53 protein-coding genes, 8 tRNA genes and 2 pseudogenes (2 of these 63 only partly in view) are annotated in these 55,788 nt (G+C 62.3%); 20 read left to right on the top strand and 43 right to left on the bottom strand.

The window, feature by feature from the left end:
* On the top strand, nt 1–673 hold the 3' portion of the coding sequence (locus tag C2U40_RS10625) for a sensor domain-containing diguanylate cyclase (protein WP_103826843.1). It extends 623 nt beyond the left edge of the window; 673 of the gene's 1,296 nt are visible here — the last part of the coding sequence; the start codon falls outside the window, past its left edge; its stop codon occupies nt 671–673.
* Nucleotides 674–727: 54 nt separating this feature from the next.
* Here the strand turns inward: C2U40_RS10625 and C2U40_RS10630 are convergent.
* The 5 genes and pseudogenes from C2U40_RS10630 to C2U40_RS10650 all read right to left on the bottom strand — a co-directional run bounded on the left by C2U40_RS10630 (nt 728) and on the right by C2U40_RS10650 (nt 5,744).
* Nucleotides 728–1,332 (bottom strand): annotated as a pseudogene (locus tag C2U40_RS10630) (histidine phosphatase family protein).
* Between the two features lie 49 nt (nt 1,333–1,381).
* Complete coding sequence (locus tag C2U40_RS10635) at nt 1,382–1,780, bottom strand: GFA family protein (RefSeq protein ID WP_039215002.1); 399 nt, start codon at nt 1,778–1,780, stop codon at nt 1,382–1,384.
* A gap of 136 nt (nt 1,781–1,916) precedes the next feature.
* Nucleotides 1,917–2,297, bottom strand: coding sequence for a VOC family protein (locus C2U40_RS10640; RefSeq protein ID WP_103826841.1), 381 nt, complete (start codon nt 2,295–2,297; stop codon nt 1,917–1,919).
* 452 nt (nt 2,298–2,749) lie between these two features.
* A complete protein-coding gene (locus tag C2U40_RS10645; protein ID WP_103826840.1) occupies nt 2,750–4,198 on the bottom strand; it encodes a chitinase in 1,449 nt (482 codons plus the stop codon).
* A 316-nt stretch (nt 4,199–4,514) separates the two neighbouring features.
* Nucleotides 4,515–5,744, bottom strand: coding sequence for a methyltransferase (locus C2U40_RS10650; protein ID WP_103826839.1), 1,230 nt, complete (start codon nt 5,742–5,744; stop codon nt 4,515–4,517).
* A 225-nt stretch (nt 5,745–5,969) separates the two neighbouring features.
* Here C2U40_RS10650 and C2U40_RS10655 point away from each other — a divergent pair, with 225 nt between their 5' ends.
* Both C2U40_RS10655 and C2U40_RS10670 read left to right on the top strand, forming a co-directional pair.
* On the top strand, nt 5,970–6,548 hold the full coding sequence (locus C2U40_RS10655; protein WP_181014692.1) for a PhnA domain-containing protein: 579 nt from the start codon (nt 5,970–5,972) through the stop codon (nt 6,546–6,548).
* A gap of 671 nt (nt 6,549–7,219) precedes the next feature.
* Nucleotides 7,220–8,497 carry a lipase family alpha/beta hydrolase gene (locus C2U40_RS10670; RefSeq protein WP_103826836.1) on the top strand — a complete coding sequence of 426 codons (1,278 nt, stop codon included), beginning with the start codon at nt 7,220–7,222 and terminating at the stop codon, nt 8,495–8,497.
* 76 nt (nt 8,498–8,573) lie between these two features.
* Here C2U40_RS10670 and C2U40_RS10675 read toward each other — a convergent pair whose 3' ends face one another.
* Entirely contained in the window at nt 8,574–9,461 is an 888-nt protein-coding gene (locus C2U40_RS10675; protein WP_103826835.1) for a PhzF family phenazine biosynthesis protein, read from the bottom strand.
* Between the two features lie 186 nt (nt 9,462–9,647).
* Here C2U40_RS10675 and C2U40_RS10680 point away from each other — a divergent pair, with 186 nt between their 5' ends.
* Nucleotides 9,648–9,851, top strand: coding sequence for a hypothetical protein (locus C2U40_RS10680; RefSeq protein WP_024946319.1), 204 nt, complete (start codon nt 9,648–9,650; stop codon nt 9,849–9,851).
* A gap of 79 nt (nt 9,852–9,930) precedes the next feature.
* Here C2U40_RS10680 and C2U40_RS10685 read toward each other — a convergent pair whose 3' ends face one another.
* The 12 genes and pseudogenes from C2U40_RS10685 to cmoM all read right to left on the bottom strand — a co-directional run bounded on the left by C2U40_RS10685 (nt 9,931) and on the right by cmoM (nt 22,133).
* The gene (locus C2U40_RS10685) at nt 9,931–10,761 is read right to left on the bottom strand and encodes a hypothetical protein (protein WP_103826834.1); all 831 of its coding nucleotides are present in this window, start codon (nt 10,759–10,761) and stop codon (nt 9,931–9,933) included.
* Nucleotides 10,758–11,267: a GNAT family N-acetyltransferase gene (locus C2U40_RS10690; protein ID WP_103826833.1), complete on the bottom strand. Its 510-nt coding sequence runs from the start codon at nt 11,265–11,267 to the stop codon at nt 10,758–10,760. Before C2U40_RS10690 ends, C2U40_RS10685 begins: the two co-directional genes overlap by 4 nt.
* Nucleotides 11,268–11,319: 52 nt before the next feature.
* The gene (locus tag C2U40_RS10695; protein WP_103826832.1) at nt 11,320–11,805 is read right to left on the bottom strand and encodes a GNAT family N-acetyltransferase; all 486 of its coding nucleotides are present in this window, start codon (nt 11,803–11,805) and stop codon (nt 11,320–11,322) included.
* Nucleotides 11,806–11,914: 109 nt separating this feature from the next.
* Nucleotides 11,915–12,391 (bottom strand): GNAT family N-acetyltransferase, encoded by a 477-nt coding sequence (locus tag C2U40_RS10700; RefSeq protein WP_103826831.1) that lies wholly within the window; start codon nt 12,389–12,391, stop codon nt 11,915–11,917.
* A gap of 85 nt (nt 12,392–12,476) precedes the next feature.
* A pseudogene (def, locus tag C2U40_RS10705) lies at nt 12,477–12,975 on the bottom strand (peptide deformylase).
* Between the two features lie 26 nt (nt 12,976–13,001).
* Complete coding sequence (locus C2U40_RS10710) at nt 13,002–13,457, bottom strand: GNAT family N-acetyltransferase (protein ID WP_077097512.1); 456 nt, start codon at nt 13,455–13,457, stop codon at nt 13,002–13,004.
* A 304-nt stretch (nt 13,458–13,761) separates the two neighbouring features.
* Nucleotides 13,762–14,082: a putative quinol monooxygenase gene (locus tag C2U40_RS10715; RefSeq protein WP_164927654.1), complete on the bottom strand. Its 321-nt coding sequence runs from the start codon at nt 14,080–14,082 to the stop codon at nt 13,762–13,764.
* Nucleotides 14,083–14,216: 134 nt separating this feature from the next.
* Entirely contained in the window at nt 14,217–14,615 is a 399-nt protein-coding gene (locus C2U40_RS10720) for a septal ring lytic transglycosylase RlpA family protein (protein WP_043161642.1), read from the bottom strand.
* Between the two features lie 171 nt (nt 14,616–14,786).
* A complete protein-coding gene (gene mukB / locus C2U40_RS10725; RefSeq protein WP_103826830.1) occupies nt 14,787–19,214 on the bottom strand; it encodes a chromosome partition protein MukB in 4,428 nt (1,475 codons plus the stop codon).
* Between the two features lie 27 nt (nt 19,215–19,241).
* Nucleotides 19,242–19,979, bottom strand: a complete 738-nt coding sequence (gene mukE, locus C2U40_RS10730; protein WP_011706220.1) for a chromosome partition protein MukE — start codon at nt 19,977–19,979, stop codon at nt 19,242–19,244.
* Nucleotides 19,960–21,279 carry a chromosome partition protein MukF gene (mukF, locus tag C2U40_RS10735; protein WP_103826829.1) on the bottom strand — a complete coding sequence of 440 codons (1,320 nt, stop codon included), beginning with the start codon at nt 21,277–21,279 and terminating at the stop codon, nt 19,960–19,962. Before mukF ends, mukE begins: the two co-directional genes overlap by 20 nt.
* A gap of 77 nt (nt 21,280–21,356) precedes the next feature.
* Entirely contained in the window at nt 21,357–22,133 is a 777-nt protein-coding gene (gene cmoM / locus C2U40_RS10740; protein ID WP_016350612.1) for a tRNA uridine 5-oxyacetic acid(34) methyltransferase CmoM, read from the bottom strand.
* A gap of 299 nt (nt 22,134–22,432) precedes the next feature.
* On the opposite strand from cmoM, the gene elyC reads away from it, so the two are divergent.
* From elyC to C2U40_RS10760, 4 genes are all read left to right on the top strand, one after another.
* Entirely contained in the window at nt 22,433–23,203 is a 771-nt protein-coding gene (elyC, locus tag C2U40_RS10745) for an envelope biogenesis factor ElyC (protein WP_181014698.1), read from the top strand.
* Nucleotides 23,204–23,338: 135 nt separating this feature from the next.
* Nucleotides 23,339–24,094, top strand: coding sequence for a triose-phosphate isomerase (gene tpiA / locus C2U40_RS10750; protein WP_016350610.1), 756 nt, complete (start codon nt 23,339–23,341; stop codon nt 24,092–24,094).
* Nucleotides 24,095–24,241: 147 nt separating this feature from the next.
* Nucleotides 24,242–25,213 carry a 6-phosphofructokinase gene (pfkA, locus tag C2U40_RS10755; RefSeq protein ID WP_011706225.1) on the top strand — a complete coding sequence of 324 codons (972 nt, stop codon included), beginning with the start codon at nt 24,242–24,244 and terminating at the stop codon, nt 25,211–25,213.
* Nucleotides 25,214–26,377: 1,164 nt separating this feature from the next.
* Entirely contained in the window at nt 26,378–27,634 is a 1,257-nt protein-coding gene (locus C2U40_RS10760) for a M20 family metallo-hydrolase (protein WP_039215018.1), read from the top strand.
* 81 nt (nt 27,635–27,715) lie between these two features.
* On the opposite strand, the gene yjjG is transcribed toward C2U40_RS10760, so the two are convergent.
* From yjjG to C2U40_RS10810, 10 genes are all read right to left on the bottom strand, one after another.
* Nucleotides 27,716–28,396: a pyrimidine 5'-nucleotidase gene (yjjG, locus tag C2U40_RS10765; protein ID WP_017410175.1), complete on the bottom strand. Its 681-nt coding sequence runs from the start codon at nt 28,394–28,396 to the stop codon at nt 27,716–27,718.
* An 8-nt stretch (nt 28,397–28,404) separates the two neighbouring features.
* Nucleotides 28,405–29,901, bottom strand: a complete 1,497-nt coding sequence (locus C2U40_RS10770) for a M17 family metallopeptidase (protein WP_103826827.1) — start codon at nt 29,899–29,901, stop codon at nt 28,405–28,407.
* 173 nt (nt 29,902–30,074) lie between these two features.
* Nucleotides 30,075–30,151 (bottom strand) — tRNA-Met (locus tag C2U40_RS10775).
* Nucleotides 30,152–30,247: 96 nt separating this feature from the next.
* Nucleotides 30,248–30,324: transfer RNA gene (locus C2U40_RS10780), tRNA-Met, on the bottom strand.
* Nucleotides 30,325–30,420: 96 nt separating this feature from the next.
* Nucleotides 30,421–30,497 (bottom strand) — tRNA-Met (locus tag C2U40_RS10785).
* A 96-nt stretch (nt 30,498–30,593) separates the two neighbouring features.
* A tRNA-Met gene (locus tag C2U40_RS10790) sits at nt 30,594–30,670 on the bottom strand.
* 96 nt (nt 30,671–30,766) lie between these two features.
* A tRNA-Met gene (locus C2U40_RS10795) sits at nt 30,767–30,843 on the bottom strand.
* A gap of 96 nt (nt 30,844–30,939) precedes the next feature.
* Nucleotides 30,940–31,016 (bottom strand) — tRNA-Met (locus tag C2U40_RS10800).
* 96 nt (nt 31,017–31,112) lie between these two features.
* Nucleotides 31,113–31,189: transfer RNA gene (locus C2U40_RS10805), tRNA-Met, on the bottom strand.
* A 92-nt stretch (nt 31,190–31,281) separates the two neighbouring features.
* Nucleotides 31,282–31,358 (bottom strand) — tRNA-Met (locus C2U40_RS10810).
* 196 nt (nt 31,359–31,554) lie between these two features.
* On the opposite strand from C2U40_RS10810, the gene glgX reads away from it, so the two are divergent.
* A complete protein-coding gene (glgX, locus tag C2U40_RS10815) occupies nt 31,555–33,618 on the top strand; it encodes a glycogen debranching protein GlgX (protein ID WP_016350606.1) in 2,064 nt (687 codons plus the stop codon).
* A gap of 69 nt (nt 33,619–33,687) precedes the next feature.
* Here the strand turns inward: glgX and C2U40_RS10820 are convergent, their stop codons facing one another.
* The 4 genes from C2U40_RS10820 to C2U40_RS10830 form a co-directional block, all read right to left on the bottom strand.
* Entirely contained in the window at nt 33,688–34,407 is a 720-nt protein-coding gene (locus C2U40_RS10820) for a hypothetical protein (protein WP_029301004.1), read from the bottom strand.
* A gap of 209 nt (nt 34,408–34,616) precedes the next feature.
* On the bottom strand, nt 34,617–36,254 hold the full coding sequence (locus tag C2U40_RS10825; protein ID WP_103826826.1) for an ATP-dependent endonuclease: 1,638 nt from the start codon (nt 36,252–36,254) through the stop codon (nt 34,617–34,619).
* Between the two features lie 77 nt (nt 36,255–36,331).
* A complete protein-coding gene (locus tag C2U40_RS26830) occupies nt 36,332–36,454 on the bottom strand; it encodes a hypothetical protein (RefSeq protein ID WP_254902163.1) in 123 nt (40 codons plus the stop codon).
* 61 nt (nt 36,455–36,515) lie between these two features.
* The gene (locus tag C2U40_RS10830; RefSeq protein ID WP_011706232.1) at nt 36,516–37,403 is read right to left on the bottom strand and encodes a helix-turn-helix domain-containing protein; all 888 of its coding nucleotides are present in this window, start codon (nt 37,401–37,403) and stop codon (nt 36,516–36,518) included.
* 167 nt (nt 37,404–37,570) lie between these two features.
* On the opposite strand from C2U40_RS10830, the gene C2U40_RS10835 reads away from it, so the two are divergent.
* Both C2U40_RS10835 and C2U40_RS10840 read left to right on the top strand, forming a co-directional pair.
* Nucleotides 37,571–38,482, top strand: coding sequence for a DMT family transporter (locus C2U40_RS10835; RefSeq protein ID WP_029301006.1), 912 nt, complete (start codon nt 37,571–37,573; stop codon nt 38,480–38,482).
* Nucleotides 38,483–38,539: 57 nt separating this feature from the next.
* Entirely contained in the window at nt 38,540–39,394 is an 855-nt protein-coding gene (locus C2U40_RS10840) for a LysR family transcriptional regulator (RefSeq protein WP_103826824.1), read from the top strand.
* Between the two features lie 86 nt (nt 39,395–39,480).
* Here C2U40_RS10840 and C2U40_RS10845 read toward each other — a convergent pair whose 3' ends face one another.
* On the bottom strand, nt 39,481–40,260 hold the full coding sequence (locus C2U40_RS10845; RefSeq protein ID WP_011706235.1) for a TSUP family transporter: 780 nt from the start codon (nt 40,258–40,260) through the stop codon (nt 39,481–39,483).
* Nucleotides 40,261–40,468: 208 nt separating this feature from the next.
* Nucleotides 40,469–41,230 (bottom strand): tRNA-uridine aminocarboxypropyltransferase, encoded by a 762-nt coding sequence (locus C2U40_RS10850; RefSeq protein WP_103826823.1) that lies wholly within the window; start codon nt 41,228–41,230, stop codon nt 40,469–40,471.
* A gap of 166 nt (nt 41,231–41,396) precedes the next feature.
* Between C2U40_RS10850 and C2U40_RS10855 the strand changes: the two genes are divergently transcribed.
* Nucleotides 41,397–41,810 carry a VOC family protein gene (locus tag C2U40_RS10855; RefSeq protein ID WP_017409535.1) on the top strand — a complete coding sequence of 138 codons (414 nt, stop codon included), beginning with the start codon at nt 41,397–41,399 and terminating at the stop codon, nt 41,808–41,810.
* 78 nt (nt 41,811–41,888) lie between these two features.
* Here C2U40_RS10855 and C2U40_RS10860 read toward each other — a convergent pair whose 3' ends face one another.
* A complete protein-coding gene (locus tag C2U40_RS10860; RefSeq protein ID WP_017409536.1) occupies nt 41,889–42,878 on the bottom strand; it encodes a D-alanine--D-alanine ligase in 990 nt (329 codons plus the stop codon).
* A gap of 200 nt (nt 42,879–43,078) precedes the next feature.
* Complete coding sequence (locus C2U40_RS10865) at nt 43,079–43,687, bottom strand: 2OG-Fe(II) oxygenase (protein WP_016350596.1); 609 nt, start codon at nt 43,685–43,687, stop codon at nt 43,079–43,081.
* Between the two features lie 287 nt (nt 43,688–43,974).
* Between C2U40_RS10865 and C2U40_RS10875 the strand changes: the two genes are divergently transcribed.
* Complete coding sequence (locus C2U40_RS10875; protein WP_103826822.1) at nt 43,975–44,451, top strand: glutathione peroxidase; 477 nt, start codon at nt 43,975–43,977, stop codon at nt 44,449–44,451.
* A 159-nt stretch (nt 44,452–44,610) separates the two neighbouring features.
* Nucleotides 44,611–45,996 carry a DEAD/DEAH box helicase gene (locus C2U40_RS10880; protein WP_011706241.1) on the top strand — a complete coding sequence of 462 codons (1,386 nt, stop codon included), beginning with the start codon at nt 44,611–44,613 and terminating at the stop codon, nt 45,994–45,996.
* Between the two features lie 64 nt (nt 45,997–46,060).
* Here C2U40_RS10880 and C2U40_RS10885 read toward each other — a convergent pair whose 3' ends face one another.
* The 4 genes from C2U40_RS10885 to C2U40_RS10900 all read right to left on the bottom strand — a co-directional run bounded on the left by C2U40_RS10885 (nt 46,061) and on the right by C2U40_RS10900 (nt 48,370).
* Nucleotides 46,061–46,498, bottom strand: coding sequence for an acetyltransferase (locus C2U40_RS10885; protein WP_016350593.1), 438 nt, complete (start codon nt 46,496–46,498; stop codon nt 46,061–46,063).
* 7 nt (nt 46,499–46,505) lie between these two features.
* A complete protein-coding gene (locus C2U40_RS10890; RefSeq protein ID WP_103826821.1) occupies nt 46,506–46,997 on the bottom strand; it encodes a GNAT family N-acetyltransferase in 492 nt (163 codons plus the stop codon).
* Nucleotides 46,998–47,030: 33 nt separating this feature from the next.
* Nucleotides 47,031–47,363, bottom strand: a complete 333-nt coding sequence (locus C2U40_RS10895) for a YnfA family protein (protein ID WP_011706244.1) — start codon at nt 47,361–47,363, stop codon at nt 47,031–47,033.
* A gap of 161 nt (nt 47,364–47,524) precedes the next feature.
* On the bottom strand, nt 47,525–48,370 hold the full coding sequence (locus C2U40_RS10900) for a DUF5718 family protein (RefSeq protein ID WP_039214706.1): 846 nt from the start codon (nt 48,368–48,370) through the stop codon (nt 47,525–47,527).
* A 358-nt stretch (nt 48,371–48,728) separates the two neighbouring features.
* Here C2U40_RS10900 and C2U40_RS10905 point away from each other — a divergent pair, with 358 nt between their 5' ends.
* The 5 genes from C2U40_RS10905 (at nt 48,729) to C2U40_RS10925 (ending at nt 52,201) form a co-directional block, all read left to right on the top strand.
* Nucleotides 48,729–49,301 carry a class IV adenylate cyclase gene (locus C2U40_RS10905; RefSeq protein WP_103826820.1) on the top strand — a complete coding sequence of 191 codons (573 nt, stop codon included), beginning with the start codon at nt 48,729–48,731 and terminating at the stop codon, nt 49,299–49,301.
* Nucleotides 49,298–49,690 carry an NUDIX hydrolase gene (locus tag C2U40_RS10910; RefSeq protein WP_065477633.1) on the top strand — a complete coding sequence of 131 codons (393 nt, stop codon included), beginning with the start codon at nt 49,298–49,300 and terminating at the stop codon, nt 49,688–49,690. The genes C2U40_RS10905 and C2U40_RS10910 overlap by 4 nt, the downstream gene beginning before the upstream one ends.
* A gap of 169 nt (nt 49,691–49,859) precedes the next feature.
* Nucleotides 49,860–50,366 carry a GNAT family N-acetyltransferase gene (locus C2U40_RS10915; protein ID WP_103826819.1) on the top strand — a complete coding sequence of 169 codons (507 nt, stop codon included), beginning with the start codon at nt 49,860–49,862 and terminating at the stop codon, nt 50,364–50,366.
* A 267-nt stretch (nt 50,367–50,633) separates the two neighbouring features.
* A complete protein-coding gene (locus C2U40_RS10920; RefSeq protein WP_181014691.1) occupies nt 50,634–51,752 on the top strand; it encodes a glycerol dehydrogenase in 1,119 nt (372 codons plus the stop codon).
* A gap of 116 nt (nt 51,753–51,868) precedes the next feature.
* Nucleotides 51,869–52,201, top strand: coding sequence for an antibiotic biosynthesis monooxygenase family protein (locus tag C2U40_RS10925; RefSeq protein ID WP_103826817.1), 333 nt, complete (start codon nt 51,869–51,871; stop codon nt 52,199–52,201).
* Between the two features lie 173 nt (nt 52,202–52,374).
* Here the strand turns inward: C2U40_RS10925 and pdxY are convergent, their stop codons facing one another.
* The 3 genes from pdxY to C2U40_RS10945 all read right to left on the bottom strand — a co-directional run bounded on the left by pdxY (nt 52,375) and on the right by C2U40_RS10945 (nt 55,189).
* Complete coding sequence (pdxY, locus tag C2U40_RS10930; protein ID WP_103826816.1) at nt 52,375–53,238, bottom strand: pyridoxal kinase PdxY; 864 nt, start codon at nt 53,236–53,238, stop codon at nt 52,375–52,377.
* Between the two features lie 547 nt (nt 53,239–53,785).
* The gene (locus C2U40_RS10940) at nt 53,786–54,541 is read right to left on the bottom strand and encodes a DUF429 domain-containing protein (protein WP_101616071.1); all 756 of its coding nucleotides are present in this window, start codon (nt 54,539–54,541) and stop codon (nt 53,786–53,788) included.
* Between the two features lie 78 nt (nt 54,542–54,619).
* Nucleotides 54,620–55,189, bottom strand: a complete 570-nt coding sequence (locus C2U40_RS10945; protein ID WP_103826814.1) for a VC2662 family protein — start codon at nt 55,187–55,189, stop codon at nt 54,620–54,622.
* Nucleotides 55,190–55,507: 318 nt separating this feature from the next.
* Here C2U40_RS10945 and C2U40_RS10950 point away from each other — a divergent pair, with 318 nt between their 5' ends.
* Nucleotides 55,508–55,788, top strand: partial view of a phasin family protein gene (locus tag C2U40_RS10950; RefSeq protein ID WP_011706254.1) — the 5' portion only. Its footprint extends 70 nt past the window's final position; 281 of the gene's 351 nt are visible here — the first part of the coding sequence; the start codon lies at nt 55,508–55,510; the stop codon falls past the right edge of the window.

Consider the following 55,788-nt stretch of genomic DNA (forward strand, 5'->3'; position numbering starts at 1 on the left):
CCCCATGCATGCCCGCGCCTCCGTGATGGGGCTGCGCCGCGACGGCAGCGAATTTCCGCTGGAGGTGACCATCGCCAAGATCAATCTGGGCCAGACCACCGAGATGACCGCCATCCTGCGGGATATCTCGGAGCGGGCCCGGCTGGTGGAGGAGCTCAAGGTGGCGGCGACCACGGATCCCCTTACCGGGATCGCCAACCGGCGCCGCTTCGACGAGCTGGTCAAGCTGGAGATGCAGCGCTGCCAGCGCTTCGGTCACACCATGAGCCTGCTGTTGATCGACATCGATCACTTCAAGCAGATCAACGACACCTATGGCCATCAGCAAGGGGATCAGGCCATTCTCAGCCTGGTAAGACGGGTCGCCAAACAACTGCGGGAGGTGGACATGCTGGGCCGCTGGGGCGGCGAGGAGTTCATCTTGCTGCTGCCGGAAACCTCGCTGGAGCTGGCCTGGGCCAGTGCGGAGCGGATCCGCCTCGCCGTCGAGTCGCAGCTGCATCAGCTGGGCGCAGGCACCGAGGTGCCGCTCACCATCAGCATCGGCATCAGTGCCAGCCTGGGCCCGCAGGATACGGTGGAACGCATGGTGCGCCGGGCCGATACCGCCCTCTATCTGGCCAAGAAACAGGGGCGCAACTGCTCAAGGAAGGCACTGCCAGATTCCCCCTGACAGACAATACACGCCAGGCCTGAGAAACCACTCAGCAGGCCTGGCGCTTCCGGCTCAATTCAAGGCCGTGGCGCCATGTTCACAAGGTCCGGTCTGGCAAAGAAACCCAGCGACACCTCCAGCACGGCCCCGTTGGCCAGCTGCCACTCGAAGAAGTCGTCAAATCCCGCCACGGTCAGCGCCCGGATCACCTTGGCCACCACGCCGTGCGCCACCAGCAACACCCGTTCCTGACGGCCGCTCTGCGCCAGTTCCGCCAGTCCCTGCCCGACCCGGGCAATGACTTCGTCCAGCGATTCTCCGCCAGGTGGCGCCTCGGCCCAGCGCCGGGTGATGTTGCGTGCCCACAGCGCAGGGTAACGCTCCCTCGCCTCTTGCTGGGTCAGCCCCTCGAACACCCCGACATGGCGCTCGCGAAAAGCGGGGGCGAGCATTACCGGCAACTCCAGCTCGTCCGCCACCAGGGCCGCACTTTGCCGTGCCCGCAGCAAGGGGGAACTCAGCAGCCGCTGAAACGGGGCCTGCGCCAAGGCCAGCGCCCTTGCCTGGGCGCTGATCTGGGCCACCCCGGTGTCGCTCAGACCGATATCCAGCGCTCCCTGATAGCGCTCCTCGGCATTGGCCGGGGTTTGCCCATGGCGCATCACCACCAGTTGCATTGTCTGTTCCTTTGATTGCGACCGATGCTCGCGCTGCCTCGCCCCGTTCTCACGGCTTGGGCGCAAACTGCTCGAACACCTGCTGACCGGTCAGGGTCGGTGTCTCGTTTTTCAGCTCGTAGAAATCCGGCTTTTCGTCGATGAAGATCTGGCTCGCCAGCTGGAAGGATTCGCTCTGAAACAGGCCGGCCGGCACTATGTACTCATCCGTCGGCAACAGGTGATAGAAAAGATGGGTACCGCAGGTGGGGCAAAATCCTCGCTCCGCCCACTCCGAGGAGCGATAGGCCACCGGGGTAAGCCCGCGAAAGCGCACCTCCTTGCCACAGTGCACCGCAAACAGGGGGCCGCCCGACCAGCGCCGACAGGTGCTGCAGTGACACAACCCCACCTCTTGGTGATCGCCGGCCGAGACTTCAATCCCGCCGCACAGACAATGTCCCTTCATCACGCCTCCTTGCGTCTTGTTGTCGCTTGCCGTCGCTGACATGACCGCGCCATTGCAGCCACTGCCGGATCAGATGAGTACCATGTTGCGCCCTCGTCGGCCACCGCCCTCATCACAAAACCGGCTGCGGGATGGCTCACGAGGCCGGTAGCCAACGCTCCTGCAATGCAATCCGGTTGCCTTCCAGGTCCTGAAACTCGGCCACCTTGATGCCCTCCCCAACCTGAGTCACCGGATAGAGCTGCCGGGCCCCGGCCGCCTGGGCCGTCGCCATCACCCGCTCAATCTCGCTGACCGCGAGATAGATCCGCGTGCCGTCGATACTGGGCACATAGCTCTCCCCTTTGGCCAAGGCGCCGGAGCAACCCTCCACCCCTTCTGTCAGCGGGAACAGCGCCATCTCGTTGCCATCAATCTGGGTCAATTCAAACTCGATGCCAAACACACGGCGGTAAAATGCCGTGGCACGCGCCATATCCGTCACCGGGATTTCAAAATGCATGGCAATATTGAACATGAAGTCTCCTCTGATTTTCACTCATCGACACAGTGATACCTCATTGCGGGGTAACGGCCAATGCTTTTTAACCGCTGGATATGCCTGCTTCCATAGAGATGAATATTCGGGCGATGGGTACCTGGCGAAAAAAGGAGGCAGCACAATAACACCTGGCAGTCACCAATGTCGGCCCTCATAAATACTATCCGATGACACACAGCCCAGATTAAAAACAGCACCAGATCGATACTTCTAACTGACCATCATCACGATAAATCACTGTCGCCAGCTATTTTCATCACCAGACATACTTATACGCTGATAAACATCCAGTGCCGCATCCACCCCACCCAATTAGACACTGACTTTATTTTTACAGGCCAAATATCAAAAAGGGGGACAATATGTCCCCCGACTTGACAAGAGAGGTGTTATCCATTGCCGAGTTTATTGACATCAGCCGCTTTACGCTATTTCGCCGGCACCAGCACCCAGGGATCACCCTTGCCCGGTTCATTGCCCTGGGTCCACCACTTGGCCTGATAGATGGCACCCTTGTAGCTCACCTTGTTGCCCGCCGTATAGACCTTGCTGGCACTCCAGGCCGCCACATCGCCCACGGGGGGATCGGTCGGATCAACCGGCGCAGGATCCAGTTTGGCCACTACCCGCACCTTGGGCCAGTTGGCGTGGGAGCCGTAGAAGTTGGTCACGCACTTCTCGTAATCCCCCGGCACCAGTGCCGAGTAGGCGGTCTGGAACCCCACCAGCTCACATTCGAACGAGTAGCCGCCGGGCCGATCCGGATAGTATTTCCAGTTGCCGTCCCAGTTGGTGTAGAGCACGTCGGTGGCGCCGTTGAGGTTGAGGCTGCCATAGGGGGTCTGCTGCCAGCAGGTGTTCTTCTCGTCGGCCTTGACGGGGATCTGATAGTGCTCGGCGAGCCCTTCCCAGTAGCGGATGCGGTTGACCGGCTGGCCCTTGTTCTTGTTCTGCTCGCCGCACTCGATGCCGCCATTGATGACGTTGATGGTGGTACCAAAGCCGTAGCCGATACCGGCGGCGATCTCGCGCTGGGAGGGCACCCAGGTGCGATCAATCACGTGCAGCATGGCGGGTTTGGGTGCCTGCGGGGTCAGGAAGAACCAGATGGCGGAGGCGAGGTTGAGCCAGGAGTCCGCCACCAGCCCGGGGTTGCTCAGCAACACGGACGCATCGCCGTCAAACATCGCCTCGGAGAAGGCGCCGTAGTTGAAGTGATAGGAGAGCTGCTTGGCACCGCGGCCAAAATAACCCTGGCCTGTGCTGCAGGGCCACTTCTTGTTCTGCCAGTCGTTCTGGCCGCAGCCGGTGGTGTAGCCGGTCTGCCCCTCCGACCAGCCCATCTCGCGCACGTGCACCAGCGCCTGCTGCCACTCCTCCAGCGCCAGCGGGTTGTCGGAGATATTCTCCTTGGCGATGTGACCGCCGGTTTCCTGGGCGAAATGGGCAAAGGCGGTGATGATGGATTTTTTGCAGATGGCATCGGCATCGCGGCCATCGGTATATTCGCCGCAAAAAGCCGGGAATTTACCGACCGCCCGCAAGAAGCGCTCATAGGTATATTCCGGCGCCGCCATCTGGGTTAAATAATCCCAATCCGACTCGGTGAATACCCGCTCGACCCGTTTGACGTTATCCGGATTACTGGCCGCCCTTGGCTTGATGGCATCGACAATGGTATTGGAACGTGTCGCCAACGCCTTTGCCCAAATCCCGTACATGGGATTGGCCGTCTTGGTTTTTTCAACCGCCGCCAGATCCGGGGCGGCAATGACATATCCACCGGCATTTTGCGGGTCGGGTTGAATATTCATGGCATAACTTGGCAATGCGCAGGCAGCCGCAACCAGCCAGGCACAATGTGTAGGCTTGAACATAACAGACAGTCCTTGTGTCAGAATAACGTCGGGATAAGAGTCGCCTCGAGAGTAATCCCCCAGGCCACTAAATTCACGATGAAAATTAAGAATATTATCGGAACTGTGAGCCAATTCACTCTGCCGGTTGGCGAGCATAAAATGCATTGTGAAGCGACGTGATGACGAGCCTTTCGGTTATATGAAAATAAACCGAAGAAAAATGAGAAAAGAGCGGTCACGCCGCTCTTTCAACGACACGATCGCCTCAACGGGAAGCACCAAAGGACAAACCGCACAGCGCTGCAACAGGCCCCGCCGCGACGAGGCCCGCCACTTATCCGTGCCGTGCTCGCACCGCGCGGATCAGGATATTGCGGGGGGTCATGGGCTTGTCGCAAAACTCGCCCACCTCCACCCGGTAGCCCTGCTCTTGCAGGAAGAGGGCGCGATCCAGCACCAGCCAGAGTTCCAGCGGGCGACGAAACAGGTGACGCACCAGCTCCATGCGGGCGACATCGCCATAGCGCGCCTCCCCCTTTGCCAGAAACCCGGCGTAGTCGAGGCCGGCCGGCAACACCATCCCCTTTCGCTCGGCGGCCCAGTCACAGAAATCCTCGAAGGTGCCAGTCAGCAGACTCTTTTGCATGTTGGGCACCGGCAGATACTCGTCCACCCCGCGCACCTGGCGCTGCAGGCAATCAAAGGCCAGCCGCCAGGCCACTTCCTGCTCACGCAGGCGGGCGATGCGGGCGCCGCCGGTGACCGTCTCCTGCAGCGGCAACTTCAGATCGCTCTTGGCAAGCTGCAGCACACTGGCCTTGGCCGGGCCGGAGAGCGGGCGGTAGTGGCTGGTGCGGATCAGGTGATAACAGCAGGGGGAGAGGGTCACCCCCTCGGCACCGCGCGCCGCCACCTGTTCAATCAGATGGGTATGCAGCTCGCCGCAGGCGTGCAGCGCCATGGCGTGATGGGCCGGGGCGATCAGCTGGGCGGTCTCATCGGCGAAAGCATCGGCACAGACAAATGCCATCCGGGCACCGTCGCGAGCGGCCAGCTGGCGCCCCTCTTCGCACAGTGGCTCCTGCAGCTCCAGGCTCAGCACCTCGGCTTGACGGTGCAGGGAGACCAGCCGCCCCAGGTGCCCCTTGCCCGCACACCACTCCAGATAGGGACCGCGGTGCGCGGGCAGACAAGCGGTGAAGGCTTCAATCTGGGCCTGCTTGCGCCCCGGCATGTACATCGCCACGGTCCGCTCGCACGGGATGGGCTCGGCTGTCAGGGTCGGCAGCGCACTCAGGGTATGTAGCGCTGACCCCTGCGGGATCCAGGGGGCCAGCAGCTCGCACAGGGCAGGCATGTCGCCATCGAGCCGCTCAATCTCGGCCAGCGACAGGGCATTGAGGCGCTCAGCCAGTGCAGGCGCTGCCTTGGCAAAGGCCAGGTCCAGGTGGTGGTAGGGTTGGTATTGCCACCAGTGCCGGGCTTCGCTCAGCAGTCGATCCAGTTGTTGAAAACGTTGAGCCAGCACGCATGCCCCTGTTCTGCCGTCAAAATGGAGGCTCATTCTAGCGATCCCGCGTCAAAAAGCACTCTCATCTATGCTGCGCTATCACAGCTGTTCTGCCATCCTCCTACGCCAACAGGCCCCGATGATGCCCCCGATGGCCGGCTGCGGGCCTGCGACCGGGCTTAGCCTGACAAAGAGCGGGGTTTTGTGGTATATTCCGCCCCTTCATTATCTTGGCCTGCCCATCGCGGGCCATTTTACCAACGTGAATGGAACCAAAACATGACCATCAATGCCATCCTGCAAGCGCGCGCGGGCGCCAAGTGTGAACTGTGCGGTGCCGAACAGGCGCTGACTGCCTTCGCGGTCCCCCACTCTCCGGCCAGCGATGATGATCACAGCGTTGCCCTGTGCGACACCTGCCGTGGCCAGCTGGAGCAGCCGGCGACCACAGTGGTCAACCACTGGCGTTGCCTGGGCGACAGCATGTGGAACCAGGTACCTGCGGTACAGGTCATGGCGTGGCGCCAGTTGAAGAACCTCTCCGCTCAAGGCGAGGTCTGGGCCCAGGACATGCTGGACATGATGTACATGGAAGAAGAGACCAAGGCCTGGGCCGAAGCGGGCATGGCCAGCGACGATGACGACAGCGTGCCCACCATTGACTCCAACGGCGCCGTATTGGTCGAAGGTGACTCAGTTACCCTGATCAAGGATCTGGACGTCAAGGGCGCGGGCTTCACCGCCAAGCGCGGCACCCTGGTGAAGGGCATCCGCCTCACCAACAACCCGCTGCACATCGAAGGCAAGGTCAACGGTGTGCAGATCGTGCTGGTCGCCGCCTACCTGAAAAAGGCCTGATCGCCCTCAGCCCTGCTAGCAAGAGCGCCCCACGGGGCGCTTTTTTTGTGCCTGCCGATTGCCCGCCATCCCCCTCTTCTTGCCGCGGACCGTCGGGACACAAGGCCCTACGCCGGCATGCTGTCTGCCGTTATTTTGAGCGAAAAGTTGGTGTCATCAGCAACCCTGTGGCACTCTGGCGTTTCATGGACTGACCTACCCCCGACACCGCAAGTGTCATTACTGCAAAAGGAGCACGCCAGATGGCCAAAGTCAGCAAGAAAGAGATCAAGCAGAAGATTGCCGCCCGCCTTGAGAAAATTGCCAAGCACGAGAGCAAGATCAAGAAGCTGAAGAAAGCCCTGAAATAAGGGCTGGCAGCATAAAAAAACCGCCTGATGGCGGTTTTTTTATGGCGACATCAGTCACAAGTCACGTTCAATGGCCATGCTTGCCATCCCCTGGCCAGTACCAATACCTCCTGCTCCAGCCACCGACCCTGTCCAATCAGATGCATAAGCGCCTCTGCCAGCGGATTGCCCTGCCCGCCGGGCAGCGTACTAGGTAGCCTTCTCGCCAAGAACCGCCGGCGCGTCACTGGCAAACTCGGGGTAAACGGCGCAAGCTGGTTGTCATACTGCCGCCCTGCTACCGGGCGGGAGCAGGCCGGCGATACCTTCACAGGGGCTTTCATGACGCAACCAACAGCACCGCAACCCGCCTCCTCCTGGCAGCTTGCGGACATTCGCGAGCTGACCCGGCTGTTCATTCAGGCCCTGCCTGCGACGATACAGCTCACCGAGGCCGTCCATCAGGCGGTATTGAGCGGCATGGGCTTCAAGGGGCGGGAGGAAGGAAAGACGGCGGGGATCACCGGACTGGTTTACAAGGGGGTATATGGCGCTGCCAGCGCGCTGGGCACCGGTATCCATGCCCTGCTTACCCATCTGCCGCCAGCCCCGCCTTTGCAGCAAATTCCCGACACGCCCAGCCGCGCGGCCCTGCTCGCCACCCTCAATGGCGTGATGGGGGACAAGCTGGTCGAGAGTCACAATGCCCTGGCCACCCCCATGACCCTGCGTTATCTCGGCAAGCCCCTGAGCTGGCAGACCCTGCCGGCGCCACTGCCCCCTCGCGGGCGGGTGCTGCTGATGGTGCACGGGCTGTGCATGAACGATCTGCAGTGGCAGACCCGGCATCAGGATGCGCCGGTCAATCACGGGGAGATGCTGGCCAAGGCACTGGGTTACGTCCCCATCTATGTGCGCTACAACTCGGGCCTCTCCATCGTGCAGAACGGTCAAGCACTGGCCCGTCAGCTGGAACAACTGGCGACCCACTGGCCCGGCGGTCTTGGCGAGATCAGCGTGCTGGCCTACAGCATGGGCGGGCTGGTGATCCGCAGCGCCTGTCACAGCGCCGACCTGGCCGCCCATGCCTGGCCGGCTCATCTTAAAAACCTGTTATTTCTTGGCACGCCCCATCATGGTGCACCGCTCGAATCCGCCGGCCACTGGCTGGAGCAACTGCTGCCGGCGACTGCCTACAGCGAGCCGTTCGTCAGGCTGGCACAGCTGCGCAGCGTCGGTATCAAGGATCTGCGCCACGGCAAGGTGATGGATTCATCCCCTGCCCGGAATCCTCCTTCTTCCCCCTTGGCCGATCCTCGTGCGCCATTGCCCCTGCCCGGCGGAGTGCGCTGTTTTGCCATTGCGGCCACCACGGCGGCCAAACGCAGCGTGCTGGCAGATCGGTTGATTGGCGATGGTCTGGTGCCCCTGCGCAGTGCCCTTGGCCTGCATGACGAGGCACGCCACCAGCTGGCCTTTCTCCCCGCCCGTACCATGATTGCCTATCGCACCAGCCACATGGCGCTGCTCGGCAGCCCGCAGGTGGCTCGCCAACTGCTGCACTGGCTACAGAGCGATCACCAGGAGCAGAGCCCATCTGAGGAGCACGACCCGCAATAGGCCGACACTGCCATTCCGGTTATCTTCGACATAAAGTAAAAAACCGCCAGCCGGCGGTTTTTTCATTGTCTGGCGATTACATTAGGCGGGCGCGGCCAAATACGCGGATTGAGCTGCCGGGTTCGGGGGGGATCTCGGCATGCAGGTGCGACGCCATCCCCATATCCTCCCCTTGAAAGAGATCGATGATGCCGCCGTGGGGCCAGTGCAGATCCCGCAGGTAACCGGCAAAGGCCGCAGTGGCGGCACCGGTGGCGGGATCCTCATACACGCCACCATAGGCAAAGGGGTTGCGGGTATGAAACAGCTGCTCGCGGGCAGCATACGCCAGCAAGATGGTGACCAGCCCCGCTTGCTGCATCAGGGTCCGTCCCTCGGCCATCTGGTAGTGCATGGCCGCCAGGGCGGCGCGACTATTGAGCGCCAGCACCAGGTGATCGGCGCCGCCATGAATGAGGGCCGGTGGAATACGGGGATCCAGATCTGCCTGGGTATAACCAAACAGTGCCAGCGCGGCCATCACCAATTCGGCAGGGGCTGGTTTGCTGCGGGTGGGGGGCGATTGCAGCGCTGCCTGCCACTCCCCTTCCCCGTCCAGCCAGCTCGAGACCGAGATGGTGGCTTGATTGAGTTGCAGCTGATACTCGCCGGCGCCAACCCGGCGGGCCAGCGCCACCCCGAGGGCAATGGTGGCGTGACCGCAAAACGGCACCTCGGCGGCAGGAGAGAAATAGCGAACCCGCCACTGCCGCGGGCCAGCCTGCTCATCCACCGACTTTGCGGGCATGGGCAAGGGCGCGGCGAACGCGGTCTCCGAAAAACCCACCTCGGTGGCGATGCGCTGCATCTCTTCGACACCGGGCAGCTGCGGCCCCAGCCAGACCCCGGCCGGATTGCCGCCCTTGGCACCGGTGGAGAAGGCGGCAATGCGCACCAACTCAGGTTCCCACTCACGCTCTGTCATCGCTCGCTCCTGACTGTCGCCGACATGATTGGCCTGCACTTGCCACAGGCCGCTTTCCATAAGATAGCGAGACCGCCGCGGCCGGTAAATTAAATGGTGCGCGGGTGCCGCTTGGGCGCCGCAGATCCGGGCCACAGCAGCTACGTTTGATGCGTGTCTGTATAAGGTCCTGTTGTGGAGCACCCTATGTATTCTTACACCCTCACCTTCAAGGAGGAGGTCGACAAGCTGACCGCCCCCGAACATGAAATCAGCCTGCACACTCCTGCCCAGGCCGGTGATTTCATCATCCTCTCCGATGGCAGCCGTCATCAGGTGATGTTTGTCACCCACCGCGCCCACTACAGCAGCCTCTATCTCGACAAGGGGGTTCGAGTGCCGCAGGGCTAGCGAAAGCCATCAGCGATTACAGCTAACAAAAGCGCGGCTCTTGGCCGCGCGTTGAACGTTCCGGGCAGATCACGGGATATCAGAGCACCTTGATCACCGGCTGGTGCATGATGGCAACCTCGTTCTGATAAACCACCAACTCGCCCGGCGGCATGCCCCGTTCACCCAAAACGGTCACGGCGCACTCGTAGCGGTAAGGGCCGCTGGTGAATAGATAGGTGTGGTTGCCTCCCGTGCCCTCCACCCTGACGGTGCCATTGCTGAGCACCAGGTCCGGCTTGTCGCTGAGCGCCTTGCCCTTGGCCCAGGAGGCATAGCGATAACGGCCGTCACCCAGCTCGTCGATGCGAATGGTAAATTTCTCGGTCTGCCACATCAGCGCAGGGCGCTGGTACTCCCGCAGACCGGGATAAAGATCGCTTTTCTGTTTGGCGACAAGCTCGGCCTTGCGTTTTGCAGCCTGCGCCGTCTGATGATTGATGCCAATCACCTTGCCATCAAAATCCAGCCACACCTCGCCACTGCCCAGCATGATGCCGCGCCAGCCCATGGCCTGCCAATCCTGCCCGACCCGGGAGCTGGCGATGCTGTTTAAAAGGGCGTCATCAAACACCTCGTCGAAACGGGCCACCATCTCGGACGGGCTCTTGATGACCGGGATGGGATACTCCTGCTTGAAGGGGTATTTGATCTGACGGGCAAGGGACTGTGGATCCCGCGCCTTGGCGGCATCGATCACCTTCTGTACCAGAGGGCGATACTCGGCGCCGAGCTGCGGCTCCTCGGCATAAGCTGGCGCCATGGTCAGCAGCCAGCCCAGCAGCGACACCAGCACAAGCAACGCCCCGCTGTGCACACGTCTTGACGACCAAGCGACGTTCAAGGAAACCTGCCACTGCATCTTGCTCATGCCCCCTCCTCAATCAGCTTGGCCATCATATATTCATCGACATATGCACCATCGACTCTCATCGTATTACGTTTGACCCCTTCCACCTCGAATCCGCAGGCACGGTATAGCGCGCAAGCCCGGGCATTGTGACACATGACGCTCAACTCCATACGGGTAAAGCCGTGCGCCCTGGCCCACGCCTCCATCGCAGACATCATCTTTTTGCCAAAGCCCTGTCCAGTTGCAGAGAGTTGAATACCGATAACGCAATACAGTACATGTTTGTTGCGATTTGCCGGTTGACCGATGCCGACAATAAAACCTGCAATCTCGTCATGCTCCGACAGTAACAGCATGACTTTGTTGTTTGCATCGACAAACGAGGCCAATATTTGAGCTTGCTCGACCTCAGTCGTGGTGCGCTCACCCGGCTCATAGAGCATAAAGGTTGTTTCATTGTCGAGTCTGTTCATCAAGGCCAGTAGGTTATCTGCATCCGATACCCGGACTTGTCTCACTTCCATCTATTTTCCCCTCCATGGGACTTTGTTTTTCCCGTTCAAATACGGCTACTGATCACGCAGGATCCGGCAACCAATATTCATAGAAATCTGTCTCGGCATGCTTGGGGTTTGGCCCCCGATATTGCCACCCGCTGCGCCGATAGAAACGCAGCGCCCGCGGGTTGAGACGGCTGACCGACAACACCACTCGCCGGCAGCCAGCCTGCCACAAGGTGCGGCCGATATATTGCAGCAGCAGATCGGCCATGCCTTGACCACGAGCCTGTGGCGTCAAATAGATCAGGTATATGTAGCCGGTTTCCGGTTCGGCTGAGACAGTGCAAAACTCCAGCTGCCCCACTATCTCGCCCCCCTGCCAGACATGCAGATAATGCCACTCCTGGCTGGTCAGCCTCGTCGCCATTCGCTCCCGATAGCCCGCCAGAAACTCGTCAAATCCGTCGTCTCGATGGAAGCTGCAAACATAGGCGTCCCGGCGGGACGCCACACAAAACCCATAGTCACGCGCCAGGTTTATTTTTTTGAATTCGAGGTGCATGTGCCATCCTTGTCACTTTGCGGTGGCCAAACGACAGGTGCTCAAACCGTGTCGATATGTCAAAACACGTTATTCAGCACATTGGCAAACAGGCAAATTAGATCTGCCGTCAGCAAGCTGCAAACCAGCTCTCAACCGACAGAAAATAGGTGGTGAACACCAGCCCTGAGAGGTGCGTCTGCTCTACCCGGCTCGCCTTGCTGGCCAGTGCAGCATAAGCGGGACGACTGTCAAGCAGATGAAAGCGGACTTCGGTATGCCCCATCTCCCGTGCCCAGCACATCATCTCCCTGAAGATGACGATGCCGGCCCCCCAGTGGGCCTGACCGATGACGATGGCCAGCTCGACGCCATCCTCATCCGGTTGTATCCCGCACCACCCAGCCAGCTGCCCATGAATCAACACGGCTTGAACACGACACCCCGGCTGCTGGTTGATCCGCATTTTGTCGTCCATCCAGTGCCCAACCCCTTGCAGATCGAAACATGGGTGATCAATCAGGTGTTTTCTGAGCGTCGCGTCGTTAAGCAGCGGCAGAAAATCCGGGGCCTGCACATCGTCAAAATGCTTGAATTGCAATGTCATAAATCAGCCTCAACCTTTCTTGCACGCGTAAAACAGAGTCCAGCGCCAGGCGTTTTCGACATCACATAGACCATGACCATCCACGTCACTGCCCTCGCTGTTTTTTCACCTTCTTCAACGCCATCTTGCGCTTTAGCGGCGAGAGATAATCGATAAACACCTTGCCCTGCAGGTGATCGATCTCATGCTGCATCACGATGGCCAGAAAATCGCAGCTCTTTACCGTGATAGGCACGCCATGGCGATCCAGTGCCAACACCACCACCGAGCCGTAACGCTCAACATCGGCATAATAATCCGGCACGGACAGACACCCCTCTTGGCCAAACGCCGGTTCGGTACCGCTTATCACTTGCGGATTGATCAACACCAGCGGCTGATCCCGTTTTTCCGACAGGTCGATGATGACCATGGCCTCCTTGCGCCCCACTTGCGTGGCCGCCAGACCAATACCATTGTCGGTGGCATAGAGGGTCTCCAGCATGTCATCGATCAGGCCTTGCACGGCCGCAATATCCTCAACCGGCTCGGCCTTTGATGCCCAATCGCGGGTCGGGAACCGTTAAAATATCCAGCATTGCCATGAGGGCTCTCCGTCAACCATTAGTACCTACAACTCTTCTCTCGTCACCGGCCGAGACAAGGAGACGAACGCCGGTTCTTCCGCTACCACCTGATAACCGAGGCGCCGATAAAACCCTATCGCCCTCTGATTGGCGCTAAAGCTCGACAAGGTCACCCGGAGTCTCCCCTCAGATTCCGCTTCGCGATGCAGCCGCGCCATGACGGCAGAACCAAGTTGCCGGCCCTGATGGCGAGGGAAGATGATCAGCAGATGGACGTGCAGCGCATCGTCGTATGCCTTGCAGCAGAGCAGGCCGACTCGCTCGCTCCCTGCCAGGATCCACGAGAACCAGTGCGGCTCATATTCGCTGGTCAACCGCTCACGCTGCATCTCGTCATCCCAGCCAAACACCGCCTCGACATAGGGAAAGATCCCCTCTTTGACGGCCGCAAAACGCTGTTCAAACTCACTTGGCGCTATCCCCGCCAGTTCGATCTCCATCCCGCCTCCTCGGCTCAACCATCTTGGCGGCCTGATGACTACCCTGGTCAGAGCGCCCACCCGCCATGGCGGTCATGTCGCTTGGCCCAATGTTGATTTTCATTTGGGTATCTTAGCGGACAATCTGGAGATGAAAAGACGGCAGGCATAAACAGGCGGGATAAGAGCAATAAGCCCCGATCAACCTCTCGGTAGAGGATGCAGAGACGCAGACCAGGGGGGCCATAATGGGATGTGATGGAATAGCGTCCGGGGCGACATCGGAGCATGAGTAAAAGCCGGGCCAGCCGTGGGCCCGACTAATTTAGGCGTGGCTCACCTCCTCCATAAAAATCAGCCGCAGCGGCTCTGCCAGCAGTGCCTCCGCCTCGGCGGCAAAGGCCTGGAAATAGTCCGTCTGGCAGTGGCTGTCCAGCGCAGCCTGATTGACGAACGCCTCGCGCATGTAGAAGGTGCCCGGCTCGTCCTGCAATTCAAACAGCACGTAATCCAGGTTGCCCGGCTCACGCCGCGTCGGCGCAATGAGCTTTAGCAGCTCGCGGCGCAGTGGCTCTCTCATGCCGGCGCGGGCTTTCAGCACGGCGATGGACACCCGTTTCTCTTCACTCATCTTGGTCTGCTCCATTTTCTCAAGGGTAAGCAAAGGGGCCCCAATCCGGGCGCCACCTTCGCGTCGAGCAGCAGTGTAAGAGGGGCGGCCTGGCGGGATATAGCCGGGCAGGATGGACACTCTGTTCAAGCCACTGAAGGAATCAGCGCCTAGAGCGCCTCTATCTTCACCTTGATAAGCCCGGTGCGGGGATTGCCGATGGCGCTGAAGGCCGCTTTGGAGAGATCGATGATGCGCCCGCGCGGGAAATTACCCCTGTCGTTGACCCTGACCACCACGCTCTTGCCGTTGGCGAGGTTGGTGACCCGCACCATGGCGCCGAAGGGCAACTCCATGTGAGCGGCGGTGTTGGCGTGGCGCTGATAAGGCTCACCGCTGGCGGTGCGCTTGTTGTGGTAGCGATCGGCGTAGTAGGAAGCGAGCCCTGTCTCGCTATAGCCGCGCCAGCTGCCGCCGTGGCTCTCGTCATAGCGGCTGCTGCAGGCGGCCAGCAGCACAGTGAGCGACAGCAGCAGCCCCTTTCGCAAAAATTGCCCCTTTTCAACCATGTGCCTTGTCCTTGCTCCCCTGCGGGGTTGTCGATGCCAATTAAGCGGTAGCGGGCATGAGCGAACCGGCGTGGTGCCGGCCAGCCATGGCCGCGCCGCTACTTTGCCACAGTTTCCAAACAAAACGGGAGGCCAAGCCTCCCGTTTTCATACCTTATCCGTCAGCCTCTGTCAGGCGATGAGCTTGTCGTCGCTAAAGCCAAAACCGCGCAGCCCCACCACATGCACGTGCTCGTGCTTGCCCTGTACCTTGCGGATGAGCTTGTAGGTAGTGCCCTTCTCGGGGCTGATGTTCTCGGGCGCGGCGATAAGCAGCTGCATATCCTGCCGCTCGCACAGCTCGAACAGGGTGGCGATGGACTTGCCATCCAGACGGGCCGCTTCGTCGAGGAAGAGCAGACGGCACGGAGCGATGTCCTTGCCGCGCAGACGGCGGGACTCCTCCTCCCAGCTGATCAGCACCATCAAGAGGATGGCCTGACCGGTACCGATCGCCTCGCCGGTGGAGAGCGCGCCGCTCTCGGCCCGCAGCCAGCCATCGGCCCCGCGCTGCACCTCGATCTCCAGCTCCAGGTAGTTGCGATAGTCGAGCAGCACGTCGCCCATCACCTGATAGCTGCGATCCCCCTGCTCCACTTGCGGGTTGAGGCGCTGGAACAGCTTGGCCATCGCCTCGGAGAAGCTGAGCTCCTTGTCGGCGAACAGATCGTTGTGCATGGCGGTCTGGTCAGCCAGCGCCGTCAGCAGACGGGTGTGGGCCTCGCGGATATTGACGTTGAGGCGTACCCCGCGCACCAGACCGAAGGCGATGTTCTGCAAGCCCTGGTTGAGCACCCGGATGCGGTTCTGCTCGCGGCGGATGATGTTGGTGATCTTGGCCGCCACCTCGTGGGAAGAAAGCGACAGATGGGTTTCCCGCTGCTTGAGCTCGTCAGCGAGACGGGCCAGCTCGATCTCCATCTCTTCGATCGCCTCGACCGGATCATCAGAGCGGATGATGTCGTTGCGGATGCGATCCTTGAGGTAGCGGTAGACCTGCACATAGAAAGCGACCTTCTGCTCGGTGCTGCGGTTGCCCTCCGACAGTCGCAGCGCATCGCGCAGGGCCTCGTCGTGGGCTACCGCCACCCGCAGGGCGCCGAGGGCCTTGTCCGACATGGAACGCAACTCGTCGCTGTCAAGGTACGCTAGTTCGCGCTTGTTGAGGCGCTTCTCGACGTCGGTCTCCCGCGCCAGTCGCACCACCCGCGACCAGCTCGCCTTGTGGCCCACCAGGGATTTACGGGCGCTGTAGTAATCCTTGCCTTCCAGCTTGAGACGACCGCCAAGGGATTCGATTTCGCGCTTGGTTACCTGCAACTGGGCCTCGGCGCTGGTGCGACGGGAACGGGTGCGGATCAGCAGCTCTTCAATCTCTTTCTTGTGGGCACGCGCCTTCTCTTCCATATCGTCAGAGAGGGTCAGGCCCATGGCCGCCAGCTCCTGCTCGAACTCGGTCAGGGTCTGGCGCTTGGCCGAGGCGCTGGAATCGAGGGCGGTGCGCAGCTGCAACGCCTCGGTGTGGCGCTGGGCAATCTGCTTGTGCTGCTCGCCAGCGGTGCGGGCCGCCAGCTCGGCCGCTTTCAGCTTCTCTTTGAGTCGCTCGCTCATCTCGGACGCCTTGCCCAGCAGGTCTTGCGCATCCTGATAGGCAAAGTGCGGCAGGCGGGCCACCAGCTGATCGAGGGCGTAGCAACGGCGCTTCTGCTCGGCCAGCAGATCGCTCACCTCATCGTAAGCTGCCTGCAGCGTCGCAAGATCCTGCGGATCCTGACGCAGCACCTGCACCATGGTTTCCAGCTTTTCCAGCGACTTACCGTGTTTGGCGATAAAGGCTTCGGCCTGTTTCAGGGCCTCCACATCGGCGTGAGCCGCCTCGAGGCGAACTGCAAGGTCTGTCTCGGCAAACAGGTGGGCAAAGGGCAGCATCCCCTGCACCAGCTGGATATGACGGGTCAGCTGGGCACCGGCCGCTTTGGCCTCGGCCAGCTGCTTGTCACACTCGCTGATGGTTCCTTGCAGCGCGCGCAGTTCGGCCTGTTTGGCCTGCACTTCCGCTTCGGGGTCGGGGCGGAAGGCGATATCCAGGTGCTGGCCGATAAAGTCGCGGAAGTGACCGTAGAGACGGTGGTACTTCTGCTGCTCGAAGGCGGCCTTGGCGTAACCCTCGATGAGGCCTTCGCGCTCAAGGTCGAGCTGCTCGATCCGTTTTTCCCGGGCGGCGCGGCCAAACAGCGGCAGCTCGGGATAGCGGGAGAAGCGCACCTGACGCTTGCTGGTGCGCACCAGCACGGCGTCCCCCAGCTCGTCCGCTTCTACCAGATCCTCGTCAAAGGAGTCGGGGTTGCCCTGAATGAGGTAGATATCTTCCGGGCAATCTTCCAGCTTTTTCAGCCGCTCGATGGCCCCTTCAAGGTCCAGCACCACCAGGGCGCTGCGGGCCGGGCCGTAAAGCGCCGAGTAGTAAGGGGCATCGTCGATGGAGATGTCGTCATAGACATCGGAGAGCAGCACGCCCCCCACCTGCTCGGCGATGCGGGCCAGGCGCGGATCCGCCTCGCCAGCCCCCAGCTGCAGGTTGCGAATTTGCAGCTCCAGCGCCTGTTTCTGCGCCGCGATGCGGTTGCTCTCCTGCTCGAACTCGCGCTCCTTGTCGAGCACGCTCTGCATGCCGGAAGAAAGTTCTTCGGCGGTGGTGAGCGGCAGACCGCTCTGCTCGCGCAGCTGCTCGAGTTTTTCAAAGGATTTCAGCCAGCGCGGAGCCAGCTTGGTGAGCTCCGCGATATCGCGACCCAGCTGGGTGCCCTGATGCTCGAGGCTGGCGCGGCGCTGGTTCACCTCCGCCTGCTGCTCGGAGAGCTCCTCCTGACGGGTGCGCTGGGCTTCGAGGAAGATCTCCAGCTCGTCCTGGCTCGCGATCAGCTGGCCAGAGGCCTGCTGCAGCTCGTCACGCAAGCGCAGCAGCGCCTGCTGGCTTTCGCTCTCTTTCTCGAGGCGAGCCAGCGCGGCGCGCAGCCCCTGCCCCTGGGCGATGCGGGCCTTGTCTTCGATGTGACGCTTGAGCAGCGCCTGCGCGGTGGGCCAGACGGCCTCGCGCACTGTTTCCGGAGCGATGCTCAAGAGCAGCGCCAGCGCCGCTTCGTGCTCGGCCACCGCCGCCTTGGCCAGCGCCAGCTGCTGCTCGGCCCCCAGCACCCGGCTGGTGAGGCTCTGCTCGGCGGCGCGGAACTGGTGCAGGGTGTCGCTCGCCTGTTCGGCGCCGAGCCCCGGCAGCTCGCACTGCTCGCGGGCAGTCTCCAGCGCCTGCACCGCCTGACGGTACTGGATGGCGCGGGTCTGCTGGATATCCAGCGCCTGCTGGTAATCGGCCAGCTGGGTCTTGAGGCTGTCGACTTCTGCCTGCGCCAGCTCCTTGCGCTCTTCCACCTCCAGCAGCTGGCCGTGGATCTCCTCCACGATCGCCTGCTGCTGCTCCAGCTTGTCGACCAGCTCAGCCAGATCGGCGCGGTACATCTCGATCTTCTTCTGCAAGCTGACCGCTGCCATCACCTTGGCCAGGTGCTCGGCGGCCGATTCCAGCTCGTCAGTCAGCAGTTTCTCACGGTTGGTGAGCTGCTCCACCTCGTCAGCCAGATAGATGGCGCGCTGTTTCTCCTCGGCCAGCAGGCGACGCTTGCCTGTCAGCTCCTGGCGGGCCTTGAGGGCCAGCTCGGAGAGACGGTTCTTCTCGGCGGCGTTGCGCACATAGTCGGCCGCCACATAGTGGGTGGTCTCGGTAATGAGGTTCTTGAACAGATCCCGCTGACCCTGGGTCTCCTTGATCGCTTCCAGGGTGCGGCGGTTCTCGTAGATGGCCGCCTCCATGTCCTGGAAGGCCTTGCGCACGCCGGAGTTCTCCGGCAGCAGGTATTCACGCAGGGAGCGGCTGATGGACGAAGAGATACCGCCGTAGAGAGAGGCTTCGATCAGGCGATAGAACTTGCCGCGATCCTTTTGATCACGCAGCTTCTTCGGGGTGATGCCGAACTCGAACATGAAGTTGTGATAGTCGGTCACCGTATTGAACTTGGCGACTTTCAGCGCCCCCAGCTCCGCGGCGGCCCCTTTCAGATCGGCGAAGGCACGTACCCGCCCCTTGCCGTCATCGAGCTTCTCCAGCAGCAGATCGGTGGGTTGCAACTGCTCCGGCACATCTACCAGCGCGAACGGGGTGATGTTGACCTTGTTGTCACGGTTGGCCACCTGCTCGAGGTGAACGCCGACCCAGATCCGTTGCTCGCGGCTGTTCATTACTTCCAAAAGGGAGTAGCAGTGGCCGCGCTGCAGCTTGCCGTAGAGCCCCTTGTCGCGAGACGCGCTGCTGGAGCCCGCTTCCGTGGTATTGCGGAAATGGAGCAGCGACTGGTCGGGAATGAGCGCCGCGATAAAGGCCGCCATGGTGGTGGACTTGCCCGCGCCGTTGCCGCCGGACAGGGTAGTGACCAGCTGGTCGAGATCGAAGGTGCGGGCGAAGAAGCCGTTCCAGTTGACCATGGTCAGGGATTTGAATTTGCCTCTCACGACTTTGCCTCCATCTGGGCCTTGGATTTAACGCTGCAGGTCATCTTCCACCTCCAGTTCAAGCTGCTCTTCATCGAGATCCGCCTCGATATCCTCAAACAGCGAGTCGCTGCTCGGCATTTCGTCGTCGTGGAAGATGGCCTCGCCCTCCTGGATCATCCGCAGCTGGACGGCGCGCGGATCCTCATCGGAGCGCACGTCCGCAGCAAAGCGGAACACCGACTCGTTGACTCGGAATTTATCGCTGTTGCCGAGGGCGGTGATCATGCCAAGGCGGCGCAGACGGCGCATGGAAGTGCGGATCTTCTCCAAGAGCTTTTTCTTGTCGAGATCGGTGCCGCCGGAGCGGCTGTTGACCATCCGCAGCAGCTGCTTCTCGTCGGCCAGGCTCAGCACCTCTTCTTGCAGTTCGCCCATGGCGAACACCCCTTCCGAGGCGAGCCGATCCGGGCTCAGGTAGAGGTAACAGAGTACCTTGCCCACCAGCATGTCGAGCTCGGAGAGGACGGTGGTGCCGATGTCGGCGCTCGGGCGCGGGCGCAGATAGAAGAAGCCTTCCGGCGCCTTGATCAGTTCAACCTGATAGCGGCCGTAGAAGATCTCCAGCTCCTGGTGGTACTCCACCAGCGCCGAGTGCTGTTCGAACTCGTCGGCACTGATGTGGCGGCCGGAGCGCAAGGCGGTGTCGATGCGCGGAAACAAGGGGTTGGCAATCGCCTCTGCGAGCCGCAGCGGCAAGGGAAACTCAGTATTGATCAATGACATAGGCCTGAACCTTGGATCCAGCTTGGTTAATGGGTTTCCATGCGGGCTGACGATGCAGCTGGTGCTCGCCGCTGGCATGGCCCAGGCGCACGGCCTGGTCGATCAGAAGACGCGCCACGTCGAAGTGGGCATGGGCCGGGTAGTCCAGCAGGTATTCGCGCAGCACATCGGCGAGATCCAGCTGCTGGCCCTGCTCCGGGTAGCGGGACAGGTAGCGCTCGATGCGCTCGGCCAGCTCCTGGTTGATGTCCACCATCTCCATGTACTCCATCTCGAGGGGCACCTCGCCGGTCACCTCCTCGTCGTGGATGGCGATGGTCTCGTCGCGCAGCTCCAGCAGACGCGGCTCTTCGGCCACCCGCAGCAACCAGTTGTGTTGCTCGAAATTGCGGATGGAGTCGCGCAGCCGCTGGCTGAAGGCGCGGTTCTTGTCCATGTCGATGGCGTTGCGGATGAACTTGTGGACGTGTCTGTCATAGCGGGCCCACAGCTCGATGCACTGCTGGCCCCAGCTGGTGATGACGTCCAGCCGCCCCTGCAGGGCATGGGTCAGCTCCTCGACGTGGAACAGATCCTCGCGCCCCTGCGCCGCTTCCTGAATATTGAGCAGCCCCGCCTGCAGGCGGTGGCCGGCGGCGTCCAGGGTATCCTGCAGCTCGCGCAGGGTCTGACCGGTCTCGTGCAGCAGTTTTTCGCAGCTGTGGATGGCATCGACCCAGTTCTGGGTCAGCAGGGCCGCAATCTCGTTTTTGACCTGATTTTGCTGCTCGTCCATGGCGCGCTGGGTGAGATCGATGCGCCCCAGCGTCTCTTCCAGCGAGAAGGTGAGCCGTGGCAGCACCTCGGCATCCCACTGCTCGCGGGTGTTGGTCTCGAGCGCCGCCTTGCGGGCGGTGTCGAGCTCGGCCGCCAGGTGTTCGAGCAGGATGGAGAGCTTGATGGAGTCAACCTGGCGCTGATCCATGAAGAAATCGACGATACTCATGCCAAGACGCGACAGGCGATAGAGGCTCTCCCCCGCCACCATGTCGGTGTTGAAGCGCGACAGCAGCTGCTGGCGAATGAGATCGTTGATGGCGTTGTTGGCGCGACCGGTGAGGGTCTCGTCCATCTGGCCGAAGGCGTTGCTGACGTAGCCAAAGGCATCGTGCAGCGCCGCTTCAGACAGATCCGATTCATCTTCGGACAGCGTCTTGATTGCAATCAGAAAGGCCAGCCGATCGGTGGGCAGGCTCAGCGCCAACCCCTCCTGCCTGACCCATCCCACCATTTCGGGCAGGGTACGGGATGTACTCATCATGATGTTGTCATCTCGTTGTTGTATTGGGCGCAAAGCCTTGCGCGCGGCTACATCCGGTAGCATCAAAAAAGGTGGCCTCAACCGGTGGTTTTTTGCGCCATCACGTGGATATAGCGCCCCAGGGAGATAAACGGCTCTTGCCGGCAATATTGCAGCTCCATGGCCAGCAGATCGTCGAACTTTTCTCGCTGATCCTGCTTGTGGCGCATGTAGTCGTGGATCACCCGCACCCCGGTCTTGCCGATGATCTTGAGCCCGCCCCGGCCAATCCAGTCGTAGACCTGCTCCGGCAGCTGGGGATTGGTGGGGGTCAGCGCAGTCTGGCGCTTCTTGTTGAGCCCCTGGCGCACGTAGTCAAAATTGCCCACCACCAGGCTCTGGAACAGCAGACCGTGACGGTTGTAAAAAAGCAGCGACAGTATGCCCCCGGCATTGACGAAAGGGAACAGACCGAGCAAGGTCTGGCGCGGCTCGGCGAGCCACTCCAGCACCGCGTGACAGAGCACCAGATCGAAGGTGCCGGTCACGTGTGCTTTAAGATCCTGAATGGGGCAATGGATGAGACGAATTCTGTCTTCCAGCCCCTTCTCGGCGATCTGGCTGCGTGCCAGTGCCAGCATTTCCGCCGACAGATCGCACAGCTCCACCTGATGGCCCATGGCTGCCAGCTTCTGGGCGAAATAGCCAAAGCCCCCCCCCGCATCCAGGATCCGTAGCGGCCGGTTACCAAGGCGGGCCAGGCAGGCTTCGATGTCGCTCCACACCACTGTGGTGCGGATGCGCCCCTTGGTGGAGTCATAAATGTTGCGGGCGAACTTGTCGGCGCGCCCGTCAAAACTTTGATCTTGCTTCAAGACGAACTCAACTCTGTGGCCACGGGAAACGGGCCTGACGAAAAAGAGGGTATTCTGTCACATCCCGAATTTGCTGAAAACTCAAGGCGCAGCTCCCTCCCCCAGGTGATGGAAAAAACATCGTTTGGCGCTCACTTTGCCCCCGTTTCGCGCTTTTCGGGGTTGTGCAGGCAGTCACTGCACAACCTGTGCGCCTTGATGGCGCCATGCCGCCTTAGGAAGAGGCGCCTATACAAGGGCGCCAAAATCCTTAATAATTTTTTAATGCATTGTTATATAAGGAATAACAAGTGGACGCCCTGTTTGATCTCAAAAAGTGGCTGGGCCAGCTGCTGATGCCGCTCCCCTTCTCCCTCAGCCTGCTGCTGCTGGCGCTCTTGCTGCTCTGGTTCACCCGTTTTCAGAAAACCGGCAAACTGCTGGCCACCCTCTCGCTGCTGCTGGTCACCCTGCTGGGGATGCGCCCGGTGAGCTACGAGCTGGCCCGCGGCCTGGAGCAGACCTTTCCCCCCTTCGAAGTGAGCCAGCATCCGGACATCGAGGCCATCGTGGTGCTCGGCAACGGCCATGTCAGCGACCCGGCGGTGCCCGAGCGATCCTGGCAGAACAATATTGCGCTGGCCCGCACCCTCGAGGGGGTACGGCTGGCCCTGGCTTATCCGCAAGCTGAGCTTATCTTTTCGGGCTATGTATCGGGGGATCCCCTGTCAAACGCCGAGGTCAACGCCCGCATGGCGGCGAGTCTCGGCATTCCCCGCTCGCGGATGACGTTGTTTGAAAACAACAAAGACACCCACGACGAGGCGGTCAGCATCAGCGCCCACCTCAAGGGCAAGCGGGTGGCGCTGGTGAGCTCGGCAACCCATCTGCCGCGGGCCATGGCGCTCTATCAGGGTCAGGGACTGAACGCCGTGGCTGCCCCCACCGACTACACCGCCAAGCAGAGTCAGGTGGCCCAGCCCCTCTACAGCTACCTGCCAAAAGGGCGCTATCTGATGTATTCCGAGGCTGCCATTCACGAATGGATTGGGGTATGGTGGGCCCGTTTGCGAGGGCAGGTTAACGATTGAGCAATCGAGCCTTTCATTCCTGATTTGGATCAGGAAAGCGAAAAAAAATTACGTCATTTGCCGCCGGGTCAGCTATCTTGGGCTCGGTTCAATTCATATAATGTCGCGCAATCAAATGCCTAGGAGATATACAAGATGAGACAGCACCTGGTAATGGGTAACTGGAAACTGAACGGCACCAAAGCTTCCGTCGAAGCTCTGATCAAAGGACTGACCCCGGCTGCTGCCGCTCATCCTTCTGTGCAAGTCGCCGTCTGCCCGCCGGTTATCTTTTTGGGTCTGGTTGAGCAACTGACCGCCGGCAGCAAGATTGCCTACGGTGCCCAGAACGCCGACGTTCACGAGTCCGGCGCCTTCACCGGCGAGAACGCTCCGTCCATGCTCAAAGCCTTCGGTTGCACCTACTCCCTGGTCGGCCACAGCGAGCGTCGTACCCTGCACGCAGAGACCGACGACGTGGTTGCTGCCAAGTACGAAGCCATCCAGAAAGGCGGCCTGATCCCCGTGCTGTGCATCGGTGAGACTCTGGCTCAGTTCGAAGCCGGCACCACCAACTCCGTGGTCGAAACCCAGCTCAAAGCCGTGATCGACCGTTGCGGTATCGCCTCCTTCAACAACGCCGTCGTGGCTTACGAGCCGGTATGGGCCATCGGTACCGGCAAGACTGCCACCCCGGAAATCGCTCAGGCCGTTCACGCTCACATCCGTCAGTACCTGGCCGGCTTCGACGCCGCCGTGGCTGCCAAGGTACAGATCCTGTACGGTGGTTCCGTCACCGGTGCTACCGCTGCCGACCTGTTCGGTCAGCCGGACATCGACGGCGGCCTGGTGGGTGGTGCGTCCCTGAAAGTGGACGACTTCTCCCAGATCATCGCTGGCGCGGCCAAGTAATCGGCTGCCATGGAGGGGGCGCTTGCCCCCTCCTGCATATCGCTTTTCCTATGGCAGCCGCCGCATCCCATAGGAAAGCCGATATAGTAAAAGTGGCTTGTCTCATTCAACCATTTCGTATTCGACAACTCAGATCCAGAGGCACTCATGACCAAACAAATCAAACGTATTGGTGTTTTGACCAGTGGTGGTGACGCACCGGGTATGAACGCAGCCATCCGCGCCGTGGTGCGCGCCGGTCTGCATCATGGCCTGGAAGTCTACGGCATCTATGATGGCTACCTCGGTCTGCACCAGGACCGTATCGTCAAGCTGGAGCGTCACAGCGTCTCCGACGTGGTCAACCGTGGTGGTACCTTCCTCGGCTCCGCCCGTTTCCCCGCCTTCAAAGATCCGAAAGTACGCGCCGAAGCGATCGAAAATCTGAAAAAGCACGGCATCGACGCCCTGGTGGTGATCGGTGGTGACGGCTCCTACATGGGTGCCAAGAAGCTGACCGAAGAGGGTTTCCCCTGCATCGGTCTGCCGGGCACCATCGACAACGACATCGCCGGTACCGACTTCACCATCGGCTTTGATACCGCGCTGAACGTGGTGGTAGACGCCATCGACCGTCTGCGCGATACCTGCAGCTCCCACCATCGCATCTCCGTGGTCGAGATCATGGGCCGTCACTGCGGTGATCTGGCCATGTCCGCCGCCGTTGCCGGTGGTGCCGAGTACGTGATCGTGCCGGAAGTGGCGTTCGACAAGGACAAGCTGCTGCAACAGATCAAGGAAGGCGAAGCCAAGGGCAAGAAGCACGCCATCATCACCATCTGTGAGCACGTCACCGACGTGAACGCCCTGGCCAAGGACATCGAAGCCCTGACCGGCCGCGAAACCCGCGCCACCATCCTGGGCCACATCCAGCGTGGCGGTACCCCCACTGCGCGTGACCGCATCATGTCCAGCCGGATGGGCGCCTACGCCGTCGAGCAGCTGCTGGCCGGTCACGGTGGTCGCTGCGTCGGCATCCAGCGCAACGAGATGGTGCACCACGACATCATCGACTGCATTGAGAACCTCAAGCGCCCGTTCGATCAGGAGCTCTACGATCTCTCCACCACCCTGTTCTAAGCTCCGCTTTCAGGTTGATGTGACAAAAGCCCTCCACTGGAGGGCTTTTTCATTGGGCGCTCCTCGCAGCACTTCCTCTGTTTATCGCCTGCCCACCATCCCCCTTCTTCGGGGCCCCTTGCACCGTTAACCGGTTCAACCGGCATTGCTTCTTCAGGGGCCGCAACAACGCGGTACCCAGCCCTCTGCAGTCCGGCTTCTGCCGAGAACAAACAGCACGACTTCTCTGCACACTCTTCTTGCTCTGTCTTTTGCTCTGTCCCTTGGCGTTGCCGACCGTAGGCGCCCCATCGGGCAGCCAACATGCCAGGAAAAGATCCGAACAGAGACGAAAAGTGGGCCGACAGAGCACCATCAACAGAGGGAATTTTGCAATAAAGACGGGAAGAGACATGTCAGAAGGTGGCGTCACGACAGGGAAAAACCGTTCGACTGCGACAAAAACATGTTGGAGACGGAAAATGGCGCTGACAGCAGCCCAAACCATGGCGGGGTCATCACTCCCCCCTAAAAATCGTCTTTTTTTGCCGACATAATTTTAAAAAAACAAAAAAGCCTCATATAAAACTCATTATTAACATCGCAATGAAATGATCTAATGTATTGTTTTAATTGAAATAACTAAATAGATCACTTCTCTTCACCGCATGACATGACTATCAAGACGATAAAATGAGCTTAAAAATGCAAAAATGAAGCTTTCGATACGCACTAGCAACATTCACACCTATAAATGCAATTTACTATTGTTTTACCGCACAATTGTGGTATCTTGGTTCCATCAACAGTCAGCCAAGGGAGACAAAAATATGAAAGAGTTTGTGGTTACTGCAGTTTTTACTGTGTTTTTCACTCTGGTTGCTGTCTCTCTGCCGTCACTGTCACAGCTTTGAGGCGGTTAGTTGCCCACTCAACGATCCTGATGGGCAACGACAGGCATCATCACGCTGGTTAATTCACCGCTTAATGTCATTTTTTTGTAGTTCATCGAAAACAACGACAAATACGGCCATTAGTACGACCAAGCGAACATAATTGCAGCTGCCTGCCAGAGGTAGCCTGTCAACAGGGGGAGCCAGTGGCTCCCCCTGTTGCGTCTGTGGGATTTACTCTTGCCCCCCTGCCCGTCACAATGTCCGCTGGATTCGCCATGCAGGAATTACCATGACACAAGATGCGCTAAGCCATTGGCGTCGTGATCTTCATCGTCTGCCCGAAGCGGCCTGGTGTGAATTTCGTACCAGCTCCCTCATCGCCCACCACCTCAGTGAACTCGGTTTCTCCATCATGCTGGGCGACAAGCTGCTGGCCAGCAACCTCATCATGGGACGCAACATCGACGTGCAGGCCCAGAAGGAGCGAGCCCTGCGCCAGGGTGCCCATCCGGACTGGCTGGGCAGGATCGAAGAGATAACGGGCGTGATGGGGCTGTGGGACAGCGGCCGTCCGGGTCCGACCCTGGCCTTTCGCTTCGACATCGATGCGGTGGAGGTCGAAGAGAGCCAAGATGAGCTGCATCCCCCCAGCCAGGAGGGGTGGCACTCGCGCAACGCCGGCTGGATGCACGCCTGCGCCCATGACGGCCATACCGCCATCGGACTGGTGCTGGCCGAGCGCATCGCCGCCCTCGCCGATCGGTTGAACGGCCGCATCAAGCTGTTCTTCCAGCCCGCTGAAGAGGGCTGTCGCGGCGGCAAGGCGCTGGCCGCCGGCGGCCAGCTCGACGACGTGGATGCCCTGCTGGCACTGCACATCGGCATTCATGCCAACAGCGGCGAGCTGGTGGTCAATCCCACCGAGTTTCTCTGCTCCACCAAGTTCGACGTGGAGTTCATGGGGCGTGCCGCTCACGCGGGACTTGAGCCCAACGCCGGCAGCAATGCGCTGGCGGCGGCCTGCATGGCCACCACCGCCATGCTCGGCATCGCTCGCCACCGCGATGGCATGACCCGCATCAACGTAGGCCAGCTCCATGGCGGCAGCGGCCGCAACGTGATCCCGGGTCACGCCCTGTTGCAGGGAGAGACCCGGGGCGCCACGCCGGCCCTCAACGACTACATGTTCAGCCAGGTGCAGCAGATGGTGGAAGGGGCAGCCATGATGCAGGGCGCCACCTACCTCATCCGCAAGCAGGGTGAAGCCATCGGCATCGACAACAGTCCGAGCCTGCTCGAAGAGATCATTCCGCTCGCCCAGGCGCTCAAACTGGAGACCATCCATACCCGCCGCTTTGGCGCCAGCGAGGACGCGGGCTTTCTCATCGAACGGGTGCAGCGAAGCGGTGGCGAGGCGGCCTACCTGATCCTGGGGGCCAATCTGGCGGCGCCCCATCATCACCCGGAGTTCGACTTTGACGAGGCCGTGCTGGCCCCAGGCGTGGCACTGCTGGAGTCCTGGTTGCTGGCTCGCCTCGGCCGCTAGCAAGCAGCCGGATACAAACAAGGCAGCCCGCGGGCTGCCTTGTTTTTTTCACCCCTTGTCTGGCAAGGGGGTCTGTTGCATCTACTGCCCCAGCACAATGGCCGAGAGGTGGGCGAAGTGGTGGATCTCGTGGGTCGCCTCGCACGGGCCATCCTGGCGAGCCGGGTTGTACCAGCAGGTTGCCAGCCCCTGCGCTGCGGCGCCGGCGATATCGGTCTTGGGGTTGTCCCCCACCATCAGCACCCGCGCCGGATCCGGGCGCTGCATCAGCTCGAGGGCATGCTGGAAAATGGCCGCCGCCGGCTTGGTCACCTGTACCTCGTCCGAGATCACCAACGGCTCGAACCACTCGTTCCAGCCCAGCTTGTCGAGGCGACCGCGCTGCGGCAGGCTGAAACCGTTGGTGATGATCCCCATCTTCACCTTGCTCTTCAACGCCTGCAGGGTCTCCACCACTCCCTCCAGCGGCATGCTCAGGGCGATGATCTGCTGCAGGAAGGTATCGTTCATCGCCATCGGCGCCACGTCCACCTGTTCGGCAAACAGGGAGAAGCGGGTCTGCTGCAGGTGGGTGGCATCGATCTCGCCGGAGTTGTACTGCTGCCAGAGCCGGTGGTTGAGGGCATGGTACTCCGCCATCTTGGGCGGGGTCGGCGTCACGCCGTAAATGTGCAGCGTCTGTTCCAGCGCCTGGGCGACCGGGAAATCGAGCAGTGTTTCGTCCAGATCGAACAACACCCAGTCATAACTTGGTACTTTCACGGGATCCCTTACTGTTCTGGTTGATCAAATTCATTGCGCCGCCCCAGCGGGCCGGCCAGCAGATCCAGTGTCAATCTGACCCCGAATCCGGTCACCTCGCTGCTGACCACGCCATTGCCACCCTTGTTGCGAAAACCGCTCAAGTCGAGGTGCAGCCAGGGGGTCTGGGCGGGTACGAAGCGGCTGAGGAAGCGGGCCGCATCGATGTGATCCGGCGACGAGCCCGGCGCACACTGTAACAGATCGGCCCACTCGCTATCGAGGTTGTCGTCGTAGTCCTCATCCAGCGGGAAGGGCCAGATCCGCTCGCCGCTGCGCTGGCCAAGATTGATCAGCTCCCCCAGCCACTGGGGGCGGTTGGTGAAGGCGCCGCTGTAACGGCTGCCGAGCGCCCGCTTGCAGGCCCCGGTCAGGGTGGCGTAGTCGATCAGCAGATCCGGATTGTCCTGCACCGCCATGCAGAGGGTATCCGCCAGCACCATGCGCCCCTCGGCATCGGTGTCCACCACCTCGATGGTGGTGCCGTTGAGGGCGGTCACCACCTCCCCCGGCCGGTAGGCGAGCGGGCCTATGTGGTTCTCGGCGATGGCGAGCCAGCAGTGCACCTCATAGGGCAACCTGGCCCGACTGATGGCGTGGAGCGTCCCCAGCGCCACCGCGCTGCCCCCCATGTCCAGGTGCATGCCATACATGCTGCCGGAGATCTTGAGGTTGTAGCCGCCCGAATCGTGGCAGATCCCCTTGCCCACCAGCGCCAGCCGCCGCACCGCATTGGGCGGGCAGTAGCTCAGCTTGACCATGGCGGCCTGGTTGTCTTCCGAGCCGCGCGCCACCGCGATGAAGGCGCCAGCCCCCCGCTCGGCGAGCTGGGCCTGATCGTATTCATGCCACTGCCACCCCTCGCTCTGGGCGAGCTGACGCACCCACTCCCGGTAGCTGCGGGCGGTCAGATCGGAGGCCGGCGACACCGCCAGATGGCGCGCCAGCCCGTTGCCTTCCGCCTCGGCATAGATCCGCGCCAAATCCAGCACGCAATTGGGGGACACCGCGATCTGCTGGTAGCGCCAGGGATCTTCGCTACGATGCTTGTGACTGGGCAGCGGCACGTTGGCGGCCAGCAAGGTGGCCAGCACCAGTTCGGCCAACAGCGTGGTATCGGCCTCGTCAAAACCTTCCAGGTGCAGCCCCAACCGCTCGATCTTGAGCCCGGCCAGCGGCGCAACCCAGCCGCGCACCTGCTTGTAGAGGGCATGATCGCGCGTGGGATGTGCCGGCAGGAAGATCAGCAGTTGCAGGGTATTGTGCAGCACCAGGCTGTAGGGCGCTTTCTGCCCCAGCGCGATCTGGGCGCCGACGGCGGCAAACTCGGGCAGGGCCAGCAGGCTTTCGCGGCGATCTTCGGCGCAGATCAGCAGGTTGGCGGCCAGGCCGTTGGTGAGGACGGCAGCGAGGCCGGCGTCGTGAATGTCGATCTGCGGTGGCAGATAGGTAAATGATTGCATCATTGGGCAAGGCCCTCATCCATGAAGAGATACCAGTGATGATACCCAACAAAGCGGGGTCACAGCCAGATTTGCACTTGAAAATCAATATCAAGCGTGAGGGTGACACAAAGCAAAAAGACCGCGAAGGCGGCTGGATGAAAAACGGTGAGATTGAGGTAATAGAGAAAGGAAGTTGGTTGCGGGGGCCGGATTTGAACCGACGACCTTCGGGTTATGAGCCCGACGAGCTACCGAGCTGCTCCACCCCGCGTCCGAATTGTACTGCCACCACAAGAGACAGAGCAGTTGCCCCTTGCTGTCTTCGCCTCCACCGCCGTGCACTGCGCTTGCCATGGATACAAATAGTTGGTTGCGGGGGCCGGATTTGAACCGACGACCTTCGGGTTATGAGCCCGACGAGCTACCGAGCTGCTCCACCCCGCGTCCGAATTGTACTGCCACCACAAGAGACAGAGCAGATGCCCCTTGCTGTCTTCGTCTCCACCGCAGGCGCTAGCGCTTGCCATGGATACAAATAGTTGGTTGCGGGGGCCGGATTTGAACCGACGACCTTCGGGTTATGAGCCCGACGAGCTACCGAGCTGCTCCACCCCGCGTCCGAATTGTACTGCCACCACAAGAGACAGAGCAGTTGCCCCTTGCTGTCTTCGCCTCCACCGCCGTGCACTGCGCTTGCCATGGATACAAATAGTTGGTTGCGGGGGCCGGATTTGAACCGACGACCTTCGGGTTATGAGCCCGACGAGCTACCGAGCTGCTCCACCCCGCGTCCGAATTGTACTGCCACCACAAGAGACAGAGCAGATGCCCCTTGCTGTCTTCGTCTCCACCGCAGCGCAATGCGCTTGCCATGGATACAAATAGTTGGTTGCGGGGGCCGGATTTGAACCGACGACCTTCGGGTTATGAGCCCGACGAGCTACCGAGCTGCTCCACCCCGCGTCCGAATTGTACTGCCACCACAAGAGACAGAGCAGTTGCCCCTTGCTGTCTTCGTCTCCACCGCAGGCGCTAGCGCTTGCCATGGGCACAAATAGTTGGTTGCGGGGGCCGGATTTGAACCGACGACCTTCGGGTTATGAGCCCGACGAGCTACCGAGCTGCTCCACCCCGCGTCCGAATTGTATTGCCACCGCAAGAGACAGAGCAGTTGCCCCTTGCTGTCTTCGTCTCCACCGCCGCGCACTGCGCTTGCCATGGACACAAATAGTTGGTTGCGGGGGCCGGATTTGAACCGACGACCTTCGGGTTATGAGCCCGACGAGCTACCGAGCTGCTCCACCCCGCGTCCGTATTTTTTCGTTCAGGCTGAGCAGTAGCCTGTTCGAATTCTCTTGTTTATCAAACCATTGCAAGGCAATCCTGATACAAGAACTCAGATGGTTGCGGGGGCCAGATTTGAACTGACGACCTTCGGGTTATGAGCCCGACGAGCTACCGGGCTGCTCCACCCCGCGTCTGAGGTCGCCAATAATAGGCGCCGGCGCTCAGATTGCAAGTAAATATCCTAAAAAAACTTCATTCGAAGATTAAACCGGCACAAATCGCAGGAATTTGCAACAGAGCGCCGATTTTTCAGACAAGCAGGTTTGGGGCCAGCTTGGCGCACTACACTCAGATGGTTTGTAACTCCTCGTTTTGGGTAGGTTTATCATGCGCATCTCCGCCGGTCATTGCCGTCAATTGGGGGCCACACCCGAGCACGACGGCGTCAACTTCGCCATCTGGGCTCGCCTCGCCAGCCGGGTCGAACTGCTGCTGTTTACCAGCGCCGACGACGCCACGCCGGAAGTGATCCCGCTCTCCCCTCGCCTCAACCGTACCGCCTACTACTGGCACATCCATATAGAGGGCATCGAGCTCGGTCAACGCTATGCCTATCGCATCCAGGGCCCCTGGCGCCCCTACTACGGCACCCGCTTCGATGCGGACAAGGTGCTGCTGGACCCTTATGGCCGCAGCATCGAGCTGGGTGCCAACTACGATCGCTGGGCGGCGGCCCGCCCCGGCAGCAACCTGGCGGAGTGTGCCAAGAACCGGGTGGTGGACACCCGCCACTACGACTGGGAGGGGGACAAGCTGCCCGCCCACTCCCTCTCCCGCTCGGTGATCTACGAGCTGCATCTGGGGGGCTTCACCAAGTCGCCGAGCTCAGGGGTCGACCCCGCCCTGCGCGGCACCTACCTCGGTCTCATCGAGAAGATCCCCTATCTGCAATCCCTCGGCGTCACCGCGGTCGAGCTGCTGCCGGTGTTCCAGTTCGATCCTCAGGACTCCCCCAAGGGGCTCTCCAACTACTGGGGCTACAGCCCCATGTCGTTCTTTGCCCCCCACGCCCAGTACGCCAGCGGCGAGGATCCTCTCACCGAGTTTCGCGACATGGTCAAGGCGCTGCACCGGGCCAACATCGAGGTGATCCTGGACGTGGTCTACAACCACACCGCCGAGGGTGGCGACGATGGCCCCACCTTCTCGTTTCGCGGCATCGACAACGAGGCCTACTACATCCTCGACGCCAATCAGAAGGACACCAACTATTCGGGCTGCGGCAACACCTTCAACGGTGCCCACCCGGTGGTGCTGCGCATGATCATGGACAGCCTCCACTTCTGGCGCCAGGAGATGCACGTGGACGGCTTTCGTTTCGACCTGGCAGCCATCCTGTCGCGGGACGAGTCGGGCCAGCCCCAGGCCAATGCGCCGACCCTGCGCACCATCGATACCGATCCCCGCATCGCCGACATCAAGCTCATTGCCGAGGCCTGGGATGCGGGGGGCCTCTATCAGGTGGGCAGCCTGGCTGGCGCCCGCTGGCGCGAGTGGAACGGCCAGTTCAGGGACGACGTGCGCCGCTTTCTGCGCGGGGATGACAATGCGGTGATGCCCTTCGTGGAGCGGCTGTGCGGCAGCCCGGACATCTACCACTACCATCACGCCGATCCGGAGAAGAGCATCAACTTCGTCACCTGCCATGACGGCTTCACCCTGTGGGACTGGGCCAGCTACAACGGCAAGCACAACGACGCCAACGGCGAGCAGAACCGGGATGGGTGCGATCACAACTTCAGCTGGAATCACGGCCAGGAGGGGCCGAGCGAGGATCCCCAGATCAACGCCCTGCGCCTGCGACAGGCCAAGAACATGATGGTGGCCACCCTGCTCTCGGTGGGCTCCCCCATGCTGCTGATGGGGGACGAGGTGCTGCGCACCCAGCACGGCAACAACAACGGCTACTGCCAGGACAACGACACCTGCTGGATGCAGTGGCAACCCGACGCCATGGGCCAGGAGATGTTCCGTTTCATGAAGGAGCTGATCCAGTATCGCAAGCACCTGTTCCAGCGCCCGGAGCAGGAGAGCATGCCGCTGTCGCTGACCGAGATCCTGCGCCACAGCGAGATCTGCTGGCACGGTGTCAACGCCGCCCAGCCGGACTTCAGCCCCCACTCCCACGCCATCGCCATGTCGGCCCTGTCGAGCGAAACCCGGCTGGCCCTCTACGTGCTGTTCAACGCCTACTGGGAGCCGCTCACCTTCAACCTGCCAAGCCCCCCCAAGGGGGTCGGCGGCTACTGGCGCCGGATCCTGGATACCGCCCTGCCCTCGCCCGAAGACATCAGCACCTTCGGCATGCCGCTGGAGGGGCTGACCCGGGAGTACCTGGCCCAGCCGCGCAGCAGTTGCCTCTTCATCTGCGGCGCCGACGACTTCTACTAGGGGCTGCTTGCGGCCAGCAAAAAGCCCACCCCGGGCAACCGGGGTGGGCTTTTTCATGACGCCAGTCTGTCAGGCCAGCTGGTGCAGCACGCTGGTCGCTGCAAGCTGGGCAATGATGAGGCCACACAGGGCGGTGGAGACCACCACCGGGGCAGTCTCCTGCTGGCGATAGAGCGGGCTGAACCAGAGCAGCAAGGCCGCAGTCAGCAGGGCAGCCTGGGTCAGCACGCCGGGGATCAGCGCATCGAGGCTGGCGCTGCTTCCCTGCCAGCCCACCAGCACTGCCAGCCAGAGCAGACTCAGGATGGCGGCCACCAGCCCGGCCAGCGGCAGCAGGGTATTGAACGCCTGCAGGCGGTGACGGGCCCGCAGCAGCATCAAATGGGCAAAGGCCGCCCCCAGCAGCACCATCTGCAGCAGGCCGCCGAGCCAGCCCTGGATCTGCAGCAAGCCGATGCCATAGACCAGCAGCGGCATGGCCGGCAGCCAGAACAGCGTGGCGGGAATGGCGCGCTTGCCCTCCAGCCTGGATTGAGCCAGCGACAGCACCACCCCCAGGATCAGGGCGGCAGCACCGCTCCAGATCAGCCAGTCGGCCGCCTTGGCCTCCACCGCCAGCATCAGGGAGAGGCCGGTGATCACCCAGACCGAGAAGAGCTGGGTGGTGATCCGCGAACGCTGGCCCGGGCAGAGATCACCGCGCCAGAGCACCAGGCCCAGGGCGATGAGGGCCCCCAGCGCCATCAAGCCAGTCAGGGGAAAGAGCCAAAAAGGGAGTTGGACGAACATGACGCCTCCAGCAGCAAGGATTCAGAACGCGCCGATGGGCGCCGGATGAAGGGGCCGAGTATACCCAAAGCCGCCGCCATCCCCAATCCCTGCCAGGAGCGCGTCCGTCATTGATCAGTGGCAATCAGGCATCGGCAACGGGCGCCGGCCGCCTTGCCTGCCAAGATTTCAAGGCCCTCGCCATCCGCTGCGACCCGAGCCGACAGCGGTCAGCCCTGGCCGCGGGCCAGCGCCACCACCCGGGCGAACATCTGGCGCAGCACCAGCGGGATGTGCTCGCCACCGAGCCGCTCCGCCTCCTCCACCACCGCCAGCGCCATGCCCGGCTTGCTGCGATGGTGAATCGCCTTGTTGATGATGCGCCCGGCGTTGAGGGTCGAGCGCCCCCCCACCCCGGCTTCACGCCGGAACACCGCCTCGAAGCCGTTGTGATAGAGGTAGTGCTCTATGTCCGCAGCCGGCAACTGGGTCAGCCGATCCCGCTCCCGCTCACCCTTGAGCAGGGAGCGGGCCGAGGTGGCGTACTTGACCCCCGCCTCGTCGCCGTCGGTGAGCAGATGCCACTCGATGCCAAAATCCCGCGCCACCTTGATGAGCGGAGACTGGCCGCACTGGGCAAACTCGATGATCCGCACCCCCTCCGCCCGCAGGCTGTAGCCACAGATCTGGGCGAGCTCGGAGAGCAGCCAGATCTCGGTCTCCCCCTCCACCAGCAGCCAGCAGCGGGCAAACATCGACATGGGGCGGTTGATGCGCACATGGAAGGCAATCTTGCGCAGATCGTCGCTGCTGTAGCGCTCGCCCCCCAGCTGATGGCAGACGATGTCCTGCTGGCGGCGCACCAGCCGGCGGATCTGGTTGAGAGGCAGCGAGGAGAGCAGGTCCCCCGAATTGGTGGTGAGCAGCTTCTGCCCCGGCAGCTGCTCCAGCAGCCCCCAGGCCAGCGCCAGCATGGTGGGGTGCAGGCGGCTCTCCGGGTCTTCCAGGATCATGATGGGGCGCGCCCCCTGCTCCAGCTCCCGGTTGCCCCGCGCCTGCAGCAGGGTGGCCGCCATGCCCGCCATCGCCAGTTGCAGCGCCCGGTTGTCAGCATTGCGCAGCAGCGCCTGCAGATTGCCGGGGTTGCGCAGGGTCATGGGGCGATTGACGATCTCCCGCTGGCTGCGCGGCTTGTTCTTGATGGGGGCCAGCGCGTTGAAGTAGTGATCCATCAGCTGGCGCACCGCCTGCAACGCCTCCTTGAGCTCGGGCTCGCCGATGCGCTGGGGCTCGTCGATCAGCTTGTCGGCCAGCTCGCTCAGCCTGTGTTCGGAGAGATCCCCCCACTGCAGGGTCTCCACCCCGTTGCGGGCGGTACGGGCATCCCGCAGCCGGAATACCGGGTTCATGGTGATGAGCAGACAGACCAGTTCATGAGCATCGTCGATGGGCAGGCTCTTGCCGATACCGTCGAGAAAGTCGTGGGTGGTGGTGACGGTGCCGTCGCTCTGCAGTTCGGCGCTGGCGCGGTAGTGAATGCGGTGAAACTTGTCCTTGTGCTTGACCCAGGCCGCGCCAAGTCTAGCCAGCCGGCGGGAGTGCAGGCACATCTGGGGTCTGTGCTCGCTGAAGGTGAGCACCAGTTGCAGGTGGCGGGCCGGCTCGAGTTCGGGATCTTCGGGCTGGTGAAAGTCATCGCTGCTGAACTGATAGGGCTCAGCATCCTGACCCAGAAGACACCAGAGGGCGCGCAGCAGGCTGGACTTGCCCCAGGCGTTTTCGCCGATGAGCACTGTGGTGTTGTCCAGCCCGAGCGAGAGGCGATTTATTCCGCGAAAACCTTTGACTTCAATGCGTTCCAGAAACATGCGGCCATATCCAGTCCATCCTGATGGCGCAATAGTGGCAAAGTTGTCGGGAAAATCCTATCGGGTCGTGGCGATTTTCAGCGGGAACTGTGAGGAACGAGCGGTTCGGGCGGGGTCGGCATGCCAAGGCGGCCCTGGGGGGCATTCCAGTGGCTGAACCAGAGGTGGCGGGTGCGGGTCTGACGTTTGCGATGATTCAAGGGCAACTCCTGTGCAGGTTGAAGGAACGAGGCTCCCCCTCGTTGCCAACCAATCTGCCGCCTATCTGTGACAGGAGGATGACAGCTGGCTGCGCCACTGGCCTGGCGTCAGGCCAAACGCCTCCCGGAAGCGGTTGCCAAGGTGGGCCTGGGACGAGAAGCCGCACTGGATGGCGATGCTGGCCAGGGAGTCGGCGCCGGCCAGCAGCTGCTTGGCCCGCTTGAGCCGCAGCCCCAGCAGGTAGCGATGGGGCGGGCAGCCCAGGCTCTGGCCGAACATGCGGGCGAAGTGGTATTCGCTCAGGCCCGCCTCCTGCGCCAGCTCGGCCAGGGTGACAGGTTCGGCCAGATGGGCCAGCAGGTACTCCTGCACCCGCCGGATCACCGCCGGCGCCAGGCCGCCACGCACCTCAGGCAGGGGCGGTGCCTCCCGGGTGTGGTGGCGATAGGCGTGCAGCATCAGCATCCAGGCGCCGTGGGAGAGCGCCATCCGATCCACCTGGTGCTGCCAGTCCAGCTGCATCAGCTGGCCCTGCACCAGGGTGGCGGCCTTGGGATCGTCGATGAAGGTCTTGTCTTCCAGCAGCAGGTGGCGCCCCTCCTTGTCGCACACCTCTTCGGCGATGCGGGTCAGGTGGGCCGGGGTGAAGTAGAGGTGGAAGAAGCGAAACTCCTCGCGCACCAGCCACTCGGATCTGTGGTGATCCGGCATGATGCACACCTTGCCGGTGCCGCCATGGCCGCCCGGGCCGTCCAGCCGCTCGGTCTGCTCGCCCCCTTGCAGGTAGACACTCAGGGTATGGTGGCCCGGCTTGTGGTAGCGAGTCTGATCGTAACAGTTGCGCCAGCTGGCGACACCAAGGCCAGGCTCCAGCCAGCAGGCGTTCTCCAGGCGCGCGCCCGTGCTGACCAGTGCATCGAATACTCCCGCCGGCTTAGTCTGCAGCACCCGCTCTGTTCCTCTTGTTGCTTGCCTGATGGCCCTTGTGCGCCATCTTAACGCGGCGCGGCGGCAAAGGCTGCGGCTGCCCGCAAAAAACCGCAAGATGGTGTAAGCCCGCCGCCACCACCCGCTGCATGCTGATCCCATGTCGTTGTCATCTCACCGGATACCCCATGAATCTGATGCTCTATCTTGCCACCGTCCTTATCTGGGGCAGCACCTGGATCGCCATCGCCTGGCAGCTTGGCCCCATTCCCATCGAGGTCTCGGTGCTCTACCGCTTCGCCCTGGCGGCGCTGGCGCTGTTTGCCCTGCTCACCGCAAGCGGCCGTTTCCCGCGCCTGCCCTGGGCCGGTCAGCGCTATGCGGCCCTGCTCGGCGGCCTGCTCTTTTCCACCAACTTCCTCTGCTTCTATCACGCCACCCTCTATATTCCGAGCGGCCTGTCGGCGGTGATCTTCGCCAGTGCCAGCATCTTCAACGGCCTCAACCTCTGGCTGTTCGAGGGTAAAAGACCCGGCCTGCGCTGGCTGCAAGGATCCTTGCTGGGGCTCCTCGGCACCCTCTTGCTGTTCTGGCCGGTGCTGGCGGATGCGCAACTGGGTGCAAACGGCTGGAAAGGTCTGCTGCTCGCCTGCGGCGGCACCCTCTGCTTCTCGCTCGGCAACCTTGTCTCGGCCCGCGGCCAGCGCCAGGGCTACCATGTGCTGCAGCTGGTGCCCTGGGGCATGGTCTACGGGGTGGTGTTGCTGCTGGGCTGGGTCACCCTGCTCGGCCAGCAGCTGGTGATCCCGACCGACGGTCACTACCTGGCGGCCATGGTCTATCTCGCCCTGTTCGGCTCGGTCATCGCCTTCACCGCCTACCTCACCCTGGTTGGGCGGATCGGCGCCAGCAAGGCCTCCTACGCCACCGTGCTGTTCCCCCTGGTGGCGCTGACGCTCTCCACCTTCTACGAGGGGTTCGTCTGGCAGCCGGTGTCGGTGGTGGGGGTCATGATCAGCCTGCTTGGCAACCTGGTGATCTTCGCACCGCCCCTGCGGGAGTGGCGCCTGCGCCCCGTCAGGGCGGCGAAGGATGCTTGATCCCAACCCCGTCAGCCCCTAAGGTAACGCCTTCCTACGCAGATGACGGGAGGCGATATGTTACTGGAAGGGCTGGAGACACTCTGCCTGCTGGCCAGCGAAGGCACCATGGCCAAGGTGGCCAGCCGGCTCTATATCAGCCAGTCGGCGGTGAGCAAGCGCATCGCCCAGCTGGAACAGCGCCTCGGCAAGAAGCTGGTCGAGCCGGACGGGCGCCAGATAAGGCTCACCCCCCAGGCACAAGAGCTGCTGGCCCGGGTCGCTCCCAGCCTCGCCGAGATGAAGGGAGTGCTGGCCGACAGCCAGACCCTCACCGACCTGACTCCCCTGCCCGTCGCCTGCTCCGAGACCCTGCTGGCGGGCTACCTCGCCCGCTTCATGCACGACTACCTGCAACAGGATCCCCATCTCGCCCTCTCCACCCACCATACCCCGGTCATTCTGGCGCGGGTGCGCAGCGGCGATGCCCTGCTCGGCATCTGCGCCGGGCGCCTGCCACCGGGCCACGGCCTGGAGGCCAGACTGCTGCTGGAGGAGCCCTTCTATCTGGTGGAGGGCGATCAGCGCGAGGGGGAAAACGCCGATCAAGGGCTGCGCCAGATCCTCACCATGGACCTGGACAACCCCTCCAACCGCTATCTGCGCGAACCGCTGGCGGCCCTTGGCCTCATCCCCGCCATGGAGCTCGACTCCTACCTCGCGCTGATCGAGCTGGCCAAGGCCGGCATCGGCCCTGTGCTGCTGCCGGCCGGCCTGCTGGCGCTGGTCGGCGCACAGGGGACCCAGGCTCGCCCCCTCGCCGGGCTCGCCCGCCCGCTGCACCTGGTCTATCGGCCAAACAGCCTCAAGCGTGCGCGCATCGCCCAGCTGGTGCAGGCCCTGCAAGCCCACTTCCAGCCGCTGGCTGGCTGAGCGCCACAACACTAAGGGGGCCCGATCTTGCGGATCGGGCCCCCTTAGTGTTGACAGCCGTGACTGCCGCTGTCGGCGAAAAGCGCTTACCCCAGCCAGGCAAACAGCTCGGGGTACTGGCTCCACACCAGCTTGGCGGACATCAGCAAGGAGACGGTCACCAGCAGCGGCTTGATCAGCTTGACCCCTTGCTTGAGCACCATTTTCGAGCCGAAACGGGCGCCGATGAACTGGCCCAGCGCCATGCAGAAGCCGACGCTCCACACCACCTTGCCCCCCAGCGCGAAAAACAGCAGCGAGGCGATGTTGGAGGTGAAGTTGAGCAGCTTGGTGTGGGCGGTGGCCCGCGCCATGCCAAAACCCGCCAGCGCCACGAAACCGATGGCAAAAAACGATCCCGTGCCCGGTCCGAAGAAGCCGTCATAAAAACCCACCCCGCCGCCCACCAGCAGGGCGAACGCCATGGGAGCGAGCCGGCGGGAGCTCTCGGCATCGCTCACCCGGGGAGAGAAGAAGAAGTAACAGGCGAAGGCCATCAGCAGGAAGGGCAGCAACCGCTCCAGAATGGCGGCGTCGATGGTCTGCACCGCCAGGGTGCCGAGCGCCGCGCCGATGAAGGTGCAGATCACCGCCGGCCAGATAATGTGCCACTCCAGCAGCCCCTTGCGGGCATAGAACCAGGTGGCGGAGAAGGAGCCAAAACTGCTCTGCAGCTTGTTGGTGCCGAGCACCAGCGCCGGCGGCATGCCGGTGGCGAGCAGGGCGGGCACCGTCAGCAGGCCGCCCCCGCCGGCAATGGCATCGATAAAGCCGGCCACCAGGGCCACACCGAACAGGGCAAGCAGGGTAAACAGTTCCAATTCCATCCATAGCCTCACAACATTGACGGGGCCGGCAAGGGCCCGCACGGCGCAGGCTCGCCATGAGCCTGATGAACAACGCTGGTCGCTATCCTAATGGGGCTTGGCTCATGAAGCTAACGAAACAGTGGCAGGCAATTAATTCCTGATTTTCATCAATGAATCCCCCCGGTGAAGCGGCTGGCAAGCATGCCGGCCCCCTCACCCACCTTGTTCAGGCAGCACCGGGCGCGCAGGTCGCCCCATCGCCTTTGATGTCGGCCAGCGCCTGCTGCAGATGGGCCTCATCCTCACCGGGAGCCCGGCTGACCCGGCCCGCCATGTAGCGGCTGCTGAAGAGATTGAACCAGAGCTGCAGTGCCTGCCCCGCCGCCAGCTCGCCGGCCACCTCCAGCACGCAGGCCGCCACCTCGGCGGTGCACAGGTGCTCGTCGCAGTGCGCTACCCGCATGCCATAGGTGGAGAGCGCATCGGGCTTGATGGAGAGCACCGGCAAGCCGTCCAGATAGGGGCTCTTGTTGAACATCTTGCGCGCCTCGGGCCAGGTGCCGTCCAGCAGGATGAACAGCGGCTTCTTGCCGGGGAGCGGGGTCACCACCGAGGTGAGCCGAGCCGGCTCTTTCTCGCAGGCGGGAAACACCACATAGGGTTGCCAGACGGGATCCGCCAGCAGGGCCAGCAGCTCGGGATGGGGCTTGGTGCGCGACCAGAGAAACGCCCAGGTGGTATCCGGCAGCACATCGGCGATGAGACGGCCGGTGTTGGAGGGCTTCATCGGCTCGCTGTCGTACATCAGCAGGCAGAAGCCGGCCTCGGCCTTGAGCTCGGGGCGCCATTCGCAGGCACACCAGTCGTGGCGCAGCTGGCAGGCTTCGCAGCGCGGCACGCTGCCGCCACGGGCGAGAAAGGGTCGGGTCGAGACGCTCTTGCGCCAGATGCGCAGGCGATTGACGGCGTGATCGGGAATTGGCTTCATGGAACGCGGCTCTGGCGATGCCTGTGGCAGGACAAAAAGGGGGCAGATTGTAACGAGCCGTCCACCGCGCAGCAAGGCCCCCCATCCGGGGCAAGCCGGGAGGCCACTCCTCTCTATACTTGGTCGTCAACCCATGCACCCACGCATGGGACACAGGAGGATGACGATGGCAGAACAAGATATTGCCCGCGAGCACGCTCTGGCCGAAGGCACTACCTTCACCTGGCACGAGCTCTATCTGCCCGATGCCGAGGCCGGGATCCGTTTCTACACCGAAGTGCTCGGCTGGGAGAGCCAGACCATGGCGATGGAAGGTGGCGACTACCCCATGCTGGTTGCCAATGGCAGGCCGATCGCCGGCGTGCAGGCCACCCGGGGCAATCCCGAGATGGCCGGCGTACCACCCCACTGGGCAACCTATATCGCGGTGGATGACGTCGATGCCAGGGTGCTCAGGGTCAACCAGCACGGTGGCACCGTGGTGGTGCCCGCCATGAATATCCCGGGGGTCGGGCGCATGGCCCTGATTGCAGATCCACAAGGGGCGCACATCTGGCTGTTCACCCCGGAAGCCATGTGACATCGCCTACCGCAACAACGACAGAGGGGCCCGCGGGCCCCTCTTCATCATTCCGCTCGCCCTGATCGGGCGCTGGCCTCAGACCGCCTTGCGCAGGATCTGCTCAAGGTAGTCGGCGAAGCGGTGACCGTGATGCTCCAGCAGTTTCGGGAACATGGAGATCGAGGTCATACCCGGGAAGGTGTTGATTTCGTTGAGCAGGATCTCGCCCTCTTCGGTCAGGAAGAAGTCGATGCGCGACAGGTGGGTCAGTTTGAGCTGACGGAACGCCTTGAGGGCGTACTCGTGAATGGCATCAGCCTGCGCCTGGGTCAGCCCCTCGGCGCGCAGTGCGGTCTCGGTGTGACTGGCGCTGCTGTACTTCTCTTCATAGGTGTAGAACTTGTCCTGCGGCACGCAGATCTCGCCCGGATAGGTGGCCACCAGCTCGTCACCGTACTGGTACACCGCCACTTCCAGCTCGCGCGGCTTGACCGCTTTTTCGATCAGGACCTGCTCGGAGTAACCGAAGGCATCGGCAATGCCCTTCACCAGATCCGCTTCGTTGCTGGCGGAGTAGCAGCCGACGGAAGAGCCCTGGGAGGCCGCCTTGATGAAGACCTTGCCCCACTTGGCCAGCGCGGCTTTCGCCTCGTTCAGCGCCGCGTCGTTCTGCTCGGTCAGGAACAGATAAGGGGTGTTGGGGATGCCGATGGCGGAGAGCCACAGCTTGGTGCTGATCTTGTTGAAGCAGATCTTGCTCGCCTCGGCGTCGCAGCCCAGATAAGGCAGGCCCGCCAGCTCGAGGAAGGATTGCAGGTCGCCGGTCTCGCCAGGGTAGCCGTGGATGCAGGGCACCACGTAGTCCACCGGACGGGCCACGCTGTCAAACGACAGCAGCTTGTCCAGCCCCAGCTTGCATTCGCGGCCGTCGGCGCTGAGCCAGCGGTCGGCAAACATCTCGACCCGGGTCACGTCGACCCCAGGCAAAAGACCGAGCTGTTGCTCGAGAAAATTTGCGCTTCGCAGAGAGACTTCGTGCTCGGAGCCACCGCCGCCGCACAGCAGCAAGACATGCATGTTCTTCATTAGATGTGATCCCTTGGGAAAAGCGGCTTCGCCATCACCATTTAAAACCCAACCGCATTAAAACCGGACGAAGCCAGATACGAAGATAAGTGCGGGCCAGTGTAGCAAGGGAGATCAAGCCTTGTCAGCCGATGGGAGCCCCATCCGCCGACAACGACCATAAAAATTCCCGCCTGTGTCAGAAATTGGATGAAAAGAGCTCAGCGCGGCGGATCGAGCCGGCCGTTGCCGCTGCCGTTGACCCGAAACCAGCCGGCGATGCTGTAGCGCTCCTGGTTGGCGGGCAACACCTCGTGGGGGAACTCTTCGGATAAAAACAGCACCAGCCGCCCGCCCCGGGGCGAGACATCCATCAAAAACTGCTCGTCGTCATCGTACATTCGCAGCACCCCACCCGCCTGGGGTTGCCAGTCGTTGTTCAAGTAGAACACCGAGGTGAGGCGGCGGTTGGAGCGCCCGGCGAAGGCATCGCGATGGGTGGCATAGAAGTCGCCGCTGCGATAGCGGGCAAAGTGGGCCTCGTAGTCGAACAGCCCCAGCATCAGCATCCGGTTGGCGGCCAGCCGCAGTGCCTCCATGCGGGCCAGATAGTCGGCCACCGGCGCACCGAGGGAGGGTTCTAGCCAGTGGATCTGATCCCGGCGAATGGCGCGGTTGTCCTGGTGCAGGGCATCGCGGCCGATCCCCGCCGGCCGCCACGCATCCGGCAGACACGCCTTGAGGGCATCCACCTCGGCGGCGGTTAAAAAATCATCCACTATCACCCATCCCCGGGTGTAAATGGCATCCATGACGGCTTGATAGTCCAAGATTGACTCGCAACAAGTGGAGAGAGGGCGCTTTTTAGCGACTTCCAGGGCAAGACACAAACCGGTTTGCTTATCCTCAGAAGTCCCACCATCAATACGCTATCCGGGCGCACAAGGCCCCCATTATCTGGTCGCCCTCGCCAACCTGTGATCCGGCGCACTCAAATGGCCTCAGTCCGCGCCAGATCTTGCATGGTAAAGGGGAAAGCGGCGCTTGCTCCGCGCCGTCGCGCCCGTTACCGTGGAGCGATACGCCCTGAATGGGCCCCATGCAACAGGAGTGCTTCATGTCATTGCCCGACCTTATCCTGCAACGCCTTGACGGTACCGAACTGTCCTTGTCCACCCTGCAAGGCCAGGTCGTGCTGGTGGTCAACGTCGCCAGCCGCTGCGGTTTTACCCCCCAATACACCGGACTGGAGGCGCTCTATCAGGAGCTGGGCCCCGAGGGATTGATGATCCTGGGCTTCCCCTGCGATCAGTTTGGCCACCAGGAGCCGGGAGATGCAGAGGAGATCGCCCGCTTCTGCTCCCTCGACTATCCGGTCAGCTTCCCCATCATGGCCAAGTGCGAGGTCAATGGCGAACAGGCCCACCCCTTCTATCAATGGCTCAAGAAGGAGCAACCGGGTCTGCTGGGGCTGGAGAACGTCAAGTGGAACTTCACCAAGTTCCTGATCGACCGGGACGGCAAGGTAGTGGCCCGCTTTGCCCCCACCAGCAAACCCGAGAGCCTGCGAGACGATATCCAGGCCCTGCTCTGAGGCCGCTGCACGCGGCGGCCGGACAACGCGACACGGCTGCTGCGTGCAGGGCGCGCATCTGCTATATTACGCCCCCGTTATCATTTCCATCTTGTGGCGGGTGCCAGCGCACCTGCCATCCGCTGAGCCCAAGGCTCACCAGAGGAGTCTCTCTCGAACATGTCATTCAACGAACTGGGTCTGTCTCCGCACATCCTGCGGGCCGTCAAGGAGCTGGGTTACGAACAGCCAACCCCCATCCAGCAACAAGCCATCCCCGCCATTCTGGCCGGACAGGATGTGCTCGGCGGCGCCCAGACAGGCACAGGCAAAACGGCCGGTTTCACCCTGCCCATGCTGCAGCGCCTGCTGGCCAACCATGGCCGTGGCCGCCGTCAGGTGCGGGCCCTGGTGCTGACCCCGACCCGTGAACTGGCTGCCCAGGTGGGTGAGAGCATCATCAAATATGCCCACCACCTGCCGTTTCGTACCCTGATCGCCTACGGCGGTGTCAGCATCAAGCCCAATCTGGACGCCATCAAGCTCGGCATCGACATCCTGGTGGCCACCCCTGGCCGTCTGCTGGATCTGCTGACCCAGGGGGCGCTGACCCTGTCCGAGCTGGAAGTGCTGGTGCTGGACGAAGCGGATCGCATGCTCGACATGGGCTTCATCGTCGACATTCGCCGCATCATGAAGGCGCTGCCGGCCGAACGGCAGACCCTGCTGTTCTCCGCCACCTTCTCAAGCGAGATCAAGGCGCTGGCGGATGACCTGCTCAAAGAGCCCACCCTGATCGAGGTGGATCCCAGCAACACCGCCGCCGAGCAGGTGACCCAGCGCATCATCCAGGTCGACCGGGAACGTCGCCGCGAGCTGCTCTCCCACATGATCGGCCGCGGCAACTGGCAGCGGGTGCTGGTGTTCGTGCGCACCAAGCAGATTGCCGATCGCCTGGCCCAGCAGATGCAAAAAGACGGGCTCGATACCGTCGCCATCCACGGCGACAAGAGCCAGGGTGCCCGCAACCGGGCGCTGGCGGATTTTCGGGAAGGCAAGGTGCGGGTGCTGGTGGCGACCGACATCGCCGCTCGTGGCCTCGACATCGATCAGCTGCCCCACGTGATCAACTTCGAACTGCCCCAGATGGCGGAGGATTACATCCACCGCATCGGCCGCACTGGCCGCGCCGGCCGTGGCGGCGAAGCCATCTCGCTGGTGAGCCAGGACGAACTGGGCCAGCTCAAGGGCATAGAGGCGCTGATCGGTCAATCCCTCTCGGTGGAGATCCTGGAAGGGTACGAGCCCAGCGGCAAACCGAGCCGGCAGACCCTGCCGGGCAGCAAGCCGGTACAAAATCCGCCGCGTGCCCGTGGCGCCGCCAATGCCAAGGGTGGCAACGGCAAATCCGCCGCAGGCAAGAGCAAGGCGAAGAGCGATGGCGGCAAGAAGCCTGCCCCAGCCCGCAAGCGGGAAGTGGTGGGCGAGGATATCGGCTTTACCCCCATGCGCCGCCTGCCCAAGGCCCAGCGCGACGACTATCAGGACAACTCCAACGAGGAGTAACAGGCCTTCCTGCTCACGTCATAAACAAAAAACCGCCCGAGGGCGGTTTTTTACTGGGCCGGTGTCACTGGCCTGCCAGTGTCATATGCAGCAATGGATAGGGTTTGCCCTGCCCGTCCAGTGGCGAGCGCCCCACCACCTCGAAGCCCAGGTGGCGATAAAAGCCGAGCGCCTGCTCATTCTGCTCGTTGACGTCCACCCGAGTCGCCCCCAGCCGGGCGATGGCATCGGCCACTAGCAGGCGGCCAACCCCGCCCCCACGCAGCGCCGGGTCGATGAACAGCATCTCGATGTTGCCCTCGTGCACCCCGCAAAAGCCGGCGATCCCCTGGTCGTTGCGGGCGCAAGTGAGGGTCACGGCGTCAAAGTAGTGTTCCAGAATGAGCTCGCGCAGGGTGGCGATCTCCTCATCCGGCAAGAAATGGTGGGTAGCGCGCACCGACGCCTCCCACAGTGCGATCAGGGCCTGATAATCCCCGCGCGATGGCTGTTCCAGTCTCATATCGTACTCACTCAATAGATTGATTGTTTGGAGCCTGCCCGGCCGGCGCCATGGCGTCGACATGCTTGAGGACAAACCCCTTCTCGATGCCGGCCTTGAAGCCGAGCGACGCATAGAGCCGGTGGGCCGCCTCGCGCCCCTCCCCCGACAGCAGCATCACCTTGTAGCAATCCTGCTGCCAGGCGAGCGCGAGGGCATGGGTCAGCAACTGTCGGCTGATGCCCCGGCGCCGAAACGCAGAGGCCGTCACCACGTGCTCCACCATGCCAAACGGCCGGCCGCCATTGGTCAGGGTCGCTACCACGCCGAGCTGGCAGGTGGCCGCCAGCTGGCCATCCACCTCCGCCACCAGCAGGTGAAGATGAGGCTGCGCCAGCAAGGCCGTCAGCGCCGTACGGGCAGCATCCGGCGCAAGTGCAGGGTCATGGGGGCGCAATTCCCGATAGAGCGCCAGCAGACCGGCCATGTCCTGCAGAGTACAGGCCCTGATGAGCGTCATCCTTCTTCTCCTTGAGCTGCGGGCGATGCGGCTTCACGCCTCCCGGGGGGCAAACATGATGATGGCCATGCCGCACAGGGCCACCAGCGACCCCACCAGATCCCACAGACTGGGTCGGATGCCGTCCACCAGCCAGAGCCAGAGGATGGCCACGAAGATGTAGACGCCGCCGTAAGCGGCATAGACGCGCCCGGCCGCGGTCGGGTGCAGCGACAGGAGCCAGGCGAACAGCATCAGGCTCAACCCCGCCGGCAGCAGCAGCCAGACGCTGCGCCCCTGGGTCAGCCAGAGATAGGGCAGATAACAGCCCAGGATCTCGGCCAGCGCCGTCACCAGAAACAACCCCATGGTTTTCAACTCGCCCATCGGTTACCCCATTATTCAACAATGTGTTCAGCAAAAAGAGCAATGGTAAGCCAAATGGCCGGGCCGGGTAAGCGGGATCAGGCAACAAACGCGAGGGGGAGGGATAGCGGATGCAATACGCAGCCGGCCTTCCCCCGCCAGCACGGGGGAAGGCCAGGTCATCAGCGAGTCTTGACCGCCTGCAGCAGGACAGATAGATCCGGCCCGAACTGACGGGTGCGAATAGCCTCGCGGATCGTCGCCTCGTCATAGCGGCTGGCCGGATAGAGCAGCACGCAGGCGGTGTCGCCGGGCTTGAGGAAATGGGTCTCGCCAAACGGGGTATAGCGGGTGGCCCCGATGCTGATGAGGGCATGGGCCGGGCGCCCGGCCTGGGCCAACAGCCCCTGGATGTGCTCGGCCGGCCCCTCGTCCTGCTGATGGTTGAACTTGTCGATGGCCCACGTCAGCAGCTGGCCGTGGAAGTAGCTGTAATCCACCGCCGCGCTGTCGACTCCGTAGGGGTGCAGCTCGCCGTCCCGCTCCAGATAGCAGGCGATGCGGTAGTCATCGAGCTCGCAGCCGGCGGCGAAGTGGGACAGGGGCAGCATCGCGGGGGCCAGCCCCTTGCTCTCTTCACCCCAGTTCTTCTTCTCGCTGATCTTTTTGGCATTGGGACGGCGGATGGAGCAGTCGTTGTAGGCACCAAAGGCGCGCGGGTGGATGGCCACCACCTGCTCCCCCGCGTACTCCAGCTCGCACCAGAGCGCCACTTCCGGCTCTATCTGCACCTTTTCATCGCCGCTCACCGCCGCTTCCGGCAAGAAGATGGCGTCGCCGCTCAAGGGGAAGACGCCGAGCTGGCCGGGGTGGCCCGGCACGTAAAAGGGGAACAGCGCCTTGGGGGCGCTGGTGTCGCGCACCACCACCGTCACGAAATCCGAGGCCTCGCCGGCCTGCTCCAGATGACCGGCGAAATTGCCCGCCACCCCGAGTCCGATAAACTTGCTCTCTGCTGTCACTTGCATCTTGCTCACCTGCCTCTTGCCAAAGCGAAGGCAGCGGCCCGACACGGGGCGGCTGCCGCAAACGTGGCGAGGATTAAAACACAGGGGTCTGCCCTCGCCCAGCCTGCACGCCCCATCCTGTGCGCCAGCGCGAACTTTTGCGAGCCGGTCGGCGAGCTTGTGAACAACCGTCATGCCCGCACTGGCTCGACCGTGTGCGGCGCCTGCCCTTGATCAGGGCGACAGGCAGCGCATTGATCAACCATGGGGCCCCGGAAACAGATCGTTTCCACATCCTGCCGCCTTGCCCCTTGGGCCAGCCCGCCAACTTTGCTAGGCTGCCCGCCATGCCAATCCGCACACTCAAGGATGCCTGTCGATGTCAGCACAGCACTTTCAGGGCCGCTTCGAGGTCGAGTTCAAATACAGGCTCGGCGATGTCGAGGCCTTCACCACTGCCCTCGCCGCCCTCAATCCCGAGGTGATGCTGGAGCGCAACCAGGAGCAGGACACCTACTTCGACACGCCGGACCGCAGCCTGAGCGCGGCGGGCAAGAGCCTGCTGATCCGTACCATGCAGCCCTCCGGCATCCGGCTCTGGATCGTGAAGGGGCCCGAACCCGATCGCTGCGAGGCGGTCAACATCACCGACGCCGACAAGGCCATCAGCATGCTGCACACCCTGGGCTACCAGCCGATACTGACCCTTCACAAAGTGCGCAGCATCTATTTCGTCGGCCCCTTCCACGTCACCCTGGATCACCTGGCGGGGCTCGGCGATTTTGCCGAGCTGGCCATCATGACCGATGACGAAACCCTGCTGCCAGATTATCGCCAGCAACTGCTGTCCCTGGCCGCACGGCTCGGGCTGAACCCCGAACGGCTGGAGAGCCGCTCCTATCGCACCCTGTGCGAACAAGCCACCACCCCATCACCAGAGAGACGTTCATGATCGACAAACTCGCCTGGCTGACCTTCAAGGATCAGCAACTGCTCTGTGCCCGCTCCCACGGCAAGCACATCTACTACATTCCCGGCGGCAAGCGCGAAGCGGGAGAGAGCGACGAGGCGGCGCTGATGCGCGAAATCGAGGAGGAGCTGGCCGTGGCCCTCAAGCCCGACACCCTGGCGTTTGCCTGCGAGTTCAGTGCCCAGGCCGACGGCAAGCCGCAGGGGGTCAACGTCAGGCTGCGCTGCTACACCGGCGAGGCTGACGGCACTCCCGTCGCCTCGGCGGAGATCGCCGAGCTGCGCTGGCTCGACAGCCGACATATGGCCGAGATCTCTCCGGTTTCCCGGCTGCTGTTTGCCTGGCTGGTCGAACAGCAGCTCATCCGCTGAGGGAAACCCGCCTGGAGGGCGTGATCGGGCGCACCCGGCGAGCGACAACGACTTGAAATTGGCGGCAGAAACGGCGAGTCTAGCCAGTCATCCTGCCGCCGGTCCCGTTGGCGGCAGGCGCCGCGGCAGACCGGGCCGGTGGCGTGAACTTCGTTGACAAGGACTCCTGATGGACATAGTTGAGGTTGATACCACCCAGGGCATCAAACCTGCCCTCATCACTTTGCTGCAAGACAGCGTCGCCAGCGGCGCGTCGGTGGGCTTTCTGCCGCCGCTGACCGAAGAGCAGGGGCTCGTCTATTGGCAGGGCATAGAGACGGAGCTGGCCGCAGGCAGCCGCCGGCTCTGGGTCGCCTTCCTGCAACACCAGCTGATCGGCGCCCTCCAGCTCTCGCTGTGCACCAAGGCCAATGGCCGTCACCGTGCCGAGGTGGAAAAACTGATGGTGCACAGTCTCCACCGTGGCAAGGGGGTCGGCCGTGCCCTGATGGCCAGCATGGAACAAGGGGCCAGAGAGGCCGGTCGCAGCCTGCTGGTGCTTGACACCCGGGTGGGCGATGCCGCTTCCCGCCTCTATCGCCAGCACGGCTACCAGGAGGCGGGCCAGATCCCCGCCTTTGCCCGCAGTGCCGACGGCACCTTGGCGGCCACCCTCTTCTTCTACAAGCAGCTCTGAGCCGCACATCGCCTCCGCTTCGCACGCCTCTACCCTGCTCGCCCCTACTCTGTAGCTACAGTGCGCCCTCCCCATGGAGGGCGCGTTGCGTTACCCCTCCCGCTTTCAGAAAACAATCAAAGCTGCATCAAGATTAATTTTGAATCTGCTATAGCTCCATTTGCATATGATTGTTCCTTCACCTCACGCCAGACGAGGCGTATGGTGTGGAAGGAAGACCCGTTTGCATACCAAATGGATGCCGCTCACTGCCTTGAGGAATACTGCATGCCTATCCTGCCTCGTACCGTCACCTCCCCCAAAAAGTTCATCATCGGCCACGCTCTGCTGCCCCAACTCCATGATCACGTAAAAGATTTCGGCGACAACGCCCTGCTCGTCAGCGACGAGTTCATTCTGGAGCGAGTACGGGAAGAGGCGCTGGCCGGCCTGCTGCAGGCGGGCCTGAAGGGAGCGGTCGAGAAGTTCAACTACGAATGCACCGACATCGAGATCCGCCGCCTGTGCGATCTGGCCGAACAACAGGGGGCCAACGTCATCGTCGGCATCGGTGGCGGCAAAACCCTGGACGTCGCCAAGGCGGTGGCCTTCTACCTGCGCCGCCCCGTGGTGCTGTTTCCCACCATCGCCTCCACCGATGCCCCCTGCACCGCCCTCGCGGTGATCTACAACCCGGCGGGCGAGTTCGAACGCTATCTGTTCCTGCCCCAGAACCCGGACGTGGTGATCGCCGACACTGCCATCATAGCGGCGGCTCCCGCCCGCTTCTTCGCCGCCGGCGTGGGTGATGCGCTTGCCACCTATTTCGAGGCCCGCGCCTGTTACCGGGCAGACGGCATCAATCTGGTGGGCAAGCGCCCCTCCCGCACCGGCCTCGGGCTGGCCCGGCTCTGCTACGAGCTGCTGGGGGAGAACATCGAGCTGGCGATGGACGCGGTGCGCCACCATGTCACCACCCCGGCGCTAGAGCAGACCATCGAGGCCACCATCTATCTGAGCGGCGTGGGCGCCGAAGCGGGCGGCCTGGCGGCGGCCCATGCGGTCAACAACGGCATGTCGGTGGTGGCGGATCTGCACCGGGCCCAGCACGGCGAGAAGGTGGTGTTTGGCCTGCTCACCCAGCTGGTACTTGAGCGCGCGCCCCAGGCCGAGCTGGACGAGGTGATGCGCATCATCCAGCTGGCCGGCCTGCCCATGACCCTGCAGGAGATGGGACTGAGCCGTTTCGTGGAGAGCGAGTGGCGCCAGGTGGCCAAGCTTGCCTGCGATCCCCTCGACACTATGGGCAACATGCCGATGAGCGTCAGCGAGCAGGATGTCTACCACGCCATGATCGCGGCCAATGCCATGGCCGAGCGCTACCGGGCCCGTCACCCACGCACCTGATCGGCGCTCAAGCAAAGCCGTGATCACAGCGACAAGGCCGGCCCCTGCGGCCGGCCTTGTCATTCCCTGCCCGACCTGCTGCAATGGCCCCTTTATTCTTGGGACAAGGAGTCACCATGATATTGGAAGTCGCCCCTCTGCAGGTCATCACCGGTCAGGCTGCCGCCTTCGAGCTGGCCTTCTCCCAGGCCCAGCGCATCATCAGCACCATGCCGGGCTACGGCGGACACCAGCTCCAGCGCTCGCTGACCGATCCCCACCGCTATCTGCTGCTGGTCAACTGGCAGCGCCTCGAAGATCACACCCAGGGCTTTCGTGGCTCACCCCAGTACCAGCAGTGGAAGGCCCTGCTCCATCACTTCTATGATCCCTTCCCCACGGTCGAGCACTACCGGCAGGTCACGTTCGATGAGACAGAGCAGCGGGAACAGGATAACTGCCTGATCTGAACCGGATGCCCGGTCTCAGGACCAAGATGACGGCTGAGGCGACATTGCCTCGTTCGGTGTACAACCAGATAAGCGGCACGGGGGGGCTGTTAACCGAAAGATGGGGAAAGATGATCAGGGGGCCAAGCAGAGCGTGGATCATCCGCGCCCAGACTTGGCCACTGACGGGAAGATCAGGCCAGCCGTTCGGCCCGCGCCTTGATCAGGGGGGCGCCAAAGGCCTCCTGAGCTGCAATCAGCTGCAACTCATAGGCATCAGCCTGCCAGGTGTGCAGCAGTACCGTATCCACCGCCGCATTGGTGCGCTCGAACGCGCTGACCGCATCGTAACCCGCCTGCAGATTGGCCAGCATCAGCGCGCTGATGAGATCCCCCACGCCCACCGGCTGGCGGGCAAACTCGTAGAGCGGACGGTCGATCAAATAATCTCCCTCGGGGGTGGCCAGCAGCATCTCGAAACGGCCCGGTTCGCGGGCGGCGCGCCCAAGATGCTTGACCAGCACCATCTTCACCCCGCGTGCCAGCAGCTGATGGGCGGCGGCCCGCGTCTGCGCCAGCTCCGTCAGATGGACATCGCACAGGGTCTCCAGCTCCAGCAGATTGGGGGCCATGATGTCGGCCACCGGCAGCGCCTTCTCAGTCAAGAAACGGGTCACCCCAGGGGCGACGATGCACCCTTTTTCCGGGTGGCCCATCACGGGATCGCAAAAATAGATGGCGGCAGGATTGGCGGCCTTGACCGCCGCCACCACCGCCAGGATCTCGTCCCCCTGCTCCGCCGAGCCCAGATAACCGCTCAGCACGGCGTCGCAGTGCGCCAGCACATCGATATTGGAGAGCCCTTCGCACAGGGCGCTGATATGCCCTGCGGGCATCGCCATTCCCTGCCATCCGGCTGCATATTGGGTGTGGTTGGAGAACTGCACCGTGTTGATGGGCCATACCTCCATACCGAGACGGCGCATGGGAAACACGGCGGCGCTGTTGCCGGCACAGCCGAACACCACGTGGGACTGGATAGAGAGAATGCGTTTCATCGACATCACCGCAGAGAAGAGTCAGGGGAAAGGCGCAATATATCGGATGAAGATATTGATCTTCCACCCTTGATCAGCACAAACCCTTATTTGGTCGGCAAAATTATCGATGACGTTCTGGTTGCCACCGCCATCACCGGCCCCCTCTTTACTGACATGCCGCAGTTTGCAACCGCGAGCATAGCCGGCATGGCCTGATAAGGTGGTACAAAACTCTTGTTTGATGGCATATGAGATTAACAAACAAGCTTTTTGTGCGCAGAGCCATGTGATGACGAGTAAACCGGCAGATACCTATGGCAGCCTTGGCCGTCAGCCAGTAAGCCAGTAAGGCAGTAAGGCAGTAAGGCAGTAAGGCAGTAAGGCAGTAAGGCAGTAAGGCAGTAAGGCAGTAAGGCAGTAAGCCAGTAAGGCAGCAAGGCAGCAAGGCAGCAAGGCAGCAAGGCAGCAAGGCAATGTAGTGGAAGGAGGCAACGGCGTCGGTGCAAATGAAGGTATCACCAGCCGGCCAAAGGCTGGATCGGGCTGGTCGGCCCGATCCGGTTTATCAGGGGCGAGCAAAGTGGTAGACCCAACCCTCGTCCAAAGCCATCTCGGCAGGTGGCGCCACCAGTGCCGGCAACAGGGAAACGCTCCCCTTGGCGGCGTATTGCAGCGCCATCAGGGCGCAGATGGCAGCATCGTAGCGATCGGTGCCCGCCGTCACATCGGCCGGCAGATGCGCCAGCAGCTCGGCGCGCACCGCCGATGCCTTGCCCCCCACCTTGGCAAGAGCGGGATAGACCTCCAGCACGGCGCGATCGGCCTGCGGTTGCTGCTTGGGCACCAGCTGCAAGTCGGCCAATCGGGGCAGCATGGCGAGCGCCAGGGTCGCGTTGTTGCCGAGCCTGTCGAAGGTGGCCGAGAGCGGCTTCTTGCCATATTGCCGGTGCAGCCAGCGCTCGCAGTCCCGATAGGCATAAGGGTTGTCTATCTCGCGCTGGGGCACGGCGCACTCGGTCGCCCTCCCCGCCAGCAGCTCGCCCAAGGCGCGAGGAAACGCCAGCGGCGCGTCGATCCCGAGCGCCAACTGCGGGCAGGCCAGCACCTGCAGCAGGTGGATCTCGTCGTGCAGTGCCGGGCGCAGCAAGGCATCCAGATCCGGCGCAACTCGTGAGCTCAGTCGAAACAGGGGCGATACCCCAAACCAGTGCAGCCGCTGTTCACGCGCCTGCCACCCCACCACGGCCACCGCCTGGGCACTGCCCTGCCAGCCTCTTACGTCCCAGCCGATGCCGATGGCATCCATGTGTTCCATTGTCATGCCAGTGTCACCTCTGCACGCTATCAATGCAGCACAGGGTAATGGCTGGAGCCCCTAAAGCAAGGTTGGCGGCCTGGATTAAAAGGATTTCTTGAAATTGATCAGCGGCAAGATGGGGAAAACCCCGTTCTCGGCGTAGTTGGCGAGGCCAATCTGCAGACCATCCAGGTGCTTGGTGGCGTTGATGAAGCCCAGCTGGAAGGTGGTGCGCTCGGCATAGTTGACGAAGCCGACGTTGGCCAGGGCATTGCCCTTGGCGATGTTGACGGCACCCCAGTTGAGGCCCTGCACATTGTTGGTCAGGTTGACGAAGCCAAGGTTGACGCCCTTGTCCTGACCCTCGTGCCAGTTGACCGCGTTGATCGCCACCCCGCCAAACTGGTGGCGTACCCGGCCGGCGCCGAGGAAGATGCCAAGCTGCAGACCGGTGAATTGATCCACGTCGGAAAGGGCGAAAACAGGCAGATCGATCCCTTTCACCTGACCGGTACGACCATAGAGAACAGAGGCTCTGGCCCCCTCGACCTGATGAGACGCGGGCAGATTGACGCCGGGCAGGGAGAGCTGGACAGGGGTACTGGCGTGGGCAACGCCGCCAAGGGCCGCAGCCCCCAGGGCAAGCACAAGCAGCAGGCGAGCAGGTTTCATCGATGCATTCCTCAAGACTCAGGGAGTGGCGTCAGCCTACCAGCCCCGCGGCCTGGGAACGAGACCCGACGGACGTGGCTGCGTCACCCCTCGTCTGAATCGGGCCAGCCAAACTGGACAGACCAGAATCAATATTTCGCCAAAAATTAACATTTATATTATTTACATCAAGCCTCATTTGATAACACAATGCCTAAACGTGCGTTTGAACAGAGCAAACGACACGTGACGACTTAAGGATGTAGTCGAACGGATGTAACCGAAGAATGGGCCCATCGGCCTTTTGCAATACCTTTCTGCCAACCACGGAGACACGCGATGAATATGGACGTAATCAAGACCTTTACCGAGCAGATGCAAGGCTTTGCCGCCCCCCTCACCCGTTATAACCAGCTGCTGGCCAGCAACATCGAACAGCTGACCCGGCTGCAGCTGGCGTCCGCCAACGCCTATGCCGAGCTGGGACTGAACCAGCTGCAGGCCGCCGGCAAGGTGCAGGATGCCCAGAGCCTGGCAGCCCTCGGCACCGTCCAGCTGGAGACCGCCAGCCAGCTCTCCCGCCAGATGCTGGACGACATCCAGAAGCTCAACACCCTCGG

The organism is Aeromonas sp. ASNIH4, from assembly GCF_002934425.1.
In the GTDB taxonomy this organism is placed as follows: domain Bacteria; phylum Pseudomonadota; class Gammaproteobacteria; order Enterobacterales; family Aeromonadaceae; genus Aeromonas; species Aeromonas hydrophila.

Excerpts from the sequence above, each read along its gene's own strand:
- C2U40_RS10900 (WP_039214706.1), bottom strand. The coding sequence starts at position 48,370 with ATGCAAGTGACAGCAGAGAGCAAGTTTATCGGACTCGGGGTGGCGGGC.
- C2U40_RS10645 (WP_103826840.1), bottom strand. The coding sequence starts at position 4,198 with ATGTTCAAGCCTACACATTGTGCCTGGCTGGTTGCGGCTGCCTGCGCA.
- C2U40_RS10675 (WP_103826835.1), bottom strand. The coding sequence starts at position 9,461 with ATGACAGAGCGTGAGTGGGAACCTGAGTTGGTGCGCATTGCCGCCTTC.
- C2U40_RS10685 (WP_103826834.1), bottom strand. The coding sequence starts at position 10,761 with ATGAGCAAGATGCAGTGGCAGGTTTCCTTGAACGTCGCTTGGTCGTCA.
- C2U40_RS10695 (WP_103826832.1), bottom strand. The coding sequence starts at position 11,805 with ATGCACCTCGAATTCAAAAAAATAAACCTGGCGCGTGACTATGGGTTT.
- C2U40_RS10635 (WP_039215002.1), bottom strand. The coding sequence starts at position 1,780 with ATGAAGGGACATTGTCTGTGCGGCGGGATTGAAGTCTCGGCCGGCGAT.
- C2U40_RS10670 (WP_103826836.1), top strand. The coding sequence starts at position 7,220 with ATGACGCAACCAACAGCACCGCAACCCGCCTCCTCCTGGCAGCTTGCG.
- C2U40_RS10760 (WP_039215018.1), top strand. The coding sequence starts at position 26,378 with ATGACACAAGATGCGCTAAGCCATTGGCGTCGTGATCTTCATCGTCTG.
- C2U40_RS10925 (WP_103826817.1), top strand. The coding sequence starts at position 51,869 with ATGATATTGGAAGTCGCCCCTCTGCAGGTCATCACCGGTCAGGCTGCC.
- C2U40_RS10840 (WP_103826824.1), top strand. The coding sequence starts at position 38,540 with ATGTTACTGGAAGGGCTGGAGACACTCTGCCTGCTGGCCAGCGAAGGC.
- C2U40_RS10875 (WP_103826822.1), top strand. The coding sequence starts at position 43,975 with ATGTCATTGCCCGACCTTATCCTGCAACGCCTTGACGGTACCGAACTG.
- C2U40_RS10715 (WP_164927654.1), bottom strand. The coding sequence starts at position 14,082 with ATGGAGCAGACCAAGATGAGTGAAGAGAAACGGGTGTCCATCGCCGTG.
- C2U40_RS10920 (WP_181014691.1), top strand. The coding sequence starts at position 50,634 with ATGCCTATCCTGCCTCGTACCGTCACCTCCCCCAAAAAGTTCATCATC.
- C2U40_RS10910 (WP_065477633.1), top strand. The coding sequence starts at position 49,298 with ATGATCGACAAACTCGCCTGGCTGACCTTCAAGGATCAGCAACTGCTC.
- pdxY (WP_103826816.1), bottom strand. The coding sequence starts at position 53,238 with ATGAAACGCATTCTCTCTATCCAGTCCCACGTGGTGTTCGGCTGTGCC.
- C2U40_RS10940 (WP_101616071.1), bottom strand. The coding sequence starts at position 54,541 with ATGACAATGGAACACATGGATGCCATCGGCATCGGCTGGGACGTAAGA.
- C2U40_RS10890 (WP_103826821.1), bottom strand. The coding sequence starts at position 46,997 with ATGACGCTCATCAGGGCCTGTACTCTGCAGGACATGGCCGGTCTGCTG.
- C2U40_RS10820 (WP_029301004.1), bottom strand. The coding sequence starts at position 34,407 with ATGTTCGTCCAACTCCCTTTTTGGCTCTTTCCCCTGACTGGCTTGATG.
- C2U40_RS10770 (WP_103826827.1), bottom strand. The coding sequence starts at position 29,901 with ATGATGCAATCATTTACCTATCTGCCACCGCAGATCGACATTCACGAC.
- C2U40_RS10895 (WP_011706244.1), bottom strand. The coding sequence starts at position 47,363 with ATGGGCGAGTTGAAAACCATGGGGTTGTTTCTGGTGACGGCGCTGGCC.
- C2U40_RS10700 (WP_103826831.1), bottom strand. The coding sequence starts at position 12,391 with ATGACATTGCAATTCAAGCATTTTGACGATGTGCAGGCCCCGGATTTT.
- C2U40_RS10850 (WP_103826823.1), bottom strand. The coding sequence starts at position 41,230 with ATGAAGCCAATTCCCGATCACGCCGTCAATCGCCTGCGCATCTGGCGC.
- C2U40_RS10640 (WP_103826841.1), bottom strand. The coding sequence starts at position 2,297 with ATGTTCAATATTGCCATGCATTTTGAAATCCCGGTGACGGATATGGCG.
- C2U40_RS10880 (WP_011706241.1), top strand. The coding sequence starts at position 44,611 with ATGTCATTCAACGAACTGGGTCTGTCTCCGCACATCCTGCGGGCCGTC.
- C2U40_RS10690 (WP_103826833.1), bottom strand. The coding sequence starts at position 11,267 with ATGGAAGTGAGACAAGTCCGGGTATCGGATGCAGATAACCTACTGGCC.
- C2U40_RS10860 (WP_017409536.1), bottom strand. The coding sequence starts at position 42,878 with ATGAAGAACATGCATGTCTTGCTGCTGTGCGGCGGCGGTGGCTCCGAG.
- C2U40_RS10720 (WP_043161642.1), bottom strand. The coding sequence starts at position 14,615 with ATGGTTGAAAAGGGGCAATTTTTGCGAAAGGGGCTGCTGCTGTCGCTC.
- mukF (WP_103826829.1), bottom strand. The coding sequence starts at position 21,279 with ATGATGAGTACATCCCGTACCCTGCCCGAAATGGTGGGATGGGTCAGG.
- C2U40_RS10855 (WP_017409535.1), top strand. The coding sequence starts at position 41,397 with ATGGCAGAACAAGATATTGCCCGCGAGCACGCTCTGGCCGAAGGCACT.
- C2U40_RS10825 (WP_103826826.1), bottom strand. The coding sequence starts at position 36,254 with ATGTTTCTGGAACGCATTGAAGTCAAAGGTTTTCGCGGAATAAATCGC.
- C2U40_RS10710 (WP_077097512.1), bottom strand. The coding sequence starts at position 13,457 with ATGGAGATCGAACTGGCGGGGATAGCGCCAAGTGAGTTTGAACAGCGT.
- mukE (WP_011706220.1), bottom strand. The coding sequence starts at position 19,979 with ATGTCATTGATCAATACTGAGTTTCCCTTGCCGCTGCGGCTCGCAGAG.
- tpiA (WP_016350610.1), top strand. The coding sequence starts at position 23,339 with ATGAGACAGCACCTGGTAATGGGTAACTGGAAACTGAACGGCACCAAA.
- C2U40_RS10845 (WP_011706235.1), bottom strand. The coding sequence starts at position 40,260 with ATGGAATTGGAACTGTTTACCCTGCTTGCCCTGTTCGGTGTGGCCCTG.
- C2U40_RS10885 (WP_016350593.1), bottom strand. The coding sequence starts at position 46,498 with ATGAGACTGGAACAGCCATCGCGCGGGGATTATCAGGCCCTGATCGCA.
- C2U40_RS10680 (WP_024946319.1), top strand. The coding sequence starts at position 9,648 with ATGTATTCTTACACCCTCACCTTCAAGGAGGAGGTCGACAAGCTGACC.
- C2U40_RS10835 (WP_029301006.1), top strand. The coding sequence starts at position 37,571 with ATGAATCTGATGCTCTATCTTGCCACCGTCCTTATCTGGGGCAGCACC.
- glgX (WP_016350606.1), top strand. The coding sequence starts at position 31,555 with ATGCGCATCTCCGCCGGTCATTGCCGTCAATTGGGGGCCACACCCGAG.
- pfkA (WP_011706225.1), top strand. The coding sequence starts at position 24,242 with ATGACCAAACAAATCAAACGTATTGGTGTTTTGACCAGTGGTGGTGAC.
- C2U40_RS10655 (WP_181014692.1), top strand. The coding sequence starts at position 5,970 with ATGACCATCAATGCCATCCTGCAAGCGCGCGCGGGCGCCAAGTGTGAA.
- C2U40_RS10945 (WP_103826814.1), bottom strand. The coding sequence starts at position 55,189 with ATGAAACCTGCTCGCCTGCTGCTTGTGCTTGCCCTGGGGGCTGCGGCC.
- C2U40_RS10915 (WP_103826819.1), top strand. The coding sequence starts at position 49,860 with ATGGACATAGTTGAGGTTGATACCACCCAGGGCATCAAACCTGCCCTC.
- C2U40_RS10905 (WP_103826820.1), top strand. The coding sequence starts at position 48,729 with ATGTCAGCACAGCACTTTCAGGGCCGCTTCGAGGTCGAGTTCAAATAC.
- C2U40_RS10650 (WP_103826839.1), bottom strand. The coding sequence starts at position 5,744 with ATGAGCCTCCATTTTGACGGCAGAACAGGGGCATGCGTGCTGGCTCAA.